Origin of the sequence: Pseudomonas sp. 1 R 17, from assembly GCF_900067035.1 — a bacterium.
In the GTDB taxonomy this organism is placed as follows: Bacteria; Pseudomonadota; Gammaproteobacteria; order Pseudomonadales; family Pseudomonadaceae; genus Aquipseudomonas; species Aquipseudomonas marginalis.
Genome location: NZ_FKLB01000020.1, coordinates 1 through 57,671 on the forward strand (window position 1 = coordinate 1; position 57,671 = coordinate 57,671).

Below are 57,671 nucleotides of genomic sequence, written 5' to 3' on the forward strand. Positions count from 1 at the left end.
CTTCGCAGCCCAGCGCGGGCGGTGCGACGATTCGACAAGCCCGCTCACCACAGAGTTATGTGTCAGCCTTTAAGAGTTGTGTAGATACCTATGCCCGGATGACAGCACCCAGGTCATCAGCAGCGTGATGCTCTAAGCCGCGCCGCCCGGTAACAGGGCGGCCCGCCGCCCTGTGTCGGCGTACACTCGTTTGAGTGTATCCATACCGTAGTGCGGGCGGTATCTGCTATTGTCCGGGGACCTCATCTCCTCCTCATCGCGTCCACGCGATTTTCTGTGAGCATGCTCTGCGGCCCTGTCATCGACACGGCCGGGCCTGACCTGCCTGGAAAACACCGCCATGGACAAACCCGTCACTGGACCACCGCTTGAAGCCCAATCACGGGCTGAAAAAATCGTCGAATTCAAACGCCAGAAAAACCTGCTGAAAACCGGTGCCCTGCAAGACGCAATCTTCAACAGCGCCTACTTCTCCAGCATCGCCACCGATGAAAAGGGCGTGATCCAGATCTTCAATGTCGGCGCCGAACGCATGCTCGGCTATGCCGCCGACGATGTCCTCAACCGCATTACCCCCGCCGACATCTCCGACCCCGCCGAACTGATCACCCGCGCCGCCGCCCTCAGCCTGGAGCTGGACACGCCGATCACGCCGGGCTTCGAAGCGCTGGTGTTCAAGGCGTCCCGCGGCATCGAGGATATTTACGAGCTGACCTATATTCGCAAGGACGGCAGCCGCCTGTCGGCCATGGTCTCGGTGACGGCGCTGCGCAACCGGCATGACACCATCATCGGCTATCTGCTGATCGGCACCGACAACACCGCACGCAAACACGAAGAAGCCGAGCGTAAAGGCTTTGAGCGCGCGCTGGAGGAAAAGAACCTGGAGCTGGAACATGCCAGCCATATGAAGTCCGAGTTCCTCGCCACCATGTCCCACGAATTGCGCACACCATTGAATGCGGTGATCGGTTTTTCCGAGGCGTTGAAGGACGGGCTGGTGGGCGACATGAGTGAGACCCAGCGCGAATACATCGGCGACATCTTCACCAGCGGCCAGCACCTGTTGTCGCTGATCAACGACATTCTCGACCTGTCCAAGGTCGAAGCCGGGATGATGGACCTGGAGCTGGAAGCCGTGGAGCTGGAGGGCCTGCTGTCCAACAGCCTGTTGATCGTGCGCGAAAAAGCCGCCCTGCAACGCATCCAGTTGAAGCTCGAAAGCCAGGGCGACTTCGGCACACTGGCCCTGGACCTGCGCAAGACCAAGCAGATCATCTACAACCTGCTGGCCAATGCGGTGAAATTCAGCGCCCACGGCAGTACCGTGACCCTGGCGGTGCGCCAAGTGGCCCGCGCACAGGTCGGGCGAGTGCCCGGCGATTGGCCGATGCACGGGTTTGCCCTGCAACCCAGCGCCCACCAGCAGTTCCTCGAATTGAGCGTCAGCGACACCGGCATCGGTATTGCCGAGGACGACATGGGCAAGCTGTTCAAGGCCTTCAGCCAGATCGACAGCAGCCTGGCGCGCAAATTCGAAGGCACTGGCCTGGGCTTGGCGATGGTCAAGCAACTGGTCGACCTGCACGGTGGCAGTGTCGCGGTGGCCAGCCGTGAAGGTCAGGGCGCTCGGTTTGTGGTGTGGCTGCCACTCCACCGGGGCACGGAGGCTGAATGGCCCATATCCTGATCGTCGAAGACAACGAGGCCAATATGCGCCTGGCCCGGCTGCTGCTGGTCAACGCCGGCCACACGGTGGTGTGGGCCGCCGACGCCGAGAGCGGGCTGACCCTGGCCCGTGAAGCCCAACCGGCGCTGATCCTGATGGATATCCAATTGCCGGGCATGGACGGCCTGGCCGCTACCGCGCTGCTCAAGCAGGACCCGTACACTGCCCATATCCCGGTGATTGCCCTCACCGCCATGGCCATGAAGGAAGACCGTGAAAAGACCCGGTTGGCCGGTTGCGATGCCTACATCAGCAAGCCGCTGCGCTACAAAGAGCTGTACCAGGTGATCGACACGCTGTTGCACCACCCCCCCCTCTCACCCCTCAGATGAGTCCTCTCCATGGCCAGCCAACCCGCAACGCTGTTGATCGTTGATGACGAACCCCAGGTTCGCAAGCTGCTGGAAACCCTGTTGCAACACGAGGGCTACCAGACCCTCACGGCGGCCAGCGGCGAAGAAGCCTTGCAACTGGTGGCCAAACAGCCGCCTGACCTGATCCTGCTGGACATCATGATGCCAGGCATGGACGGCTACGAAGTGGCCAGCCAGCTCAAGGGCGACGCAGCCACGGCGAGTATTCCGATCATCATGCTGTCGGCCCTCAGCGAGTCAAGTGCACGGGTCAGTGGCCTGGAAACCGGTGCCGAAGAGTTCATCAGCAAGCCGGTGGAACGGGTCGAGTTGTGGCTGCGGGTGCGCAACCTGCTGCGGCTCAAGAGCCATGGCGATCAACTCAAGCGCCATAGTCAGTTGCTTGAGCAGCAACTGCGCCAACATGCCGGTGACAGCACGCGCATGAACGTGCACGACCTGGCCCGCCAGGACCTGGAAAACGCCCTGCGCCAGGCCGTGGAGCACGATGAGTTCACCCTGCACTACCAGCCAAAAGTCGCTTTGGCCGACGGGCAGATCTGCGCCCTGGAGGCACTGCTGCGTTGGGAGCGCCCAGGCTACGGTGCGGTATCGCCGGCGGTGTTCGTGCCCGTCCTGGAAAGCCTGGGTTTGATCGTGGAGGTAGGGCGCTGGGTGATCCGCAGCGTGTGCCAGCAGATTGCGACGTGGCAGCGCAGCGCGATTGGCGCCGTCGAGGTGTCGGTGAACGTCTCCGGCCATCAGTTGATCGAGGGCGACCTGATTGCCGATATCGCGCGTATTCTCACTGAGACCGGCGTCGAACCCCATTGGCTGGAAGTGGAACTGACCGAAGGCTCGCTGATGGAGAATACCCAGCACACCATCGCCAGCCTGCAACGCCTGCACGCCATGGGCGTGAAGATCTCCATTGACGACTTCGGCACCGGCTATTCGAGCCTGGCCTACCTGCGACGCTTCCCCATCGACACGCTGAAGATCGACATTGCGTTTATCCGCGAGGTCACCAGCAACCCCCAGGATGCCGCGATCACCCGTACCATTATCGAGTTGGCCCATAGCCTGAACCTGCGGGTGGTGGCCGAAGGTGTGGAAACCCAGGCGCAATTGGCGTTCCTCAAGGAGGCCGGCTGCGATCAGATCCAGGGCTACCTGTTCAGCCGGCCGCTGCCTACTGAAGACCTGGAGCGCCTGCTGATCAATCGCCAATGAATTCAAGGCGACGCAATCACATTGAACCTGCAGTCAGCGACACGCCTCGAACGTGAATAGACCACGGCCCTGGACACCCTCCCGATGACTTTTATTCTATGGATGGCCGTCCTCGGTGCAGTGCTGCTGACCCTTGCCCTCACCTCCTCTTACCTGCGCTGGATGCCGGTGACCACCTCGGCGGTGTGCCTGTTGCTGGGCGTGGGCATCGGCCCCCTCGGCGTGGACCTGCTGCACCTGGACATCAAGCAGTCTGCGCGCTGGATGGAGCACCTCACGGAAGTCGCGGTGCTGTTTTCACTGTTCGTCAGCGGGCTCAAACTGCGCCTGCCCCTGGGCCATCGCACCTGGCGCATCGCGTTCGGCATGGCCGGGCCGGTCATGCTGTTGACCATCCTCGGCAGCTGCCTGGCGCTGCATTACGTGTTTGAACTGTCGTGGGGGGTGTCGCTGCTGGTGGGTGCCATTCTCGCGCCGACCGACCCGGTGCTGGCGGGGCTGGTGCAGGTCAATAATGCACAGGATTACGATGCGCTGCGCTTCGGTTTGTCCGGAGAAGCCGGGTTGAACGATGGCACGGCCTTTCCCTTTGTGATTTTTGCCTTGGTCTTCATGCAGCACGGCGGCTTTGACGGTGACTGGCTAGGCGGTTGGGCGTTGAAGAACCTGTTATGGGCGGTGCCGGCAGGGCTGTTGATCGGCTACTGGATGGGCCGGGGCATTGGCCGCACGACCCTGTGGCTACGCGTCAACAACAGTGATAGTACGCTCTCCCCCAATGACTACCTGACCCTCGCCCTGATCGCCCTGGCCTACGTGGTGGCCGAAGCGGTGGGGGGTTACGGCTTTCTGTCCGTATTCGCCGCCGGGCTCGGGCTGCGTCAGGCAGAGTTCAGGTCAACCGGCAACTCCCACACGCCCTCGGAGCATTTGGCGCTGCCGGTGGTGGGTCATCTTGAGGTGGAACCGGAGCACGCTCTGCAAGGGGATGTGAGCGAGTTGGCCGAGACCCAGATCGCCGCCGGCGTAATGATGGGCGACATGCTCTCGTTCGGCAGCCTGGTGGAGCGCTCGATGGAAGTGTTCCTGGTCACGGTGCTCGGCATCGTGCTGGCCAGTCATTGGGATTGGCGGGCATTGCCGTTGGCGGCGTTGCTGTTCTGCGTGATTCGACCGGTCAGTGTGTTTGCAATGCCCTGGGGTCGCCTGGTCGATCGCCAGCAGCGCGGGCTGATGGGCTGGTTCGGGATTCGCGGAATCGGCAGCATCTACTACCTGTTCTACGCGCTCAACCATGGCCTTGTCGGCACCAGCAGCGCGGTGGCGGTGAACCTGACGTTGTCAGTGATCGCCTTGAGCATCGTCGTTCATGGCTTGAGTACCCAGCCGATGCTCGCGTGGTATGAACGACGTGCCCAGGCGAAAACTCAGTCCTGACGCTCGGTATTGCCCACATCCGCCGCGTCATCCAGATCATTGAGCGGTACTTCTGCATCATCCATCAGGGAACCCGGGTCTTCATTGCCCGGATCGTTGAGCTCTTCTTCCAGTTCTTTGGACATGACCGTCTCCTCTAACCGCCTTGGGTGTCGATATCGGCATCGGTTTCAGGCTTGGGCTCGCGCTCAGGCTTGAAGTCTGGACTGTAGTCGTTTTCCCTGGCCTTGGGGTCGGCGGCGGGTTTCGGGTCTTTCGGGGCATCGGCCGCCGTGCCTGGGGCCGGTTCGCCGCCGTCGATTGCCGGGTCGTTACGGTTGCTGGTCTGGGGGTCTTTGTCTGTGCTCATGGGTCACCTCTTTGGAAAAAACGCAGACTGCGTAAAGGTAAGGTCCCGTGCCGGCCGCTGAAGTTCCAACTGCTTAAGAGCCCGGGTTATCCACCTGGATATAAAACGCGTACGCCCCCAGCAACACCCAGAACACCATGAACAGCCACGGCGCACGCATGGAGAACAGCAGCGACTTGCGATAGCCCTTATGGGAGGACTCCATTTCGGAAAACAGCGGCGACTCATCGTAGGCCATGCCCATCACCGGCTCGCTGCGCAGCAGTTCGCTCTGCTTGTAGTGCCAGTGATCGATGATTTCGTACGCGGCGCGGATCCCCGGCCAGGCATTCAGGGAACTGAGTATGCCGAGCAGCGTCAGGAACACCGGCACCACCAGGGTGAACAACTTGCCCCACTCGGGGTTGAGGTTGCCCATGCCGGAGACAAAGGCAATCACCAGAAACGACTGCGCCGTCAGGTAGGCATCGGTGCGGTTGGCGAGGATGGTGGTTTCGTATTGGATTTCGCGACGGTAGAAGTCCAGGCGGTCCTTGGGCGAGCCAAAGATCTTGGCGTTGTGCTCGCTGTGGTCGGCCAGGTTCGCTTCCGGGGTGTCGGGTGAAATGATTCTGGGCACATCCGTGCTCCCTGCTGGGCTCAAACCCCTTAGAAGAATCGGGCTATGGCGAAGTTCAAGTTTGTTGTTGCACCATCGCGGTGCGCAAACCGCTCCCTTATGGTGAGCAGCCTTGTCATGGCCTGCTTTTTTTGTGGTGAGCGGGCTTGTTGTAGTGAGTGGGCTTACTGTGGTGAGCGGGCTTGCCCCGCGTTGGAGTGCGAAGCGCTCCCAAGTTTTTTGGGGCCGCTGCGCAGCCCAACGCGGGGCAAGCCCGCTCACCACAGCGGTCCGGCTCCCCCCAGCAGTCCAGCTCACCACAACAGTCCCACTCACCCCAGAAGCCTGGTAACCACAGAAGGCCCGCTCACCACAATGGGAAATCAGCGCGGGATGCCCATTCCGGCACACGCATTGCTTTATCCATTCATCTGCCCGAATACAGGAACATTCGTTACCCCCCGACCCAGAGCCGACCCCATAAGAAAGTAAGGACCAGGCCCGGTGGCACCATCAGCCACGGGCTCATAAAAAAATGCGTTTTTTAAAGCGGCAGTGCCACCCCATGCGTCCCTCGGCACTGACAAGGTACTGGAATGGCTCGATCTTTCTTCGATGAAATGAATGACGCAAACGGCGTGTGCCGTGCGCACTATCAGGACTTCTCCCGCTGGCTGGCCAACACGCCGCCGGAATTGCTGGCCCAGCGTCGCCGCGAAGCCGATTTGCTGTTCCATCGCGCGGGAATCACCTTCACCCTTTATGGCGACGAGCAGGACACCGAGCGCCTGATCCCCTTCGACATCATCCCCCGCAGCATCCCCGCCAGCGAATGGAGCGTGATCGAACGCGGCTGTATCCAGCGGGTCAATGCGCTGAACATGTTCCTCGCCGACATCTACCACGACCAGCGCATCATCAAGGCCGGGATCATTCCGGCCGACCAGGTGCTGGGCAATGAGGGTTACCAGAAGGCAATGGTCGGCCTGGACCTGCACCGCGATATTTATTCCCACATCTCGGGGGTGGACCTGGTACGCGACGGCGATGGCACCTACTACGTCCTCGAAGACAACCTGCGCACCCCCAGCGGCGTGAGCTACATGCTCGAAGACCGCAAGATGATGATGCGCCTGTTCCCCGAAGTGTTCGCCAAGCAGCGTATCGCGCCGGTGGACCACTACCCCAACCTGCTGCTCAAGACCCTGAAAAGCGCCAGCCGCCTGGACAACCCCAACGTCGTGGTGCTGACGCCCGGGCGCTTCAACAGCGCGTTCTTCGAACATGCGTTCCTGGCGCGGGAAATGGGCGTGGAGCTGGTGGAAGGCGCCGACCTGTTCGTGCACGACCTCAAGGTGTTCATGCGCACCACCGACGGGCCCAAGGCCGTGGACGTGATCTACCGGCGCATCGACGATGCATTCCTCGACCCGCAGGCGTTCAACCCCGAATCCATGCTCGGCGTGCCAGGCCTGGTCGCGGCCTACTGCGCCGGCAATGTGGTGCTGGCCAATGCCATCGGCACCGGCGTGGCCGACGATAAATCGATCTATCCCTATGTGCCGGCGATGATCAAGTTTTACCTGGATGAAGAGCCGATCCTGCAAAACGTGCCGACCTTCCAGTGCCGCAAACCCGATGAACTGTCCCACGTACTGGCCAACCTGGCCGAACTCGTGGTCAAGGAAACCCAGGGCTCCGGCGGCTACGGCATGCTGGTCGGCCCAGCGGCCACGGCGGCCGAGATCGAAGATTTCCGCCAACGCATCAAAGCCCGCCCCCATGCGTATATCGCCCAACCGACCCTGAGCCTGTCCACCTGCCCGACCTTTGTCGAAAACGGCATCGCGCCCCGGCATATCGACCTGCGGCCCTTTGTGCTCTCGGGCAAGGAAACCCGCCTGGTGCCGGGAGGCCTGACGCGGGTGGCATTGCGTGAGGGCTCGTTGATCGTCAACTCGTCGCAAGGCGGTGGAACCAAGGACACCTGGGTGGTGGAGGGCTGAGTATGTTGAGTAGAACCGCCGCGGATCTGTATTGGATGTCCCGTTACCTGGAACGCGCCGAGAACCTGGCGCGCATGCTGGAAGTCAGTTATTCGCTGTCGTTGATGCCCCAGGCCGGGCGCAGCGATGGCCTGGACGAACTGGCCATGTCGCTGCTCAGCAGCGGCACACTGGACAGCTACCTGGAACGCCATGAAACCCTGGATGCCGAGCGCATGCTGCACTTCTTCGCCCTCGACGAAGAAAACCCCGCCAGCATCTACAACTGCCTGCGCGCCGCCCGTGGCAACGCCCACGCCGTGCGCGGGCGCATCACCGCCGACATGTGGGAAAACCTCAACGCCACCTGGCTGGAAATGCGCAGCATCGCCGCCGGCGGCCTGGCACGCCATGGCATCAGCCACTTCTGTGACTGGGTCAAGCAGCGTTCGCACCTGTTTCGCGGGGCCACATCCGGCACCATCATGCGTAACGACGCCTATCGGTTTATCCGCCTGGGCACCTTCGTCGAGCGCGCCGACAACACCTTGCGCCTGCTGGACGCACGCTACGAGATGTTCGGCGAAGAGTCGGAAGAAGTCAGCGACTTGTCGGCACGCGGCTATTACCAGTGGAGCGCCCTGCTCCGCGCGCTGTCGTCGTTCGAGGCGTATACGGAGCTGTACCCGAATGCGCTGAATGCACGGTCGGTGTCGGAGCTGCTGTTGCTACGCAGCGATGTGCCGCGTTCGTTGCATGCGTGCATTGAAGAGTTGAGTCATATCCTTGCGGACCTGCCCGGCAGTTACGGGCGCACGGCGCAGCGCCTGGCGGCGGAGTTTGAGGCGCGGCTAAGGTATACGGGGATTGATGAGATTCTGGAGGATGGGTTGCATAGCCGTCTCACGGAATTCATCGAAACGGTGCGGGGGGTGGCGCGGGCGATCCACAGTTCTTACTTGGAGGTTGTTTGAGTGCGCTTGCTGACTGTATGTCGTACTTAGGATTCAGAGAAGGTGAAGCAGATTGATTCAACGTAACCTGCTTCGCCCTTCAACTGTATTACCTCGTAGACGTTATACCTTTACTCCAACGGCAGACCCTCTGAAGCGACCGTCTACAGTGCTTTGGCTGCCATCGGAAAATCTCAAGCAATAATAGCTGTTATCGCCAGACGCTCTATCACTAGACCAGTGAGCATCACTATCCAATGGCCATCTTGCCCCATAAGTATTATAAATTTCGCGTAACTGAGCCATGCTCGGCATACTTGCGCCTTCCCTTGCAAGCGCATTACGAACCTCCGCAAGAAAATCTCGAGCAAGTGGAATAACCGCAATAGCGTTGGTCACGGTCAATGTATAGCTTGCAGTTTGTTGCTTTTGATCTCGGACCGTTATCGTCGTAACACCTCTTCCGCTCACCTGGACAACACCTGTGGTGGAGTTCACAAACGCGGCGGCTGGATTGGAAGATGAATAGTAGTAACCCGGCTGTCCTCCTGTTGCCTGCCGTTGCATGGTCGTTCCGGCAGGCCAGGATGGAAGCGCATGTGAGTACCCTCGAATCACATACACCTTGCCAGCCAGCGTTGCTGGAGAAGTATCAAATACCAGCGGGGGCGGAGCACTTTTGACGGTGTAGGTCACCTGCGGGAAGACAATGGCATTGGCCTCCGTCACACCAGGAACTAAAGCTGCCTTGAAATGCAGTGTCAGTTGCGTGTTGTCCCCTAACTCTTTCAAGTAGGCCGTATAACTGATTGGACTTTCCCACCACCCTTGGTTGAACCAGGTCGTATTCACATAGGCCCCCCCACCGTTCCAATGTTTGAGGTTGTGCGCCGCCCCTCCGCTTTTGAAACCCTTGAACTCAATCCAGACCGGAGAATTGGTCGCAATGAACGGCCAGGTGCCGACCCGCAGTCTCCTGTTCCCCGTTCCGGTCGATAGATCCAGCACCTTCGTCGCTGGGTTGGCCTCATTGATTTGGATTACGGTTCCCGCCAGTTCGCTCGCAGGTATCGGTGTCACCGTCACCGTCAACACCGACGACGACCGAACGACATCTCCACGGGTGAGCTCGTACTTGAGGGTAAACATTTTGTGGGTATTGCCGATATTCGCCGCAATCGCCGTCTTGGGAATATCAAACGTCACCACACCACTGGTCAAACCATCCTTCGGCGCAATAACCGGTGACCCCGCACCGGCAGTCCCTTCCATCGTGACCTTGATGCTGTCAGTGGTGTACATCGGCAAAAAACTGACTTTCAGCGTTGCACCGTTTTGCGCACTCATCGGCGCAAGGGTCACCGAAACACCTGAGCCTGTGGCTTGGATCAATTCGGGAACAGGCATCTCATTCGGCAGGTGCACCTGATATAGCTGGCGCAGGGATTCCTGAGGCAGTTCATTGCCCCGTGTCACGCTGTAGAACACGTCGATAAAACGCCCGTCAAAACGCTTGAGCTCAGTGCCCGGCACATCGAACGTCATATCATTGCCGGGGGCAACCTGGCCCACGAGCCGTCCTGCCGTGTAATCGACGGTGCCGCCGGCGTCGCTGGCCAGGATGGTCACTTGTACCCTGTCTGTGCTGGCCCAACTGGCCTGCGCCGGGAAGCGGATCGTAATCAGCGGCAAGCCTGGGTCCAGATACTCTCCCAGGGCCTGGTCCACGGTCGGTGCCGGCCATCTGACAATCTCGCCGATCACCGTGAGATAACGGTTATGCGAGCGTTTGTCGGGCAAGCCAGCGCCTTTCAGTTCGTAATACACCACTGCGCTGCCTTGGGCGATCGCACTGACCAAGGCGTTGCCGATATTGAAAAAGTAACCCTTGGCACCTGACAGTGGCCGATCCTCAAAGTAATGAACCGAACTGCCCTGGGCACTTATCCCGTTCCAGTACAGAAAAACATGGCTGTAGACACGAGCATCGGCCCCGCCGACGGTCAGGCCGATTTGTGCGTCCCGAGTGCCGAGTATGTCCAGATCGATTTCTCGGTCGGTCTCGGGTACTTGCACCCAGGGTGCGTCCAGGCGGTCGGTTGCCAGGTACACCGAAACCAGTGCCGTGCTCGACCAGGGCGCCCAGGGATCGGGGTAGTTGCCGGTCGGTCCGCGAACCTGGAACGCCACCGGCAGCAAGTCGCTGTCCCCGGCTTCCTTGATTGCATCCTCGTCGAGCATGCAGGTGATATCCCGCCCGACTTCGGCGGGCAGGATCAACCGCTCGATTCGCACCGAGCCCCAGACCAGGATAAGCAGGTCATAGGCGGCCATGTTCAGCCAATGCCTGACGATCACCTCCACACCCTGCCTGGCCCGATCCGCACTGACCCCACCAAGCCTTACATCATCCGGCAACTCAAATACCAGGCCTTGATTTCCGGGGGCGGGATTGGGGTCTTGTCCGCCCGGATGTTGCAGGTTGACCCTCAAACGCAAAGGCTGGGTTCGGGATTCGTTTCCGCTGCTGCGAATAACCCGGACGTACACCGGATCTGCCCACGGCTCGCGAATACTGTCATAGGGCACGGTGAAGGGAATGCGCGTCAGGTTCTGGTCGCCCTCACGGATCAGGTTGTACGCGACCGGATCACCGCCGCCCCAGAACAATTCGAAGAACGTTCCTTCAGGCGTACTGCTTGGTCGGTCGATATGCACGACCAGGGGTCTCAGGGTATGCGACACACCAATCCCCCCGTCGGCCTCCTCCAAATCTCCTGCAATCGGCGGTTGCATCAGCGGAATATCCACCGGGGGCAGGTCGGAGATCAGACTGGGAGGTTGAGCGCGATACTTGGCCATGCTGGTTTCCTCGGTATTCCCCTGCGCACTGGGCATGGGTTTGAGAGAAATCAGACCTCCAGCAGCAAGGTGTTGACTACTGTCAGAGTTAACAGGTGGCGACCAGTGGTCGTGCGATGAACTGAACGTCGAGCTCGGCACCGCGAATGTTTGATCCCCCAACACCACCTGTGAATTCTGACAGTAGCCAGCGCGAAACCAAGGGTATTTGATACCACCTGAGGCACGTAAACCGTTAACAACGCTACGCCTCCACCTTCAGGGACTTGTTCAGGAGAATAAAGAGCATGAGCACTGAAAGCGCCAATACTTCCCCTGGACAGCCCAGGCAGCTTCCTCGTCTGTCGATCCCAGGTATGACCCATAATGTAGACGGTTACGACGGAGGGATTCCCGACTGGCTGATGGTCTCCGGGCTGACTGTCCGAGTGGATAACAGTTGGGTTGCCAGTCCTGGCGACATCATCAATATCGTCATGATGCCAAGTATGACGTCCTTGGCGATGAAGCCGGTACGGGCGGGAGAGGAACAACACCACAGTTACTTTTTTTCCATTCCACGGGAAAAGCTGCCCGACGGAGAACTACGCCTGGGTTACGTGGTGAATTACAGAGGCAGCGACGACGACGAGGCATCCTATCCCCTGAGTATCTTGGTAAAAACCGACCTGCCGGCGGGCGAAGACCTGGATCAGCTTGAGCCGGGTCACTCGCAGCTCAAATACACACTCTCGGCCCTGGAAGTCTATCCGCCCGAGGCAGCCAAAGGCGTCAGCGTAATCGTTCAGCCTTATCCGAATATGCATCCAAGCGATCGCATCCACTTCCAATGGGGCAGCCTGAACGTCGTGCAGAAAGTTGCAGGCGTCGGCCAGGCGACCCTTATTGTGATTAATCACGCCCAGATGATTAAAGCCGGTGACAGTGATGGCCTGCTGGTGGGGTTTTACATAGTCGACCTCGTCGGCAACGCCTCAACACCAAGATCCAAGTACACCCGCGTAGTGGTGGCGCTCGACAATGCGCAACGGGAAGGCCCATTCATCCAGTCCGACGATCAGCCGGGCTATATCGATATCGAAAGACTCAATGGCGCCAACTTGAGGGTTGGCATGTACACCCCTGGGCACATCGGCAGGACGGGAGATTGGTATGTGATCACCTTCAAGGCCTACCCTCCGCTTGGAGGTGAGGTGGTGCACCGACGCATCGAAGTGATCACCAGGGCTGGCACCGCGACCTATCATGAAGTGCCCTACAGCAAAGTCCGTGCTGCGGCCGGAGGATGGGTGGCGATCAGCTATGAATTGATCCGGGCAGACGACTTGACCCCTTACGTTTCCAAGCAGACCTGCGCTGAAGTTGTGGGGTCGGTCATTCCATTGGAGGCGCCCTATTTCGAAAAATACCCTGAAGATACGGTGTTCATAGAAAACTCCCTCGTTGTGAATATCCCCTGGTACGCCTGGCGCAAACCGACAGATACCCTCACGTTGATCCTGCGTTACGTGAAGTCACTCAACGAAATCATCCTCTTCAGCGTGACGAAGCCGGTGGGATCGTTCTGGTCGGATGGACAGCCGGTTCAGTGGGCGCTCACCGGTACGGATCTTCACCCCTTCGCGGGCTACGCCCCCGATCTGTATTTCGTCTACGAGTCCGCGTCCGCCTCCATCAGGGCCCGCTCGGTGGATTTGAACGAGTCGCTGCGCCGTCAAGTGCAAATCCTGCAAGGTTCCTGACCGGGCGTGTTGCGCGCCGTCCGCCCGTCGCCACCTGTTAATTATGACAGTAGCCAAATCCTTCTTTAACGGCGTTTGATAGGTCCAAGCGCAGGAGCATTTCCTGTCAAGCGTGACAACTTTCTATTGGAGAAAGCCATGCCTACCAAGAACAGCAAGCCCGCCACGACCAAACCCAAGAAGGCCTCGCCGGTCAAACCCAAGTTTCTTGACACCCTGCGAGTCCCTGGGATGTCCCCTGCATTTGCGGGCTATGACGGTGGTATTCCGCTCTGGTTGCTGGCCAGAGGCCTGACCGTGTCGGTGGACAAGAATTGGCCCGCGAAACCCGGAGACAAGATTGAGGTGCTTTCTATAGTGGGGATGAAGGTACTTGCAGAGAAAACCCTGGAACCTGGAGAAGAAGCCCGCAGCAGCTTCTCCTTTGCCATTTCGGACAGCGACCTCCCCAATGGGGATCTGATACTGGGGTACAGGGTGTGGTACACCGGCGGCCCATCCAATGACCTCTCTTATCCGCTGACCCTGATGGTCAAGCGAACCCTCCCCGCCGGCGAGGATCAGGACCACATCACTCCCGGCCATTCCGAACTCAATTTCAAAATATCCGATACAGAGATCAGGGAAATTCAGGCCGGGCGGGGCGTGACCCTGACCTTCGAGCCTTATCCGAATATGCATGCACTGGATCGCATTGAATGCCAGGTTGGTAGTTTTCTGGCTCCCCCTCAGCAAGTGACCGGTGTCGGTCAACAGACCGAGATAAAACTCAACCGCGATCAAATCATCTCGATCGGTAACGGCACCAATAGGTTGGTGAGTTTCCAGGTTGTCGACGCCGTCCGCAATGTATCCACCCCCCGCTCGCGCAACGTCCCGGTGCTCGTGGACGTGGGCAGCGCCAACTATGCCGCGCCTATCTTCGCGACCCAGCACTATCCAGGCTTGATCGACCTTGAGTCACTTAACGGCGGGCCTTTGCATATGCAGTTGTTCACTTATCCGTGGGAGGGCCCTGTTGGCTACACGTATTTTGTGTCTTACCAGGGCTACCCAAAGCTGGGAGGCAGGGTACTGCACAATCAATACATCCCCATCGTAGCGGCCGGCCGGCCTCATGATTTTTTCGTACCTCATGACAAAGTGCGTGCCGTGGCCGGTGGCAAAGTGGAGATCAGCTTTATCCTGTTCCAAGGGCTCAATATCGTGGGTTACTCAAAAATCGCCTCCGCCGCCGTGCAGGACGCGATCATCCGATTGCAGGCGCCTATTTTTTTGCGATACCCCTCCCATGTCGTCAACCCCATCCCCACCGGTGGCGCCGCCGTCGAAATTCCTTGGTACGCATGGCGCAGGCCCACTGACAAGATCATGTTGCTTATGCGTTACGTGATACCGGGCAGCCATGACCTGATCCTCTACGACGACCTATTTACCGTGGGGCAGGTGCCTGAAGGCGTGCCGATAAGACGCCTGATTCCCTATGAAGATCTCTTGAGGTTCGACGGCACCACCCCTGAACTCTATTACGTGTATGAGCCCGAAAATATTCTGGCGCGCAGCACATCGCTAAACGAATCGTTACGCCAGGAAGTACGGATTGGTGCGCCGGGCCGTGGGAGATGAAGCTGCTGCGGTTTCTATCAGCCACACCGCCCCTCTTGGAGGCCTGACCATGTCCCGTAAAACCAGAACCCCGGCCCGCCGTCCCCGCAATGACTATGACCTGGGCCCAGTGCTGATCAGCGGTATCGAACCCCCTCCCGAAGGGGATACCCAGTCTGACGGCGCACTGGGCGCACGACATGTGGAACATAATCTGGAGGTGCTGCTCCTGGCGTTCCCGGGGGTAGTGCTGGACACGGAGATCTACCTGATTTGGAACAACCCTGAAGCCCCGGTGGATTACCTCATCATCCAACCGGACAACCTGGGGAACCGGTTTTTCAGCCTCACGGTGAATAAAGAGCAAATTCTGCCGGAGTGGGCCGAAGTCTATTGCCTGATCCAGCGCCCCAGCGGCAACCGCTCTAAAACCAAACCGTTGAAGCTCAGGGTGAAACGCAGTCGCCCGGGTTACCCTGACCCCAACCCGGACGCCGACGGCAACCAGGGCCTGGTGTTTTTTCTGCCTGCCGACCTGGAGGCCGGCAGCCACGTGGATATGGCCCGGGCAAATCGCGGTGTAGTGCTCGAAATCCACCCCTGGGAAAATATGGCCGAGTGGGACACCTGCCGTATCGCCTGGGGCTCCACGCTCATCGAACACGTGGTGACGGCCAGTGAGGTGCAACGGCCATTTGAAATGTTAATTACCCCCGAGCAGATCAAAGAGAACCCTCATTACGTGAACATGCCGGTGGCCATGCAAATCAAGGATGTGGGCGGTAACTACCCGGCTGATCCCGATTCCAAATCGAACTGGTCGGAGACACAGCGAGTAGAAGTCAACCTCGGGCTCTTGCGGCCACGGCCACCGTTCCTTAAGCAAGCCGGAGAAACCGTTGAACTTGATGAGTTGGGTGATGCTGCACAGGTCGTCCAGATATTCATCGATAACGACTTTTTCGAGCGCAACGACAAAATTGCATTTGAATGGGAGGGCCGAGACACTTATAACTTGCCTTTTTTCCATGGTGAGGAGAGAGACGTCAACCTTGTCAACTTCATCGAAGACTTCGACGTGCCCAACGAAATTGTCAGCGCAATCGTCGGCGGCACTGCAATTATGTACTACAACCTCTATAAGGCCAGAGATGATGTATGGTTGCCGTCAAGAAAAGTACGGGTAACGGTTAAGGGCGAGTTCATCGCCTGGCCCGCACCGAGCATCGTAGAAGCGCCAGACGGAGAATTGAATCCAAACTCAAATGCCACGGTTAAATACCGTGCCCAATTTGGCTGGACCGCCACCACACGCATCCGAATAGTATGGGCCGCACACTCGGTTAACTTTGCTGAAGAGTTTGTGCTGGGACCTATTCCGGACGACCGGGAACTTTCATTTACCGTTCCGAATGCACAAGTCAGGCGCTTTAATACATTGCCTGTCGAGGTGTATTACGAACGCATCGACCAGTCACCCCATCGGCAATCCCAACGTCTTCAGCTGCAAGTGGGCGAACCCACAAGAACACTGCCAGCGGTGAGGGTTGAAAGCGCTTCGGGTAACTATCTGGACCCGGATAATTTTGGCCCCCACTTGATGGTTACGCTGCCGCTTACCGACAGTCTGGGCGGTGATGTGATTAAGTTGGATTTGGATGGAGATGTCATCAGCACCTCCGTTCAGGTGACGTTAAATAATGACCAGGCAGGGAAAACACTGGAAATCCCTATCGCACGGAACTTCATCACTGGAAACCTGGATAGATCCATAAGGCTGAAATACAGTTTGGCCCGGGCTAATGTTCCCAGACGATTTTCACCGATTCTCGCGTTGCGTATTCGTACGGGACTCGACCATATCACCGACTTCCACAACAGTAATTTAAACGGATGGTTGCCGGGAATAGCACTCAGTAACAAGCAGGATATCGAGTTCAGAACATACGCAGAAAATACGGTTTTTCATAACTACACCTATCCCCCCGGCGATAAAAGCGGTGTTATTTTCAGTCAGACTTTTAACAACTTAAGGCGGAATGAGCTGTACGAATTCAGTATAAAAGCCAGGAGATTCGACGGGCGATTTGAACCCCCGTCACTCTCTCTAAGTACCTCTCAAGGATCACTTACAACTCCAGCAAAGCTTTTAGATCTGGTTAATTGGCTGACCTTATCAGGAACACTGACGGCCAACAGCGAAACACTGACGCTTTATATTAATAGCCATGTAATTACCAGCTATGGTAACGACTATGAAATTGACGATATTCGCTTCAGACGGGTCTAACAGACTTTATCTAATGTTGTTTGCTCTACTGGTGTGGAGACAAGACTAATGTCGTCGGCACCAGGGCTGAGAATGGCGAAAGCGATATGCGACTGCTGACCATCAGTCAAGTGACCGGACCCGCCCTAAAAACTCGAGCACCAGCGCATTGACCCGTTGCGCCTGCTCGTTCTGGATCCAGTGACCGCAGTTGGCCAGGCTATGCAGTTCAAGGTCAGGCACCCACTCAGGCATGCGCTTGAGCGTATGGGCCTCAAACACCCCCACCGGATCGCGGTCGCCAATCAGGAACAAGGTCGGTTGCAACACCTGGCGGCCGGCGAGGAGTTTGGTGCGCTGCCAGTTGCGCTCGAAGTTGCGGTACCAGTTCAGCGGGCCGCGAAAGCCGTGTTCGGCGAAGGTTTGCACGTACACGTCGAGGTCTGCCTGTGTACACCAGTGCGGTAATGCACCGGGCGTTGAAGTGCCCTCAAGCAACGTGGCGGTGGCCGGTTTCTGCTGTAGAAACACATCCTGGTCCTGCATGAACAGGCGCAAGGTGCGTTCGATATCGGCATCCAATTCCTGCTCGGCTACACCCGGTTCCTGGAAATACAGGATGTAATTGAAGCGGTCGGCATACAGCTCGCGCATGATCTCGATCACCGGCCGCCGAGCACGCCCGGCGAAAGGCACGGACATCGTGACCAACCGAGTGACGCGCTCCGGCTCGAGCAACGCCAGGTGCCAGGCCACCACGGCGCCCCAGTCATGGCCGACCATCACGACCTGTTCGTGCCCGAAATGGTCCATGGCCTGCTGGATATCGCCGCACAAGGTCATCACGTCGTAGTCGGCTATCTCGGCGGGTGCGCTGGATTGGCCGTAGCCGCGCATTTCAGGGGCAAATACCCGGTAGCCTGCGGCGGCCAGCGCGGGTATCTGTTCACGCCAGGAGTGCCAGCACTCGGGAAACCCATGGAGCAGCCAGATGGGGTGGCCCTGTTCCGGCCCCGCGACATGCACCCATAGCTCAATACCGTTTACAGGGATCTTTTGCGGGGGCAGTTGGCTCATGGGTGGGGCCTTTCCTGGATGTTTTGCCTAGCCTGGGGGATCCGTCGTGCAAGAACCAGCATCATTGATGGCAGGAATAACTCAATCAATGGCCCACCACCTCGGCAACAACTGTCGCACCCGGCCCTCCCCAAACCGGTCATCCATCAACATCACCACACCCCGGTCGTGCTGGCTGCGGATCACCCTCCCCGCCGCCTGCACGACCTTTTGGATGCCGGGGTACAGGTAGGTGTAGTCGTACCCTGCGCCAAAAATCGCCGCCATGCGCAGTTTTATCTGCTCGTTGACCGGGTTGAGTTGCGGCAATCCCAGGGTGGCGATAAATGCGCCGATCAGGCGTGTGCCCGGCAAGTCGATGCCTTCACCGAACGCGCCGCCCAGCACGGCAAAACCGACGCCTTGGCTGTGCTCGGTGAATTGATCGAGAAAGCCTTGGCGTTCAGCCTCGGCCATGCCCCGCGACTGTTGCCACAGCGGGATCCGCGGGTGTGTTTCGGCGAGCAGTTGCGCCACCTGTTGGAGGTAATCAAAGCTTGAGAAAAACGCCAGGTAGTTGCCCGGTTGCCGGGCGAACTGGCGGGCGATCAGCTCGACAATCGGCGCCAGCGAGGCTTGGCGATGCACGAAGCGGGTGGAAATGTCGCCGACGATGCGCACGTGCAGTTGTTCGGCCTTGAACGGCGACTCCACGTCGACCCAGGCCGTGTCCGCTGGCAGCCCCAGCAGGTCGGCGTAATAGTGGCGAGGGCTCAAGGTGGCGGAAAACAACACGCTGCTGCGGGCCGCCGTCAAGCGCGGCCGGATGAATTCGGCGGGTACCACGTTACGCAGGCACAGGGTCGAGCTGCTGCGTTTGCCGCCGAGCTGGCGCTTGCTGATGTCGAAGATGAAGTGCTCGTTGAACAGCTCGGCGACCTTGGTAAATTGCAGCGCTTCGAAGTAGAAGGCTTGCAGGTCACCGCTGAGGGCTTCGGGGTGGTCGTTGAAGTAATCACCCAGGGCGCTGGTGCACAGGTTCAGGGCCTGGAGCAGTTTGTCCGGCCTGGAGGCATAGGCTTGGTACGGCGCGACCTGGTCTTTGTGCAGGGCGTTCCATTCGCGGTTGAGGCGCTGCAGGGGTTTCTTCAGCGGCTCGGGCGCGGTGTCGCGCAGGATCTTCAGGCTGTACTGGTCGAGGCTCGCGCTGTACATCGAGCGCGCACGTTCCACCAGGTTGTGGGCTTCGTCCACCAGCACGGCAGCGCGCCATTGGTTGAGTTGGGCCAGGCCGAAGAGCATGGCGCCGAAGTCGAAATAGTAGTTGTAGTCGGCAACCACCAGGTCGGCCCAGCGTGCCATTTCCTGGCTCAGGTAATAGGGGCACACCCTGTGATCGAGGGCGACATTGCGCAGGTTGTGTTGGTCGAGCAGGCGGACCTTGGACGCGGCAAGGCGCGCGGCGGGCAAACGGTCGTAGAAGCCCTTGGCCAAGGGGCAGGCGTCGCCGTGACAGGCCTTGTCCAAGTGCTCGCAGGCCTTGTCCCGCGCCACCAGCTCGAGAACACGCAGGGGCAGGTCGCTGCTGGCATGCAGCACCTTGGCTGCATCGAGGGCGAGTTGGCGACCGGGGGTCTTGGCGGTGAGGAAAAACACCTTGTCCAGTTGCTGGGGCGCCAGGGCCTTGAGCAGCGGGAAGATCGTGCCGATGGTCTTGCCGATGCCCGTGGGGGCCTGGGCCATCAGGCAACGGCCGGTGCTGACGGCCTTGTACACCGACTCGGCCAGAGTGCGTTGGCCGGGGCGAAAATCGGCATGGGGGAAACCCAAGGTCTGCGCCGCAACGTCGCGCGCTTCACGGTGCTGCATTTCCTGGCGGGCCCAGCCGAGAAACAGTGCACATTGCTGATTGAAGAACGCTTGCAGCTCGTCCGCCTGGAAACGTTGATTGAGCAGGGTTTCGCCTTCGCCGACGATATCGAAATACACCAGCGCCACGTCGATATCCGTGAGGCCAAGCTTCTGGCACATCAACCAGCCGTACACCTTGGCCTGGGCCCAATGCAGTTGCCGGTGGTTGGCGGGCTGGGCAGCCAGGTCGCCTCGATAGGTCTTCACTTCTTCCAGGCGGTTGGCGTCCGGGTCGTAGCCATCGGCCCTGCCCCGCACCGTCAGTTGCTGGTACTCGCCTTCCAGGGCCACTTCATTCTGGTAGTGCGCACTGCGGCGTGAGGCCACGGTGCGATGGCCCGCTATACCTTCCTGGGCGCTGGGCGACGGGGTAAAGCGCAGGTCCAGGTCGCCGACCTTGGCGGTGAACTCACACAGCGCCCGCACGGCTACGCTGTAGCTCAAGCGGGTTGCTCCGCCCAGCGTACGTAGCAGACGGTGACGGGCATCTGGTATTCACCGCAGAACTCCAGCCAACGCAGCTGGTTGTCCTGCAGGCGGTCGCCAGGGCCCTTGACCTCGATCATGCGATAGGTCTTCTGCGCCGGCCAGAACTGGATCAGGTCCGGCATGCCGGCGCGGTTGGCGCGGATATCCAGCAGCAACCGTTCGAACCAGTAGCGCAGGTGTTCGGCCGGCAGACAGGCCAAGGCTTGTTCCAGCAGGTCTTCACTGAGCAGGTTCCAGAACACAAAGGGCGACTGGATCCCCCACTTATCGAGGTAGCGTTGGCGGATGGTGGTTGTGTAGCGCCCGTCCTGCAGTTGCGCAAAACACGCGTCAAACAGGGGGACGCGGCGCGCGTGGAAGTCTTCGCTGTGCAGGTCCGCCGGCCCACGGTGGAACGGGTGGAAAAACGCCCCCGGCAGTGGTGCGAAGATCGCATCCCAGCACAGCAGGCCGAACAGCGAATTGATCAGGCCGTTCTCGACGTAGTGCACCGGTGCATCAGGTGCGCTCAGGTGGGCCTGGACACAGGATTCCACCGACATCAACGGCTCCGGCAGCGCAAGTTCCAGGTCCAGGCGCGTGACTTCACGGGATTTGAGCGTCGGCAGCCGGGGTTCGCCGAGCTTGCGGCGCAGGCGGGGCATGACGCGCAACAGGTGTTGCTGTTCGGCGGCACTTTCCGGTGCCTGTTGCGCGATGCTTGCCAGGGCCATGGCCTGGGCGTAATCCTCCTGGCGCTCCAGCACGCGAATCAGCCGCGCGCGGGCGCCGGGGTAGGCGCAGGTGCGGTAGACCTGCTGCGCCAGGTCCAACTCGGCACCGCGCTCGCAATACTGGCCGAGCTGGAACAACAGCTTGGCCCGGCGCTTTTCCAGCCAGGGGTTGTCGGTGTTCAGCGTGGCCACTTCAGCCAGCACCTGCGCCAGCGCCTCACCGCGTTCAAACGCCTGCTGGCATTGGTGCAGGAACAGAAAACCGTGCACGTCGGCGCGGCTGCGCAACCCCCGCGATTCGGCGCAGAACTCGACTTTTTCATAGGTGTAGATGCCCAGGTCCGCGAGGACAAACTCGGACCAGTCCTGGTGCAGGTTGCCGAAGAACATCAGCCGCAGGCGGTCGCATAACTCCATCACGGTGAGGCTGTACAGCGTGTCGGCCAGGTCCGGGCACCAGTCGGCGAAACGGCGCGTGTCGGTGAACTGCGCCGCCAACCCTTCCAGCCAATCGGCCTTCTTGCCCTTGGGCTGGTCGATCCAGGGTGCGAAGGTGCTGAGAATCTCGCCTTTTTGCAGCAAGGCGAATAATGCTTCAAATGCCAGAAGGTGGTTGTCGTCCACCCATCCCAATTCCCGCAGGGGCGCGGCAGCGGCATGGGGGCAACCGATCTCCACGTAGTGCAGCTTGCCCGCACGAAAATGCACGCCCTTGCGCATCACCATGCGCACCAAAAGCGCCTGGGAGGCTTGCGGCAACCTGTCGAATTGCTGAATGAAATGCTCTTCGTCAGGGTCGAGCAGATCGGCATAGCGTTGCCCCAGCCAATGCAGGACCTGGCGGAAGTTATGCAGGTAATAGAGCGGGTTTTCGAGGGGATTGGCCATGGTACGCATTGGTCGAATACTGGTTATGCATACAGAGTGCCGTCGTAAATGCGGTGTTGCAATCGGTAATAGATAAATGGCACACGCAACTTTTTGCATAAAAATGATCAGATGGGGAGTCGATGGCGTAACATTTGTCGCCCGCGTCCCTGGCGTGGGATTTTTCAGGGTTAAAGGTAAGGGTTATGAACATGAAGAATTTGGGGCTGCCACTGGTTGCACTCACTTTTCTGGTATTGGCCGGTTGCGCGACGCAAACCGTAGTGACACTGCAAAATGGCACGCAGTATTTGACCAAGGACTCTCCAAAAACCAAGACGGCCGACGGGTTTTATGAGTTCACCGATATCGCCGGCAAGCGCATCCGGGTCAAAGCCGACGATGTGGCCACGGTGCGCAAGGAAGACTGATTTCCAGCGGCCCGCACTGATCAAATGTGGGAGAGGGCTTGCCCCCTCCCACCGTTTTAACCGATCACAATCCCCTCCCCCGACAAGCCAACCACCCCCACCAACGTCACCGAATCCGCGCCAAAACTGATCACCGTATCCCCGCCCACGACCTTGGCGTGATCACGGTAATCCGCACTCCCCTCAACGTCCCTGAACACCAGCTTGTCCGTCGCTTGATAGCCGATAATCCGGTCCTGGCCAAACTGCCCGCTGAACAAAAAGGTGTTATGCCCGCTGCTGTCGCGGATCGTGTCATTGCCCTTGCCGCCCTCGATAAAGTCCGCGCCTTTGCCGCCCTGGATCAGGTCATTGCCGTCACTGCCAATGATGTAGGTATCGCCCTTGTGCGGTTCGGCATTGCGGTTGAGGTCCTGCACCCAGGTGGTGGCGCGTGCCGGGTCGGACAGGTTGGCGACGATAATCGTCGAGTCGCGGCTCATCTGCCCATAGAACCCGGACTCGAGGATGCGCGTCATCCCATCGCCATAAGCCGTAGGCAAATGGGAGATCCAGGTCGGCAGGTTGGTGATGGAAAACGGCAGCACATTCCACAGCGTCGAAGCGTAGTGGTCGTTAAAGCTGACGATATTGTCGGTGGTCGATTCATGGGGTTTGTCATGCACGCCCAACGATGACCAATTGAAGGATGATCCGTCCAGCGCACGGAATACCGGGTCGTTTTCGTAGCCGATATTAAGCACCTTGTCGCCAGCGCTCTGGGTCGGCGAGGCGTAGGCCACGTAGTTGGCGTCCTGGTAGAACCCCGCCCATTTGCTGCTGCTCAAGTCGGCCATGCTGTTGACCGCCAGGCCGCCCAGGCTATGGCCGCTGACCACTACGTCGTGGCCGCTGAGGCCGTGGGCACTGGCGTACTCGGCGACGTTCTTGAGCAGGCCGCCAAAGGCTTCACCGGCATAGTTCTTCGCGTAATCCTTGGGGCCCAACGCTGCGAGCAGATCGCTGACCAGATCGCCAATGGAGTCGCTGACCAGCGTTTCCCGAGGGCCCGACGTACCGCGAAAACCGATACCGATTTCCAGCAGCTTGCCGGCTTCATCGTACTTGCCCAGCACCTCGACCTGGGCTGTGGTGTAGCCGGCTTTTTCGCCGAAGAACGTGCCTCGGGCGTCGACCTTGCCGGTATAGCCCAGGGTGCTTGCGCTGATGGGCGTCCAACCGGCTTGTTGCACGGCCTCCAAGGCGGCTTTCTCCGAATCCGGGTTCCAGGGAATGCCGGGAATCACGCCCTGGGAATCCGTACTGCCCAGCAGTGCAGCGACCAGCGTGGCCGGCAAACCGAGCCCCAGGCCGTTGTGCTGGTAGCCCACGGCAAAGCCGTTATCCAGGTTGTGATAGGCGTACAGCGTGATCGCCATGGCATCGGCGAACAACGCTTTGGAGCCCTCGGCTCCGAGGTTTTTATAGTCGAACACACCCATGGTATTGCCTCTCTGTTGTTGGAATTGTCGAGAAAGCCAATTAATGCGGTGCCGGTCCGAACGCCTCATCCACCTTGGCCAGGTCGGTGTCGCGCAGGTTGCCGGCGTAGTAGTGCAATTTGGTCCAGGCCATCAGGTAGTCGTAACGCGCCTGGGCCAGGTCGCGCCGCGTGCTGTAGAGCTGTTGTTCGGCGTTCAGCGCATCGAGGTTGACCCGCTCGCCACCGAGGATGCTCTGCTGGGTCGACAGCACCAGTGCTTCTGCGGAGGTCAGGGCCTTTTGGTAAGCGCGCAGTTTGCTCACGCCAGACAGGCACGCGCTGAACTGCCGACGCAGTTCGATCAGGGTCTCGCGGGTCTTGCCTTCCAGCTCGTACTCGGCCTGTTCCATGGCGCGGCTGGCCTGGCGGGTGGACGCGGAGATGCCGCCACCGGCATACAACGGCAGGCTCACTTCGACGCCGATGGTGTTGGTGTCGTAGCGCTGGTTGTAGGTGTTGCCGCTGTCGGACTCCTGCTGGCGCGAACTGGCGTACGCAGTGACCTTGGGCAGGTGTCCGGCGCGGTTACGCTCCACTTCATAACGCGCGACTTCCAGGGCCTGGCGCTGGGACGCCAGCGTGGGGTTGTTGCTGATCGCCAGTTCATGCCAGGTGTCGTAGTTGGCCGGGGTCAGGGTGAACGCGGCGAAACCTTCGTTCAACGGGGCGAGGTCGTCGATGTTGACGCTTTGCACACCGATCAGCGCACCCAGTTCTCTAAGCGAGGCGTCCTGCTCGTCCAGCGCCTGGATCTCTTCGGCGGTGGCCAGCTCATAGCGCGACTCGGCTTCGAGGATATCGGTGCGGGTGCCCTCGCCCTGCTGGAACAGGTGCCGGTTCTGCTGGAACTGCTGCTCGAAGGCCTTCTTCTTGGCCCGTGCGATGTCGATCTGGTCCTGGGCAAACAGCGCCTGGGTGTAATAGCTCAGCACCCGCACCAGCAGCGCCTGGCTCTTGTCGCGAAAGCTTTCATCGGCGAACAGCGCCTGGGCCACGCCCTTGCGGTAGTTGGCGTAGGCCTCATAGTCGAACAGCGGCTGTTGCAGGCTGAAGGTCGAGCCGTAGCTGTTGTAGTTGCGGTCGTCGTGGTAATTGCCGCCGCGGCCGTCGGGCAAGGTGGCCTGGGAGTTGTTGCGGCCCTTGTTGTAGTTATACGACAGCTTGGGCAGCAAGCCTGCGCGGCCGATGGTGCGGTTTTCCAGGCCGGCGTCGCGCTCCTTGATCGCACCGAGAAACACCGGATCGTTACGCAAGGCCTGTTCGTATACATCGAACGGGCCCATGGCGGCCTGGGCGTTAATGCAGGTAAACAGCAAGGCGATGAACACAGCTTTCATGCTCATTCCTCGGTCAACGCGGAGCCGGCGCGGTCGAGCAGCGGCTTGAACAGGTAATTGAGCAACGAACGCTCGCCGGTGCGCACAAACATCTCGGCGGGCATGCCCGGCTTGATGACCAGGCCGTGGAGTGTCTCCAGTGCTGCCTCGCTGACGGTGGTGCGCAATACGTAATACGGCGCGCCGGTTTTTTCGTCGAGCATCTGGTCGGCGGAAATCAGGCTGACCTCCCCCGGCACACGCGGGGTGCGGCTCTGGTTGAAGGCGGTGAACAGGATATCCACCGGCAGGTGCGTGCCGACCTTGTCCACCAGGTGCACCGGCAAATGCCCTTCCACTTCCAGGCGCGTGCCCTGGGGCACGATTTCCAACAGGGTTTCACCGGCACGCACCACGGCGCCTTCGGTGTGCACGCTGAGGTTGACCGCAATGCCGTCAGCCGGTGCGTTGATCTCGCTGTGTTGCAGATCGAAGCCGGCCGAGGTGAGTTGCTGCTCGAGGGTCAGGCTGCGCAATTGCGCGTCGGCCAATTGGCTGCGCACGTCCTTCTGGTATTCCTCGCTGTGCTGCTGCAATTTCAGGCGCGATTCAAGGATGCCCTGCTCCACCCGGCCGCTCTCTCCGGTGTTCTGCGCCAGGTCCTGTTGCACCTGGGACAGCTGGCGTTGGTACTCCATCAGCCGGTTGCGCGGGATATAGCCGTTGTCGGCCAGGGGTTGCAGGTTGCTCAGTTGGTCGCGCAGGGACTGGGCCTGGGCGGTCAGGTCGCTGCGGGCGCGGCGCATGCCGTTGAGCTGTGCGGTGGCGCCCTCGATATTCGCGCGGATGCCTGCCTGTTCACGGGCAAAGGCTTCGCGACGGCTGCTGAACAATTGGCGCTGGCCTTCCAGGACCAACGCCAGTGCGGGATCGGGGTTGCTGCTCAGCTCGGCGGGAAAGGTGATAGCGGATTGATTGTCGCGCTCGCTCTGCCACCGCGCGACGCTGGCCCAGGCCATGCGGTACTGGGCCTGCAGGGACTGCACGTCGGCCTGATTCTGGGTCTGGTCGAGACGGAACAGCGGCTGGCCTTGCTTCACCAGCTCACCCTCCTTGACCAGGATCCGACTGACCACGCCGGGGCTGAAGGTTTGCACCGCCTTGCGTTTGCCCGACACCACCACCGTGCCCTGCACCGGGATGCCCTGGTCCAGGGGCGCCAGGCTGGCCCAGAGGAAAAAGCCACCGGCACCGACCACGGTCAGCAGCCAGCCCATGCGTACGAAAAATCGGGCGTCGTGTTGTTCATGAATCATGCTGACATCCTTACTGCTTGACGCAAAACCTGTAGGAGCGAGCTTGCTCGCGAAAAACTCAGCGTCACCGCGTGTATCCAATCAGGGCGCATCATCGTTAACGCCCTTCGCGAGCAAGCTCGCTCCTACCTTGGGGCGCTTGGTCACGGTGGCCGGACAACGCCCGCAGCACGTCCTGGCTCGGCCCGAATGCCTGCAAACGCCCTTCGTTGAGCACCAGCAATTTATCGGCCTGGGCCAAGGCCGAAGAACGATGGGTCACCAGCACCACACTGCTGCCCTGGGCCTTCATCTGGACAATGGCGCTGGCCAGCGCGGCTTCGCCGACGGTGTCGAGGTTGGAGTTGGGCTCGTCCAGGACGATCAAGCGCGGCCCGCCGTACAGCGCACGCGCCAGAGCTACGCGTTGTTTCTGGCCGCCGGACAGACCACCGCCGTTATCGCCGAGGACCGTGTCATAACCGTGGGGCAGGCGCAGGATCAATTCATGCACGCCGGCTTGCTGCGCAGCCCGCACCACCCGCTCGGGGTCGGCCTCGCGAAAACGTGCGATGTTGTCGGCGATGCTGCCACTGAACAGTTCAATGTCCTGGGGCAGATAGCCGATGTACGGGCCGAGGTCGTCGCGGTCCCAGCGGTGAATGTCCGCACCGTCCAGGCGCACGGTGCCGGCCAGGGTCGGCCACACGCCCACCAACACACGGGCCAGGGTGGATTTGCCGGAGCCCGAGGCGCCAAGCACGCCGAGCACTTCGCCGGCGCCGAGGCTGAAGCTGACCTGATGCAGGGTGGGCATGCGCCGCCCGGGCGGCCCCGCGCTGACCTGTTCGAAGCTGACCTGGCCCTTGGGTGCGGGCAATTTCATCTGCTCCACTTCCGGCGGGAACTCGCGCAGCAGTTCGTCCAGCCGCTGATAGGCCAGCTTGGCCGAACTCCATTGCTTCCAGACCGCAATCAACTGGTCGATGGGGCTGAGTACACGGCCCATCAGGATCGAGCCCGCGATCATCATCCCGGCGGTCATGTCGCCCTTGATCACCAGCAGCGCGCCCAGACCCAGCACCAGGGATTGCAGGCACAGGCGCAGGGATTTGCTCAACGAGGTGATCACCGAGCCGGTATCACTGGCTCTGTTCTGCAAACCCAGGAACTGCGAATGCACAGCAAACCAGCGGTGGCGCAACGCGCCGAGCATGCCCATGGCCTGGATGGTTTCGGCGTTGTGCAAATGGCTGGTGGCCAGCTGCGTCGACTGCTGGGAGAAGCCACTGGCCTCGCCCAAGGGTTTCTTGGTCAGGTATTCGTTGAGGCACGCAAGGCCGATCAACAGCACTGCGCCGGCGGTGGCCAACACCCCGAGCCAGACGTTGAAGAGGAAAATCACCAACAGATAGATGGGAAACCACGGCGCATCGAAGAACGCAAACAGCGCCGGCCCGGTGATGAATTGGCGGATATGGGTCAAGTCCCCCAGGGATTGCCCGGCATGCCCCTGGCCGCGTTGCAGGTTGCGTTCGAACGCAGCCTTGTACACGCGCAAGTTGAAACGCCGCTCCAACTGGCTGCCGATGCGGATCACGATAAAACTGCGGATGACCTCAAGCAGGCCAATAAAGGCAAAGAAGCCCACCACCATCAGGGTCAACATCACCAGGGTGGTTTCATTCTGCGAGGAGAGCACACGGTCATACACTTGCAGCATGTAGATCGACGGCACCAGCATCAACAGGTTAATCAACGCGGTAAAACAGCCGACGCTGATCAAGATGCTCTTGTATTCACCCAGCGCCTTGAATAAAGGCGCAACCGCATGGGGCCTGGCCATAGGTTCTGATCTTCCTTGAATCAAATTACGCGCATAAGTTTGCCGTCCTCCGCGATAGAGGCCGCTCAACTAATGAAATCGAGTTATAGGCTTATAACAACAACTAAGGCACTCGTTTTAATTCAACCACGGTGCCGGACTTCGTCCGCGCCTGATACTCGCCGTCTTTCTGACGATTCAAATGGGTGATCCCGCTGCCTTCGGCATTGAATAGCCAGATACCGTCCGGGGTCGGCGACCACGTCAGGGGCTTGTCCCCCAGCCATTGCGCCACACAGGCCACATCGCCACCCAGGGCATTAGCCTGCTCAAGCAGGTCCAGTGCACACACCTGATCCTGCTGGTGCAACTGCCAATGCCCGGCCAGCTGGGCGCTGGTGGGTAAAACAAGACTGCTCGCCATTGCGTGGGCTCCTGCCGACACGAACATCACCTGCAATACGCAGGCGATCACATTGTAAAAACGCTGCATCTGTACGCTCCAGCCTGGAGACGCGGCGCTTGCGCGCCGCGCCCGTGCATCATGCCACGATGTCGCTGACCGCTGCCTGGCCGACGGTGGTGACGAGGAAATCCGCCACGCCGTGCCCGGAGAAGTCGACGGCCAGGGTGCCCAGGTTGGTGCCTGCCGCGTAGGTCAATACCGCATCGCCGGCATGCCCGGTAAAGGCATTGACGAAGGTCAGGCCGGCCCCTTTGGTGATGCCGCTGAGGTCGATCTTGTCGGAGCCCGAGGTGAAGTCAAAGATCTTGTCCGCCGCCCCTGGCTTGGAATCGGAACTGGCGCCGAACACAAACGTGTCGTTGCCCGCGCCGCCCCACAGTTGATCCGCGCCGCCGCCACCGTAGATGAGGTCGTTGCCGGCCCCACCCTTGATCACGTTGGCCGCGTTGTTGCCGATGATCAGGTCGTTGCCCGCACCGCCGAACGCGTTCTCGACGGTCACGCCCTTGGCGATGGAGACGTTGCCGACCAGGCCGCCAACGTCGGAGAACGAGGCCTCATTGAGGTTGATCTTCTGGTTCTGGGTGAAGCCGGAGAAGTCCAGGGTGTCATTGCCGCCACCGTCCCAGACCGAGAACACCAGCTTGTCGGCGTTGGACGTGGCGCTGAGGAAATCACGCCCGGTGTTGGAGTTGAACCCGTAGGTGGTGTCGCCGGCGCGGGTGTTGTAGTTGGCACCGTAGAGCTTCTGGATCGCGGCGATGTCGTCGATCAGCGGGCCAGAGGCATAGGCTTCTACCCCGCCTTTACTGAAGTTCTGGTTGGTGTTGCTCTCGCTCCAGTAACTCATGAGGCTGTAGCCGCGCGTATCCTGTCCATAGGTCGCGTCGTTGTAGGTCGGGGCGCCTTCGCCGGCGTTGTAGTCGCCAGGGTGAGCCAGGCCCAGGGTGTGCCCGATTTCGTGGGTCAGGGTCTGCCGGCCATAGTTGTTCAGGTCCGGGGTCTTGTTCGGCGTGTAGCTGTTGTTGGTCAGGTACCACGAGGTGCCGTCGTAGCCTGCACCGGTGCCGGGCAGGTAGGCGAAGGCTGCCGCGCCGTCCTGGCCGCTGCTGTAGTTGCCGAATGTCATGTGGCCGTCACCGCCGGTGGCTTTCTCGGTGAAGGTGACGTTGGCCACGTCCGACCAGGATTGCATGGCCAGGGCGGCCTGTGCTTTCTGCTGGGCGTTGAACTGGCTGAAGCCCGAGATACCATGTTTGTTCATGGTGCTCGAGGACGCCGAGGTCAGGAAGGTGTAGGTCAGGTCGATCTTGCCGTTGCCGTCAAAGTCCCGGTACGCGGCGCCGTCGCGCAGCAGCTGGGTGGCCGCCTGGTCAACGGTGTAGGAGGGTTTGCCATTGATCGTGAGATTGCCGCCACGGTCATACAGATGGCTGAAGCTATCGATTTGCGAGTAAGCGGTGCTGGCTTGCGCCGCCGACACGATAGCCTTGTCTTTTGCTTTTGACATAAACGTACTTCCTTGTTTGCAAATGCATCAGTCTTGGGTCGATAGGAATCCCGTGGGCGAGATCGTCCTATCACTCGCCTCTTTTGAAGGCGTCACGAAACTGACACAACTTGAAATCTTTCGTCTACATCTTTTCCAGCATGAAAATCGGGCAACAAACATGCATTCCAAGTTAGGCGCCGTATCTGTTGGGCAACGTTGCTGTTGTCCGACAAAAGACAGCGGAGGGTTATTTAAATATTAAATAGCGCTAAAGCCGCTCAAGTTGAACGGCGCACTTGATAATTGGATCCATTGTATTGTCACGGTGTCATTGGCGACATTAAACAGCCACTGTTTATATTTATATATCGGCGCTGGCCCTCCCTTATCGGGACGCGCGCCAGCCCGTGTCGTGCAATGCCCGTATCAACGTTTCGCCTTTCAAGCCCGGCACCTGTACGCCGTCGTCGGTCACCATGTCTTCGCCCGCCAGGATTGCGTTGATGATCGCCTCCTCCACCGCCTCCGCCGCAGCGCTGAACAGCGGGGATATATGATCGTTATTCACCATCTGCAAGGTGCTGCTCAACGGCAGGCCCTTGCGCGCGTAGTCCGCTGGCGGCAGTTCCTGGTTGCCAGTGGCGAAGGCCAGGAACAGGTCGCCGCTGGAATCCTCGGTGCCACCGCCGGTGCGCGCGATGCCTATAGACGCGCGTTGTGCCAGGCGCTGGCATTGGTGCGGCAGCAGGGGCGCATCCGTGGCGATGATCACCACGATCGAGCCCATGCCCGGCGTGCCTCGTTCGGCAAAGGGTGACGGCAGGTCCATCAAGCGGCGGCCCACCGGATAGCCGTCGACCCGCAGTTCCTGGCGCTTGCCATGGTTGGCCTGGACCAGCACGCCGACAGTCCAACCGCCCTGCTCTGCCGGCAAACGGCGCGAGGCGCTGCCGATACCGCCCTTGAATTCATGGCAGATCATCCCCGTCCCACCGCCCACCGCGCCTTCTTGCACGGGGCCGCGTTCGGCGCTGTCCAGCGCCTGGCGCACATGCTCGGGGGTGACGTGCTGGCCCCAGATATCGTTGAGCAGGCCGTCGTAGGTTTCCATCACCACCGGCATGCACCAGTACACCGCCGGGTCCGCCAGGCGCTCGCGCTCCAGGGCAATCAAGGTGTCGCGCACGATGCCGATGCTGTGGGTGTTGGTGATGGCCAGCGGCGTGGTCAACAGGCCCGCCTCGCTGATCCATTCCAGGCCGGTGGCGTCGCCATTGCCGTTCAGCACGTGATACCCGGCAAAGCATGGCTGCAACCGCGCTTCCCCGGCGCGGGGCTGGACCACGCTGACGCCAGTGCGCACCTGTTTACCGTCGACGCGGGTCTTGAGCGTACAGTGACCGACCCGAACCCCGGGAACGTCGGTGATGGCATTCAACTCGCCGGGTGTGCCCAGCCCCAGCGTGATGCCCAATTGACGTGCACGCATAACCACTCCTTACAATTTTTGAAAGGCCGGACTCGACCGGCCACTGATGCAATACAGAATCACCGACAGGGCCAGCAAGCCGATGATGATCATGATGTCGCGTACTGACGCCGCGTAGATCAAGGTCACCAGCAAGTAACCCGCGCCCAGTGCAGCCAGCAACGCCGGCAGCGGCCACAGCGGCATGCGATAGGGATGCTCGCGGTCGCGCAGCAGCACGCGGCTCATCAGCGCGCTCAACGCCACCACCAGGTACACCAATATGATCAGCAATACGCTGAACGAGGTGAGGTCGGTCAGGTTGGAGCTGAAGCTCAGCAACGCCGACGGGATCGCCAGGAACAGCGTGGCCAGCCAGGGTGAATCCCAGCGCGGATGAATGCGGGTAAACAGCTTGTTGATGGTAGGCGTCCACAATGCATCGCGCCCGCTGCTGAACACCACGCGGCCAATCTGGATAACGATGGCGACGATGGCGTTGAACACCGACAGGAAGATGCCCGCGCTGACCAGGCGCGACAGCGTTTCGTTGCCATGGCTGGTGAGCAGGTAGCCGATGGGGTCCGGGCTGCTGATCATCGCACTCAGTGACGGCGCGCCGATCAGCAGCGCCGTGATCGGCACCAGCTCGATCACCACCACCAGGCCCAGGGACCACAGCACCGCCTTGTGTACGCCCTTGCCCCCGCATTTCATGTCTTCGGCCAGCAACACGGCGGGGCCGTAACCGTTGTAGGAAAACAGGCCAATGCCTACCGCGCCGATCACCAGGGCCCAGGGCGCCAGGTGCAACACACCGTTTTCGACAATCTGGGGTTGAAACAGCACGCTGGCCGGCTGCACCGGGTTACCGAAGCCGATGCACACGATCACCAGCAACGCCGCGACTTCCAGCAGCAGGCAGGCCCCGGTGATCCAGGCGTTGAGCTTAATATTGAGGATACCCAGGGCGTAGCTGCACACCACGATCACCAGGGCCACGGTTTGCGCGTCGAATCTGGTACCCAAGGCGTTGTTGAGGTAGGTTGCGGCACCGGTGGCCAATACCGGCGGGATAAACAGCAGCATCACCAATACGGTCAGGAACGTCGCGTAGCCGGCCATGCCGCCGAACACGCGCTTGGCATACACATACTCGCCACCGGCGCTGTTATGGGCGCGGCCCAGTTCGGCGTAGCAAAACGCGAACATCAGCGCGAGCAGCCCTGCCATCACGAACGCCAGGAACACGCCGCTGCCAGCCTGCTGGATGGCAAAGGGCGCGATCACGAAAACGGAACTGGCGGGGGTCACAGCCGAAACGGTAATGGCCACCACATCGAAGACGCTCAGGGTGGGTTTCAGCACGCCGTCGGGCGTGGGGGAAGTGCTCATATCGTTATCCTCTGTCGTTGTTCTTGGTGTGAGGCAGAAACGAAAGGTCTGAAAGTGGCGGGATATGTTTCCCGCTGAATGATGCCAAAGGTAACCGTGGGGTTTATGCCAGCCAATTCCCCTATTGGCGTACTCCCCTTGACGGCACCCGGCAAAAGCCGAACCCTTGGGGCGATCTTTTGTTGGCGGGAGCTTGCTACATGAGCCTGTTTCGTGAAGTCGGCATGCACGCCGGCCTGGGCCGCACTGTTGCGCACATCGGCACCGAGCGTTTCTGGAAACAGCTGGTGCTGTTGTTGCACCAATGCGTACCCTTCGATAACGCGCTGGCGATCTTCTATCCCGTGGATGGTGCGCCCCAGGCACTGGAAGAGTACGACGCCCAGCCGAGCAGCAAGCCGGCGTCGATGCTGGTGTACCTCAATGGCCTGTATTTGCTCGATCCGTTTTTCCAGGCGTGTCGCGAGGGGTATGCCAGCGGCGTGTACCGGCTTGAGGAAGTGGCGCCGGACCATTTTCGCCAGAGCGAGTATTTCCTCAGCTACTTCCACGACAACGTGCTGGAAGACGAGGTGCAATTGATCCTGCAGTTGCCGGGCGCGGGGACGTTGTCGCTGTCACTGGGCATGCAGCGGCGATTCAGCGTTGAGGAGACCGGGTTGCTGACGACGCTGGCCGCCTGGGTGCTGCCGTTGATGCAGCAGCACTGGCAACAAAGCACCCGGCGCGCGCCGGCCATGGACAGCCAGATCCGGGATGCACTGAGCCAATTCGGTTGCGGTGTGCTCTCGGACCGCGAACTGGAAATCGCCCGCCTGGTACTGCGCGGATTCTCGTCCAAGGCCATGGCCGAGCGCCTGCATATCTCGCCGGACACGGTGAAGGTGCACCGCCGGCATCTGTACGCGAAGCTGGACATCTCGTCACAGCCGGAACTGTTTTCGTTGTTTATCCAGTCGTTGGGGCATGACCTGGAAAACCCGTGAAGCCCAGGGTGTACTCAAACCAAGTGTGGGAGGTCCCACAATCTCTTCGACCTAGCGCTGTCACGCAGAAAACTGGGCCCCCTGTGGTGAGCGGGCTTGTCCCGCGTCGGGCTGCGCAGCAGCCCCAAAACCAGGCGCAGAGGAATACCTGATACACCGCATTCGTCTTCATCAGGGGCGCTTCGCACCCCAGCGCGGGACAAGCCCGCTCACCACAAGAATGCGGTCGCCTGAAATTGTTTATGCAAGACTCAGATTAATGGGGGGCTCGCCCTCCCCCCACATCAGACTTCTTCAGCGGCCCATTCGAATGGTGTTCCACACCCGCGTGCGAATCCGGTCGATGTTCAGCGGCATCGCCTCCAGCGCGAATAACTTGCCCATCATTTCGTCGCTGGGGTAGATCTTGGTGTCCGCCTTGATCTCAGGGTCTACCAGGCTATCCGCTGCACGGTTGCCGTTGGCGTAGTGCACGGAGTTGGTGATGTCCGCCATCACCTGGGGCTCCAGCAGGTAGTTCATGAACGTGTAGCCGGCCTTTTCATCGGGGGCATCGGCGGGCATGGCCACCATGTCGAACCAGATGGCGGCGCCTTCCTTGGGAATCTGATAGCCGATCTTCACCCCATTCTTGGCCTCCTTGGCGCGGCTTTCGGCTTGCAGTACGTCGCCGGAGAAACCGACCGCCACGCAGATGTCGCCATTGGCCAGGTCGCCGGTGTATTTCGAGGAGTGGAAGTACGCCACATAGGGACGCACTTTCATCAGCAGCGCCTCGGCCTTTTTGTAGTCTTCGGGTTTTTTACTGTGGGACGGCAGCCCCAGGTAGTTGAGGGCGATGGGCAGCAATTCCGGGCCGTTGTCGAGGATCGCTACCCCGCACTTGCTGAGCTTTTCCATGTACTCGGGCTTGAAGATCAGGTCCCAGGAATCCACCGGTGCGTTTTCCCCCAGTACCGCCTTGACCTTGTCGATGTTATAGCCGATGCCGGTACTGCCCCACAGGTACGGGAAGCCATGGGCATTACCCGGGTCGTTGTTTTCCAGGGCCTTGAGCAGTACGGGGTTGAGGTTTTTCCAGTTGGGCAACTGACTCTTGTCGAGCTTCTTCAGGGCGCCGCCCTGGATCTGCCGTGCCATGAAGTGGTTGGACGGAAACACCACGTCGTAGCCGGAGTTACCCGTCATCAGCTTGCCGTCGAGGGTTTCGTTACTGTCATACACGTCGTAGCTGAAACCGATGCCGGTTTGTTTCTGGAAATTCTTCGTGGTGTCCGGCGCGATATAGCTGGACCAGTTGTAGATCTTCACCGTCTCAGCGGCTTGGCTGATAGCGGCCACCCACATCAAGGGCAACAGGGCAATGGCTTTCATGGTTCGATTTCCTGGCGATTTTAGGGCTGTTTTTATGGCAGGCGATCAAGGATCAAAGCGTTACAAAATCAGTACGTAGGTTTTGCGCACGGTTGCCTGGATGTCCCAGATACCGGTGCTGTTGGCCGGCAACATCAGTGCGTCACCGGCTTGTATGTGAACGATTTCACCGTTGTCAGGGGTGAAGGTGCAGCGACCCTGGATAAAGTGGCAGAACTCCTGGGATGTGATCTGCCGACGCCAGCGGCCTGGGGTGCATTCCCAGATACCGGTCTCGACGCCGTCGCTGCGTTCAACGCTCAAGGTCGAGGCCACGGCGATCGGCTCGCCCAGGGGCACGGCCACCGGTGATGAGTCCGGCAGTTGGGCATGCAGCGCGTCTTTGAATTGAGTGATGCTCATGGGGTTTTCTCGTGTAGGTGAAACGGCTCAATGCATGAAACCTTCCATGAACCCGGCTATGCCGATCGCCAGCTTGCGGCGCCAAGGTGCTGTGTTGGGGTTGGCCAGCACCTGGTCTTCATGGACAAAACTGCGAATGATCGCGTTGTAGCCAAGCCAGCGGCATGGCTCCGGCTCCCAGGCCTTGAGCGCGTGCAGGCCACGCTCACGGATCACCCAGGGTTGGTGGATCAGCGGTGTGTCGCGACTGAGGATCAGGTCGGCCAGGGTGCGGCCGCCCAGGTTGGTGGCACCGACGCCCTCCCCGCCGTAACCACCGGCCAGGGCGATGCCGGTCTTGTGATCGCAGAGCATGTGCGGGCGGAAACGGCGCGACATGCCGAGGTTGCCACCCCAGGAATGGGTAATCCGCACCTTTTTCAGCTGTGGGAAGAGTTCGCCGAACAGGTAGCGGCGCAGTGCCACTTCGCTGTCAGTCAAATCAAAGTTGTGGCGCAATTTGCCAGCGAACTGGTAACCACCGCGGGCGCCGAACACCAGGCGGTTATCCACCGTACGCTGGCCATAGGTGACCTGGCGGCTGCTTTCGCCAAAGGCCTGGCCATGGCTCAGGCCGATTTCATCCCAGGTGCCGGCGGGCAGCGGTTCGGTGGCAACGATCAGGCTTTGCACCGGCAACTGGTATCGGCCGAGGGGCGGCAAGGTATTCGCATAACCCTCGACAGCCGGCACCACCCAGGCAGCGCGCACACGGGCCTTGGCGGTGCGCACAGTACCGGACTGCCAGTGGGTCACCGGCGTGTTTTCATAGATCGTCACGCCCATGCTCTCCAACACCCGCGCAAGACCGCGCACTAGCTTGGCCGGGTTGATCGTGGCGACATGGGGGGCATGGATACCGCCATAGGGCTTGGCGATGCGGATCTGTTCAGCCAACTGTCGAGGGCTCAGCCAGCGATAGTCGGCTTCGGTCAGGCCTTGGGCGTAGAGCTTGTCCAGGTAAGCGCGCAGGCTGCCTTCCTGCTCGGGGTAGCGTGCGGCGCAGTACAGCGCGCCGCCCTTGCGGTAGTCGCAGTCGATGCCTTCCCGGGCCAGCACTTGGGCCACTTCGTCGGGAATGCCATGCAGCAGGTCGAAGGAGGCGCGGCGCTGTTCAGGCGCAAGGCCGGCCAGCAGGCGGTCTTCGCCCAGCAGATTGCCCATCAGCCAGCCGCCGTTACGGCCCGAGGCGCCGAAGCCAGCGGTTTGCGCCTCGATAATCGCGATCTTCAACTCAGGCGCCTGGCGTTTCAGGTAGTAGGCGGTCCACATTCCCGTGTAACCGGCGCCGATAATGGCCACGTTGACGTCCAGGTCATGCTCAAGGGCCGGCCGCGCCAACAGCGGGTCGTCCAGTTGGTCCATCCATAAACTGATAGTGCGCCATGCCGGCATGCCAAGTTCCCCAACCACATTTCGATGGAGGGATCCTAGAACTCCGGGTTATTCGCTGTCTTGCGCGCGTGCACGCAGGGAAATTTGTTTGACGTAGGCCTTGGGCGACTGGCCGGTGTGCTGGCGGAAGGCGCTGTAGAACGCCGACAACGAATTGAAACCGGCGGCGAAGGCAAGGTCGTCGACCTTGATCGGTGGTTGCGCGGTATCCAGTGCGGCCAGCAGGTGCTGGAGCCGAGCCTGGTTGACGTAGCGGTAGAAGCTTTGCCCCAGCACCTGGTTGAGCAGGTAGGAAATCTGATTGCGGCTGTAGCCACACTCCTTGGCGACACGCTGCAGGTCCAGTTCCGGGTCCAGATAAGGCTGCCTGCACTCGAAGTACTGCTGCAAGTCATTGGCCATATGCCCCAATTGCTGGGGTGACAGGCCCAGGCGGCTGACGCTGGGGCGCTGGGCCTGGGAGGGTTGTTCATGCACCAATGACGCGTACTCGTTGACGCGCCAGATCAACCCATCGCGGACGGTGATGGCCTCGCTGGTACGGAATGACACCAGCCCCTGACCGCCGCGCAAGGTGATGCGGTACTGGATGAATGCCGTGTCGCCATCGGCACGGATGCGGTCGGTATGCTCAATGGCTTCGTCGGCTTCGCGGGGCATGCTGGCTTGCAGGTACTCACGCAGTTCGGCGTAACCGACCACACGGTTCTGGAAAAAGTCGTGGTACTGGATGTCCGGGTGGTAGTAGGACATCACGCCGTCAAGATCGCGATGACGCCAGCACAGGTGGTGGCGCAACACCAGCTCACGCGTGGCGTGGGTGTTATGGCAATCATCGTCTGGCGCGATGTCGGGCATGGAAGGCTCTGAGGCGGGTAAACCTCGGAGATTGCCGAATTTTGCCACTGCCGACAATGGCCAATTGGAACTTCGCATTAGTGGCATTGTGCCCAATCGTGAGTAAGAGATGACCCACATCAAGTGAATGGCTGACAACCGCCGAACGGGGCAGAAAAAGTCACCTTGTACTTGCGAACGAATGCTATTTTTAGCTTCTACGACGCCACGACCAGTGACGGTCCTGGCCCCCTGCCGCGAGCTAAAGGAAGCGCTCAATGAACAAGGTGGGCAACATGAACAAAGTGACATTCCCCAACGCCTGCCAGCTGATGCGCTGGCATTTTCATCCGATGGGCTTCGAGGGCAGCATGGATGCGCCCGGCAGTATGGTCGCCCGCCTGTTCGACCGGGCCAGCGGCGAGACGCTGATTGCCATCGCCGGCATCCCCTGCGCCACCGTGATGAATGCTGCCGATGTGGAGCGGATTATCGAGGCGGTGGAGGATGAGTTGGAGTCGTTTGTGCCGCCGTTGTCGCTGAGGGCCTGATTCCGGTCCAGCCAGCAGAAAGAAGCTCAACTGTGGGAGGGGGCAAGCCTCCTCCCACGTTGGAATCGCATTTGTCCCCTACTAATGGCGCTGATCGTCGAAAAACGCTTTCCTGCCGTCGACCCGCTCCGAGGCTTTGGGCACATTCACCGCCTGGCCCTCGGTTTTTTCCACATACCAGTAGCAATGGCTCACGGCCCGGGTAATCCCGACGTAGGCCAGGCGCAGCACTTCGTCCTTTTGCGCAGTGTCGTAGGGTTCGCTGTCCCCGTCCTTGCCCAGGCCCGCCATGCGGTAGACCTGGTTCTTGTAGGGCGAGCTGGTCACATGCTGGCAATCACCGAGCAGGAACACCGCATCCGCCTGCAGGCCCTTGGCGCTGTGGTACGTCAGCTGCTTCAACCTGCGCGTCGCTGCGGGCAAGCTAGAATCAACATTAACAATCGACTGAATATGCTCTTTAATCAGTAACTTATCGCTACTTTTTCGATACAGAATTAATATCGAATCGCCCCGTTGATAATGCTCCAGCAGTTGCCGCCCCAACGCCGCATCGTCCCGCTCCAATACCGTGACCGGCACCAAGGCTTTTGGCGTGCCGCTGGCCTTGGCCTTTTTCCCCGGGATGGCCGGTGCGGCGCGCACGATATGTTCGGCGGCGTCGATGATGTGCTGATGGCTGCGGTAGTTCTCGCCGAGCATGACGCGGGTAGTGCTCGGCGCCGGGAATTGCTGGTTGAATTCCATGAAGTACTTGGGCGAACTGCCGCGCCAGCCGTAGATCGACTGCCAGTCATCGCCCACGCACAGCAAGGACGAACGTTGCGCACCACGGCCCACATGCATCGCCGGCCCACGACTGCGGATTTCCCGCAGGCTCGCGCGTATCCACGAAACGATCTGGGGCGATACGTCCTGGAATTCGTCGATCATCAGGTGCGACATTGGCCGCAGCAGCGGATCGCTGAGGAGCTTGAGATTTTCCGGGGTGTTCTCGCCGAACAGCGAGAACATGCGGTTATAGGTCATGATCGGCGGTGATTGGTCGAGAAGGTGGTCTTCCAGGGCCTTCCAGAAAATGCTCAGGGCTTCAAAGAAGAACCGGTCCGGGTCGTCCTTGGCGAAGCTCATCTGGCCGACGGCAGTCGGCACGTCCAGCCCCAGGTTCTCGATAAAGCCGGCGGCCATCACGAAACTGTCCAGCAGCGGCGCCGACGCCAGCTCACCCTTGACCTTGTAATCAAAGCCGGGACCCGCGCTGGCATCCCCGGCGAGGCTGCTTAAAAGACGCTTTGATGCATCATAACTATCCATCCATATCAATGGCTTACGACAGAAAGCTTGAAACAAGGTGCGCTTTACCGCCCACTCTGCACGGACCGACAGCTTCGAATTCGGCCGGCTGACCTGGGGGTTTTCCCTGGCGTCAAAGCCCAGCACTACCCACGCATCCAGTGCCGGGATATAGCCGTGGCAATGGAACTGCGCGCCATTGATTTCGAAGCGCTGGCGACTGGGCTCAATCCCCTTGATCGGCCAGGCGCCGGCACGAAACCACAGGTCCTCGATCACATCGCAGAGTTCTTCATCGCGCTTGGCCGCCAGTTCGGTCACCGCTATGCGCTTTTGTACATCCGGATGATCGCGCTCCAGTTCGCGCAGTTGCAGGCCGTGGCGTGCCAGCGGTGCAATCAGTTCACGAAACCGTGCATGTCGCCCCTGCAACTGGTGGTAGCAGGCATTCATCTGCTGGCGCTGGGCGTCGCTGATGCGCAGGTCGAACGGGTTGCTGTCAGCGTCTTCGAAACCGGCACTGAGGTTTTCAAACGCCTGCAGGCGCTCAAAACCCGGCAGGCTGCGGACCATCGGCAGGATGCGCGAGTGAAAGGTGCGTACCACCGCCTGGGCTTCTTTCATATCAATGGGTTGGCCCCACAGGGTGAGAATGTCCATGAGCTTGTTGATGAAGTCTTTGCGCGACTCGCGGGTGAAGGTCACCACGGTCATCGAGCTCAATTCGAACCCCAGGTAATGGGTGAGCAGCAAAATACGCAGCACCAGCGAGGTGGATTTACCCGCGCCGGCACCGGCGATCACCGAGGTTGACGGCGTATCGCTGAAGATCATCTTCCATTGCGCCGCGCTCGGCTGGGCATGGGCCGGCAGCAACCGGGCCACATCAGCCTTGATGCGTTTCTTCACGTCGGCGGTCAAGGGTAGCCGCCAATCGTCGAACAGGCTGTCATCGACGCCGGGCGCGCGGTGCTCATCGGGACGGAAGTCGCGGATCAACAGGACTTGTCGGCCTTCCTCGAGGCCATCGGCCTTGCCCTCGCGATAGCCATACTCCACGCCGGCCTCGTGACCACTGCGAAAACCATCGGCCTGCCCGTGCAACCAGGAAAACCGATGCTGTGCGCGCAAACGCGTCAGGCCATGGCCAAACAGGCGTGCGGCAAGGCGTTTGAGCAGCGGCATTTCCGCCAATGGGCGCAGTTCGGGGGGCAGATCAGGCTTGTGTTGCGGCACGCGGACTCCTGCGATGAGCTGGGTTTTGACAAGGGCACCATGGTCGCCGGAATCGGCGCTCAGTTCCAGCCAATTGCTTTACCGTCATGCAGTTAGGCGATGAAGTGAAAGTCAAAACGCCAGCAATCAATCTAATTAACCGATAGGAATCAGGCATTTTTTACGCTTTTTTTCGATCATGGGCTCACGGATCATAGGCGCCATCAACAGGAGACGATCATGCTTGAACTTCGACCTTTCAACGCCCTGGGCGGCGCCCACCATGGCTGGCTTGACGCCCATCACCACTTTTCATTTGCCGAATACCACGACCCCGAGCGTATGCATTGGGGCAACCTGCGGGTCTGGAACGACGACATCATCGCCCCCGGCACCGGCTTCCCGCAGCACGCCCATCGCGACATGGAGATCATTACCTATGTGCGTGAAGGCGCCATCAGCCACGCCGACAACCTGGGCAACAAGGGCCGCACCGAGGCCGGTGATGTGCAGGTGATGAGCGCAGGCACGGGGATCGCCCACAGCGAGTACAACCTGGAAGCCACGCCGACCAAGATCTTCCAGATCTGGATCATCCCGAACGAGGCCGGCCTGCCACCCTCCTGGGGCGCCAAGCCGTTTCCGAAAGGTGATCGCGAAGGGTTTGTGACCCTGGCCAGTGGCAAGGCCGGTGACAGCGAGAGCCTGCGCATCCGCGCGGATGCACGCCTGGTAGCGGCGAACCTGAAAGCCGGGGAAAGCGCGGAATACCGCTTGGACATTGGGCGTCGGGCTTATCTGGTACCGGCGACCGGCGTGATTGAGGTCAACGGCTTGCGTGCGCACGCTCGAGACGGTGTGGCGGTTGAGGATGAGCAAGTGTTGCGGGTAACGGCGGTTGAAGACAGCGAGATCGTGCTGGTCGATCTGGCCTGATCCAACGCTTTGGCCCAATAAACTATGGGAGAGGCTTGCCCTAATGCCAGTCAGTTAAGCGTACATTGCCTCCTGTAGGAGCGAGCTTGCTCGCGAAAAACGTCAACGATAACGCGTGCTTCCTGAATGAACGCGGCGCCTGTGAGTTTTTCGCGAGCAAGCTCGCTCCTACAAAAAGCCTTAACTGACTGGCATTAAGGCTTGCCCCCTCCCATATTGGGGTTATTCCGAGATAGCGCCGTCTACCAGCACCTGCGCCTCTTCCACCAGCTGCTTGAGGTGGTCCTCACCAATGAAGCTCTCGGCGTAGATCTTGTAGATGTCCTCGGTACCCGACGGCCGCGCGGCGAACCAGCCGTTTTCGGTCATCACCTTCAACCCGCCGATCGCCTGGTTATTGCCTGGCGCATGGCTGAGGATCTGCTGGATGCTTTCGCCTGCAAGCTCGGTGGAAGTCACCTGTTGCGGCGACAGCTTGCCCAGCAAGGCTTTTTGCGCCGGGGTGGCCTTGGCGTCGACACGAATGGCGAACGGCTCGCCCAAGGCATCGGTGAGACCACGGTAGATCTGGCTCGGGTCCTGGCCTTTGCGCGAGGTCATTTCCGCCGCCAGCAAGGCCGGGATCAGGCCGTCCTTGTCGGTGCTCCACACCGTGCCATCCTTGCGCAGGAACGACGCCCCGGCGCTTTCTTCGCCGCCAAAGCCCAATGAACCCTCGAACAGGCCATCGGCAAACCACTTGAAGCCCACAGGCACTTCATAGAGACGACGACCGATGCGCGCGGCCACGCGATCGATCAGGCCGCTGCTGACCACGGTCTTGCCCACGGCCGCATCGGCGCGCCAGTCTGGACGGTTCTGGAACAGGTAGTCGATGGACACCGCCAGGTAGTTGTTCGGCGCCAACAGGCCGCCGGACGGGGTCACGATGCCATGACGGTCGTGGTCCGGGTCGCAGGCGAAGGCCACGTCGAAGCGTTCCTTGAGACCGATCAGGCCTTGCATGGCGTAGCTGGAGGACGGGTCCATGCGGATCTGGCCGTCCCAGTCGACGCTCATGAAGCGGAACGTGGCGTCGACTTCAGTGTTCACCACCTCCAGGTTCAGTCGATAGTGCTCGGCAATCGCCGACCAGTAGCGCACCCCTGCTCCGCCCAGCGGGTCCACGCCCAGGCGCAGGCCGGCGCTGCGGATGGCGTCCATGTCGATCACGTTGATCAGGTCGGCCACGTAGCTGTTGAGGTAGTCATGGCGATGGGTGGTGTCGGCCTTGAGCGCCTGGGCATGGGTGATGCGCTTGACCCCCGCCAGTTTATTGGCCAGCAGCTCGTTGGCCTTGGCTTCGATCCACTTGGTGACGTGGGTATCGGCCGGGCCGCCGTTGGGCGGGTTGTACTTGTAGCCACCACTTTGCGGCGGGTTGTGGGACGGCGTGATAACGATGCCGTCGGCCAGGCCGCTGGTACGGCCACGGTTGTAGCAGATGATGGCGTGGGAAATTGCCGGGGTTGGCGTGTATTCATCGCCTTCGGCGAGCATCACGTGCACACCATTGGCGGCCAACACTTCCAGCGCGCTTGCACCGGCCGGGGTCGACAGTGCATGGGTATCCAGGCCAACGAACAGCGGGCCGTTGATGCCTTGGGCTTCGCGATACAGGCAGATGGCCTGGCTGATGGCAAGCACATGCCATTCGTTGAAGCTCAGTTCGAACGAGCTGCCACGGTGCCCGGAGGTACCAAAGGCTACGCGCTGGGTAGAGATCGCTGCATCAGGCTGGCCGGTGTAATAGGCCGTGACCAGTCGCGGGATATCCACCAGCAACTGGGCCGGCGCCGGCTTGCCCGCAAAAGGACTGATTGTCATGCATAAACCTCGGATAGAAGGATTCGGAAAAAATGCCAGTTTACTGAGAGTTGGACTGCTGCGCGATGGTATCGATCCTACATCGTTAAGAGAAATTTCACCCAGTCTGCGCCTGGCGCAACGCGTCGCTCAATGCTTCCAGGGCAATATCCAGATTGGGCTGCCCGTGGAAGGTGTGACTCACGCGCAGGTGCTGCTGGTGCAAGCCACTGACACTGAACAGCTCCCCGGGGGCGATCACCACTTGCCGTGCCAGCAGGCGCTGAAATGCCTGGCGCATGTCTACGGCACGGGTGGAGGCCAGCCAGAACGCGGCACCGGCGGCCGGCATCCGATAAGTCACCTGGTCGCCCAAGTGCTGTTCCAGGCGCTGGCTCATGTGCGCCGCCTGCTCGCTCAAGCGTTGGCGCAGCGTGTGCAGGTGCTGGTCAATCCGCCCGCTTTGGTACAAACGGGCAATCGCGCGCTGACGGATCGACGATAAACGGAATGAGCGCAGCAGGAACTGACGCTGCAACTCATTGCTCATGCGCCGGCACAGCAGGTAGCCGTAGGGGGCTTCCGAGCCGAGCACTTTCTCGAACGAAGAAAACACGATCAGCCGCTCAGGGTTCACCCGTTCACGCAATGCGGTGTGGGGGGCTTCAAAACCCAGCTCGCCAAAGGTGTCGTTTTCAAGCAACCAACAACCGGACTGCTCCAGCAGGTGTGCCACGTCGAGACGCTCGTCGATTGACATGGCCACCCCGCTGGGCAGGCTGACGGAAGACGAGAGCAACACCAGATGCACAGGCTCATCACGCAACAGCTTCCCCAGCACAGTTCGATCCAGGCGACCCTCCAGCGTCCAGGGCAACTCGATGATGCGCACCCCGGCGTCCTGCAACAGGCGCAGGATCAACCAGTCGCAGGGCGACTCGACAATCACGGTGGTGCCCCGCAGGCCCAGCACTTCGATCAGGATGTCCAACACGCCGCGCAGGTCGGCGCCGATGTACACGTCGTCGGCATGCCAGCAGCGCGTGGGCGACGAGGTATAGCGCGCGGCCAGGGCTGCGCGTAATTCCCATACACCGCAGGGCTGGGACCAGGGCTGCAAATGCGACGGGTACTGGCGCACCAGTTCCCGCTCGAGCCGCAGCAGTGTTTCATCCAGGGAGCCCAGCAATGCCGGCTCGTCACCACTGAGTACCAGCATGCCGGGGCGCCGGGCCGCCGCGTAGAGGCGATCAAGCAGGCCCCCGCCGGCCCACGCCAGCGGGTTTGCCGACATCGGCCAGGCGTAATAGCCGGATTTGGCCACCGAATACACCCTGCCCTCCTTCTCCAGCAGCGCATAGGCGTACTGGATCGTCGAAATGGACACGTTCAGGCGTCCGGCCAACTGCCGTAACGACGGCAGTTTTACCCGGGTGTCGGTACTGACCTCGTTGATCAGGCTGATCATGTAGCGATAGACCGCCTGATACGCGAAATCCGCCTGACGCTCGCCGCGCAGCGTCATCGCCCGAACAATGGCACGGCCTGCGCGGCGCCCTGGGCCGCAGCGGCGCGACACATGCCGTTTTCTCTGGCCAGCGGCCGTTTGCGGTACAGGTGCTGCAACAAGGGCATCGGCAAACCGCTGGTGTCCGTTACCCACTGCTGCAGCATTTCGGCGGAACCGTTGCCCTGGAGGACTTTGTGCAACTCAGGCAACGCCACCAGCATGCCCGGGTGACATTGGCGCAGATAACCTTCCAGTCGCTCTCCGTGATGAACAAAGGGTGAAAACAGCAGGCAGGTCAGTTGGGTCTCATCCAAGCCGAAGAACTCCTGGGCGTAGGTACTCCAGAGCATGCGCCCTTCGCGGGTCCCGGCCTGAACGAGCAAGTCGTCGGGCATGCGCAGACGGCGCATGTACGCGGCGGCCTGCTGGACAAAACCTTCGACGCCTTCCTCATAATCCAGCGCACGCAGGCATTCGGCCTGCAACCCACGTAGATGAGCCATCAGCAACGGATTGGAATAGGCCGGATGGCTGAAGTGAAAGCCCAGTGGATCGGGAGCGTAGGCCATGAACTCGGTCAGCAGGGAGGTCGACGCGATGTCGACATCTTCCAGCAGGTCGGCGATGCCGATGTAGGCCAAGTGACGATGCCCCGCCGTGCTGGGGTTATCACTGGCCACGTAATGCTCACCGAACACATCCTGGAAATAACCGGTGCTCCACTCGTCCATGTGGGCGAACAACGCGTTGAGCGACAGCGGATGGCCCTTGGGAACATGGACGCCTGCGCCCTGGGCGGTTTTCTTGAGCCAGGCGAGAAACTGACTCTGCCTACGCGGGGAGTCACCACTGACCAGCGCATGGACGCCGCCATTGCACGTGGTGACACGCTGGTAAAAATCACCGACGGCCAGGTAAGTGTCGTTGCACAGGGTGGCGCGGCAGTCCCCGGCACTCACATGGCCCACCATCAACATATTGCGCTGGCTGATCTTTCGCCCGATCGCTGAGACCGGACGCTGGTGATTGAAGGGTTGTACCTCCTGGTTTTCCACCATCAACAACTCGACACGCGGGTCATCGTGGAGAAACAGCCGGCCGTAGCCGCGATTCAGGGTATCGAGCTGCCCCTCGGTCATGCCCGCGTGCCGTAGCGTCGCGACCCTCAGTTGAAAGGTACGTGGCGCGCGACCGGCAATGGTCAGTTGAGCCGCTCGGAGCAGCGCCAGGGTATAGCTGCTGACTTCACCGCCACCGTGGGCCACCAGTACCTTGAAATTCCCCACCTGCTCCATCCCGCCTGCCGCGACAATGATTCGCTGGACCAGTAACTGGAGAGCGGTACGTCCCGCGCGAGTGAAGTGCCCGATCAGACGTTGCAGAACTTGCTGGTAAACATGATTCATAGCCTGTTCGTGAATAGTGCTCATAGTTCTACTACCCGAGTTGAAATATCAGTTTCAAGCAACTGCTGACAGTGTTTGCTTGACCTATTTTGCGTGTAGGAAAATCGCGCCTCGCATTGTGCGCCGATGATTAGACACTAGCACCACGCAACAAAACGACAGGGATTGCCGGGAAGCATTTTTTACCCGTACAAGCGCATAACCTAATGAAAATATTGGTAAAAATTTCTAAAAGGTTAGCCTTAGGAGGCTTCCGACAAGGTCCTACGCGTTTTTAACCAGCCTTTTAAAGAAGTGTCCGACAATAGGCTCAAACAACTTTTCCATTTGCATGGCCGGTACGCTTTATGAAAGTACCTGTCTTGCTGAGTACACCTGTGGGCCGCGTCGATAGTTCGAGCAACTATCAGCAGCCGAGTCATGGATTCAATCATTGCTCAGTCCTTGAGATGAAAGTGAAGGCGCAATTATCAGTGCTGGAATAATGATTAATAGATACAGAAGCTGGCCTGAAACCAGCTCAGATGAGCAACCGATGTCGCGTAAAAGGTGCACATGCAACGACGCCGCACTGGGATTCAGGGCGGCGTCAGGGAGAGAGGGCCGGATTTGTGGGCTGAAAGTACCAGGTCGGCAGCTTCTGGAGCGGGCGGGTTAAGCCCTGTCAAATGGCGCATTTGCCCCATTCACTCAGGCGTCGGAGTACTCATTTACGAATACTCCTACAGCTCAAACAGCCGCAACCTGCAACGCAACCCGCTCGCGGCACGGGCATTCATCCATGTAACGGTGGGCTTCGACAAACTGATTGAACGGAAACACCGTGGTTTTCAGGGGCACGAGCACACGATCGGCGGTCAGTTGGTTGATGTCACGCAACGCACGCTGCAACGCCACCTGATCCTGGATGATGCCCAGCTCCGGCTTGCCGGTGAAGTTGCCGATACAGTGCACGAAGAACTGAATGTTCTTCTGGAACGCCGCGCACGCCGGGAACGGTGTCTGGTTACCGCCCTGCAAGCCATACAGCACCAGGCTGCCACGGGGCGCCAGCACATCACCGAGCAACGACATCTGCGGGCCACCCAAGCCATCGAACACCACGTCGACACCGCGGTTGTCGGTGAACTTGTTGATTTGCATCAGCAGGTCCTGTTCCTCGGTGACAATGACTTTTTCTGCGCCCAGAGAAAGCAGGTACTCGCGCTCAGCGCTGTCCTTGGTGGCGGCAATCACCCGCACACCCAGGGCCTTGCCCAGTTGCACAAACGAAGGGCCGGCACAGTGGCTGGCGTCGGTCACCAGGGCAAACTGCCCGGGTTTGACCCGTGCGAGGTCCACATACGCAAAGTAGGCGACCAGCAGCGGCGTGTAGTGCACGCTGGCTTCGATGGGGCTCAAGACGTCCGGATAGCGGGTCAGGGCCGAACGGGGCAGGACGATCTGCTCGCCATACACCGGGTAATCATTGGGGCTCTCGGCCGGAAAACTGGCCACCTTATCGCCCACTGCCAAGTCATCCACGCCCTCGCCCAAGGCTACGACCACCCCGGCCATCTCATGGCCAAGGCCGGATGGAAGGCGTGCGTGGGAAGACGCCAGGTTCTGGCGCCACAAAATGTCATACCAGCTGATGCCAATCGCCTCGACACGGACCTGCACTTCGCCCGGTGCGGGCTGCGCGGCTGCATGCTCTTCGCACTTGAGCACCTCGGCCGGACCAAACTTGTGAAAACGGATCGTGCGGGACATCGCAAACCTCGTCAAAGTAACCTCTATTGCCATGAACTCTATCTGGGCTTTCCGGCTAAGACCACCGGTCGCCGTTAATAGTCGACATGTCTGTCATTGATTCCGCATCTGAGGAATAGACCTCAAGTATCGTAGGAAAACTCAATTAGCCGGTGCAGAGTACCAGCCTTTCCCCGTAAGATTCATACCGGTCACGCGTCTGAATGGACCTTCAGGGCTCTTATATGGCCGCTCTCGTCAAGTAAAGCTGACTCTTCCAGGACACAAGATGAACCGTAACGACCTGCGTCGTGTCGACCTTAACCTCTTGATCGTATTCGAAACCTTGATGCATGAGCGCAGTGTGACCCGCGCTGCCGAGAAATTGTTCCTTGGCCAGCCGGCCATCAGCGCAGCGTTATCGCGCTTGCGCGGGCTGTTCGATGACCCGTTGTTCGTACGCACCGGGCGCACCATGGAACCCTCGGCCCGCGCCGTGGAAATCTTCGCCCTGCTCTCCCCGGCCCTGGACTCGATTTCCACCGCCGTCAGCCGCGCCGCCGAGTTCGACCCGGCCACCAGCACCGCGGTGTTCCGCATCGGCCTGTCCGACGACGTCGAATTCGCCCTGCTGCCCCAACTGCTCAAACGTCTGCGCGCCGAAGCCCCCGGCATCGTACTGGTGGTGCGCCGCGTCAACTACATCCTGATGCCCGGCCTGCTCGCCTCCGGCGAAATTTCCATCGGCGTCAGCTACACCGCCGACCTGCCGGCCAACGCCAAGCGCAAAGTACTGCGCCGCAGCCTGCCGAAACTGCTGCGCGCCGACAGCGTGCCGGGCGCCCTGAGCCTCGACGACTTCTGCGCCCGCCCCCACGCCCTGGTGTCGTTCGCCGGCGACTTGAGCGGGTTTATCGATGAAGAGTTGGAAAAGCTCGACCGCAAGCGCCATGTGGTGCTCGCAGTACCGCAGTTCAACGGCCTGGGGACGTTGCTGGCAGGCACCGACATTGTTGCCATCGTGCCGGACTACGCGGCCGAAGCACTGACGGCCGCGGGAGGCTTGCGTGCAGAAGAACCGCCATTGCCGGTGCGCACGTTCGAATTGCACATGGCGTGGCGTGGGTCGCAGGACAATGATCCGGGGGAGCGGTGGTTGAGGTCGCGGATTCAGATGTTTTTTGGCTTGCCTGAGAGTCTTTCTGCCTCGTAGGACAGGCAATTCTTCTGATCATTTTCGCATTTCCACAAACCATGTGGCTTCGTTCACTTCCAGTGGATTGCTAGATTGGGGGCACATCTGAGGGCATGCTTTGGATGGTCTGAAAAGGATGCCCCTAGCCTGAGGCTCAACAATCTTCTTCTCGAAAAGTCACCTGCTACAGTTCCCTACCGCCGTTGAATGCTATCAGATCACCTCAGTTCAAAGACGCAGAGTGCTCATTGTCGTTGGAGCAACCTGCGCGCTTGCTGGGTTGATGTCGCAGTGGCTGACTACAGACATTACTTGCAGAACAACCGTCACCCCAAGGAGTACCAATCCATTTCGCGCATAGCCCATGCCTTCACCGCACAGTGTCGCAGGGCATGCTGGAAATCAGCGTCAACGATGATCGCTATCTGCTCTCTACTGGTGACTCTATTCTGTTCTTCGCCGATCAGCCGCACCGCTATCTCAGTCCGGCCGATAGTCAGGCTGCAGGGCTCCTGATAGTGACGTAGTCCGAACGCCTAAGCTGAAGGGCCCGCATCCACAACTGAAGCCAGATTAGCTGGACGCACCTGGACGCTGATCAAGTTTTTTCATCAGCCTCTGGAACGCCGCCAGCACCTGTGCAGGCCGCTCCAACATCAATTGATGACCACACCGCTCCAACACCTCAAAGCTACCCGTTGGCAGCTGTCGGGCGAGCGCTCCCCCCCCACTGGAGGGAGTCAGCCCGTCGCTGTCTCCCGCTAACACATAAGTCGGCAACGTCAGTCGGGCCAGGGCATCGGCGTCGGGCCATTGGGCGTTTTGCAGCAGAGACTTGAACACATACAGACGATTACGACGAGTCAGGTTTTCCTCGTAGGCCACCAGCCGGGAATCGGCTGCGGGGTGCCACGCACGCTGACGAAAGCCCTTGGCCAGCAACGGCCGCAGCAGCTCCAACACCCAGGCAGGCAGCGCCATCAGACCACCGCGGCTCAACGGGCGATGCAGTTGTGTGCCTAGCAGCAGGGCGCCATCTATGGTCACCTGCGGCAACCTGTGTGGGAGCTCCAGCAAGGCACTCAACCCCAGTCCGGTACCAAAGGAATGTGCGACCAGGATATTCCGCCTTGCCGCGTAGCGGCTCAGTATTTCCAGCTGATCTGCCACCAGTTCCGACCAGGCATAGGCCTGCGGCTGGCGCGGCTTTTCGCTATCACCGTGCCCCAACAGGTCCCACGCCACCAGGCTGTATCCCTGATCGGACAACGACTGCCATAACTCGCGCCATTGATCCTTGTGACCACCACCACCATGCCCGAAGAACAAGACTGTATCTGCCTGATGCGTGCCTGGTTGATAAGCGATGCTCAGGTACCGTCCTGGACGGATTTCCACCCGCTCGCCCCGCACCAGAGGTAAATCAGAAAATGCGTGTAAATCAGCCATGAGTGGGACAAGCCTCTTTGGATTCAAGGTTTTGAGGAGTGACTGTCGAAGGGGGGACCGTTCTGGAAAAACCACGCAATAAGGTCTGGGTATAAGCGTGTTGCGGATGGACCAGTAGCGTTGCCGTTTCCCCCTGCTCCACCACATGCCCGCCCTGCATCACGGCAATGCGATCACACAGTCTGGCGGCCACTCGCAAATCGTGGGTGATGAACACAATGCTCAGCTTGAGCCGACGTTGCAGGTCTTCAAGCAACTCGAGAATCTGTACCTGGATCAGCGCATCCAGAGCGGAAACGCATTCGTCCGCGATGAGTATTTTCGGCTCCACAGCCAAGGCACGGGCGATACCGATACGTTGGCGCTGGCCACCGGAGAACTCATGGGGATAGCGCTCGAACGCCGTGGCGGGTAGCCCAACCAACGCCAAAAATGAGCGCGTGCGCCGCTCGGCCTCGGCCTTTGAGTGCCCCTGTACCAGCGGGCCGGTCATGACGATACGACCGACGGTCTGGCGCGGATTGAGCGAGGCAAACGGGTCCTGGAAAATCATCTGCACATCGCTACGCAATGCTCGCAAACGCCCTTCGGAAAGCGCCGTTACATCCTGACCCAGCCATTGAATTTGACCACTGTCAGCACGTAGCAGCCGAACAAGGCAACGCCCCAGAGTGGATTTCCCCGAGCCTGACTCCCCAACAATGCCGAGGGTTTCACCCTGGCGCAGGGTCAACTGAATCTGCGCCAGGGCCTGGGTGGCACGCTTGCGCCACCAACCGCTGTTGCTGCGAAACACTTTATTGAGTTGCTCGGCCTTGAGCACCACACTCCCGTCCACCGTCGTGCGCGGGGCCCGAGGTTGCGCCGAGACCGCTGCCAGCAGTTGCTGGGTATAAAGCGCCTGAGGCTTGCGCAATACTTGATGGGCGCTGCCCTGCTCCACCAGTTGACCTTTTTCCAGCACCAGCACGCGGTCGGCAATGGCCTCGACCACGGCGAAATCATGGGTGATGAACAACAGCGACATGCCCTTGTCCTGTTGAATCTTGCGTAACAGATCGATGATCTGCGCCTGGGTGGTCACGTCCAGCGCCGAGGTGGGTTCGTCGGCGATCAGTAACGAGGGATCGAACGCCAACGCCATGGCGATGACCACGCGCTGGCGCTGGCCACCGGAGAGCTCAAAGGGATAGACCAGGCGCAGGCGTTCAGGCTCGGGCAGGCCGACATAACCCAGCAACTCCACAACCCGTCGGCGACGCTCCTGGGCCGATTTCACCCCGTGGGCGCGCAGGGTTTCATCGATCTGCTCACCCACGCGCAGCAGCGGGTTCAGCGCGCTCATGGGCTCCTGGAACACCATGCTTATATCTCGCCCGCGCAGCTGGCGCATCGCGGTTTCACTGAGCTTCGCCAGGTCTTCATCACGAAACACCAGTCGCCCGCTTTCCACGCTCAGCGGCGTCGGTAACTGGCGCAACAATGCCTTGGCCAACATCGACTTGCCCGAGCCGGACTCGCCCACTACACATAGGCATTCGCCGCTGCGCAATTGCAGCGACAGGTCATACAGCGCGTGACTGCGGTCGGCACCGGCCGGCAAGGCGATACGCAGGTTTTCCACACTGAGCAACGTCATAGCGACCTCCCCGGTTCAAAGGCCACGCGCAGGCCTTCGCCCACCCGGTTCACCGCCAGCACGCACAGCACAATCGCCACGCCCGGCAAGAAACTCATCCACCAGGCATCCCGCAGCAGCCCACGGGACGCATTGATCATGTAACCCCAGCTCATGGCCTCAGGGTCGCTCAGGCCGAGAAACGCTAACGCGGCTTCGGTGAGAACTGCAGTGGCCATCACAAAGGTCATGGTCACCAACAACGGCGCCAAGGCATTGGGCAGGATTTGTTGGCTGATGATGCCTAATGGCGATTGCCCCAGCACCCGCGCCGCCTGCACAAACTCACGTTGTCGCAGGGTAAGGAATTCGCTGCGCACTAGCCGCGCGACGCCCGGCCACGCTACCAGCGAAATCGCCAGCACGATGGAACCCAGGGACGGCTCCAGCACCGCCACCAGGATCACCGCCAACACTAACTGCGGAATGATCTGAAAGAACTCGGCTATCCGCATCAGCGCGCCGTCGAGCCATCCACCGAAATAACCGGCGACAGCGCCGACGAGCAGCCCCACCAGCAAGGTCGCCAGACTGGTCAACACCCCCACGGCCAGGGACACACGGGCGCCGTAGAGCAAGCCGCTGCCGAGGTCGCGGCCGAGCATATCGCTGCCCAGCCAGTGCGCCGAATCGTGGAACGGCGGTAGCATCGGCTGGGTGTTCATTTCCCAGGGCGAGCTACTGGTGAGCCACGGCGCGGCAGTCGCTAGTGCTGCTAACACCAGCAAAAACAACGCGCCGGCCAGCGCCGACGGCTGGTGAATAAAGCGTGTGAGCACCGCCATCAGCCCTGTCCTCCAGCGCCAATACGTGGGTCGAGCAAACGGCAAATCACATCGGTCAACACATTGAAGCCCACCACCAAAATCGAGATCACCAGAAAGCCGCCCATCAACACACCGTAGTCACGCTGGGCCAATGAGTCATACATCAAGCGGCCAATGCCAGGCCAGGAGTACACCACCTCCACCAGTAACGCACCGCTGGCCAGTTGGCCGAGTTGCAAACCAGCGAAAGTCACCACCGGCAGCAGTGCATTGCGCAACACATGTACATACAGGATCCGTCGTGGATGCAGGCCTTTGGCGTGAGCAGTGCGCACGTATTCCTGACCAAGAGCATCGAGCACGGCGGCTCGGGTGAGGTGGATATACAGGGCCAGAAACAGCACGCTCAGGGATAGGCACGGCAACAACAGATGCCGCAGGCGATCCAGCAGCGAGAAGTCCCGGCCCACGGTCTCCATACCGAACGCCGGCAACCAATCCAGACTTACGGAAAACAGCAAAATCATCAGCATCGCCAGCCAGAACGGCGGCATCGCGTACAGCAACAAGGCACCGTGGGAGATCACGCCGTCCAGCCAATGCCGCGTCTGCCGTGCCCGCGCCGCCAGCACACCCAAGGTCACGCCAAGCACGGAAGAAACCACAAAGGCCGAGCCCATCAATGCCAGCGTTGCCGGCAACCGTTCGGCAATCAGCGACCACACCGACGTCTGGTTTCGGTAGGAATAACCCAGGTCCAGGTGGGCGATATGGCCCAGGTATATCAGCAACTGCTGGAGCAGCGGTTTATCCAGGCCCATGGTCTGGCGCAGCTGCTCGATAAACTGCACATCGTCCACCCCCGCCTCTCCTGCCAACAGCAATGCAGGATCGCCCGGCGCCAGCCGAATCAGCAGGAAACTCAGCACCAGCACCGCCACCACCATCAGCAACGCCTTGACGAGCCGCCCGCTGAAATACAACACGCCATTCATGGTGCCAGGGCCTCGAGGTACACGCTCTCGTAGTCCTCGTTAAGGCTGGTAGCGGTCTGCAGCAGGTTTTTCACCTGTTTGTGAAACAGCGTCGGGTAACGCATTTCGAAGATCGGTGCGATGGGCAGGTCGGTGTTCAGCACGTTCTCCAGCTGGCTGTAGAGCTGTTTGCGCTCCGGGTCTTCCGGGGTATCGGCGACTTTCGCCCACAAGGCGTCGGCCTCGGCGCTGTTGTAGCCGCTGACGTTGGCGAACGGCGAGGTTTTGAGTATGTAGTCGGAGCGGAACAGGTAGGCGCTGGTCAGGTAGGGATCGCCGATCTGGAAGATAAAATTGTAGGTCAGGTCGAAGTCCCAGTCGCTTACGCGCTGGAACCAGGTCGCCGCGTCGGACGTGACCACCTGCACCTTGAAACCCAGGGGTTGCAAGGACTGCTTGGTGTATTCGGCCAGGCGCTCCCAGGCCCCCCCCTTCTCGCCATTGAGCAGGCGAATGCGCACCGCGCCGACATCCACGCCGGATTCGGCAATCAGCGCTTTGGCCTTTTTCACGTCATAGGCGTACTGCGGCAACTGGGGATCGTGGTAAGGCGAGCTGGACACAAACGGCCCCTGGGCGACCTTGCCCGAGCCGAAGAAGATGTTATCGACGATGAACTGTCGGTTCAGCGCATACAGGATCGCCTGGCGCACCTTGGGGTTGTTCAACGGTGGCTTGCGCGTGTTGATTTGCAGGAAGGCCAGACCCGAATACAACTCCCAGCCCTTTTCCGACGACTGCACATCGGGCAAGGCGGTCAGGCGCTTAAGGTCTGAGTAATCCGCATCGCCGCTGCGCAACACTTGCACGTCGTTACGCTCGAACGCGGCGGCACGCGAAGAGGCATCAGGAATGACGTGGAAGATGATGCTGTCGAGGTGCGGCAGGCCCTTTTTCCAGTAGTTGGGGTTCTTGGCCAGCTTGATATAGGCGCCTCGTTTCCACTCGACGAACACAAACGGCCCGGTACCCACCGGTTTTAGGTTATAGGGGTTGTTACGAAAGTCGGTGTTCTCGTAAAGGTGCTTCGGTACCACCGGACGCAAGCCGCTGCCCAAGGCCGAAAGCAACGGTGCAAAAGGTTTCTTCAGGTGAAAGACCACCTGCAGCGGACCTTTGGCGGTGATGCTCTCGACGTACTCGGTGATGATACCGCCAAGGCGCTTGTCCACCTCGGGGTAGAAGGTCTGGAAGCTGAACACCACGTCATCGGCGGTGAACGCTGGACCGTCGTGCCAGTGCACGCCGTCCTGCAAGTCGAAGGTATAGGTGAGGCCGTCAGGGGAGATAGTCCAGGCTTTGGCCAATACCGGTTTGGGCGCAAGGTGTGTGTCGAAGGTGAGCAGGCCCTGGAGCACCTTGCCGCTCACGTATTGGGTCGACACATGGCTGACTACGCCGTGCATCAGCGAGGGCGGCTCCGGCTGGGCCACCAGGTTGAGCACCCCGCCCTCCTGGGGTTGCGCGTGAGCCTGGCCGGCCAGCAACGTGGTGCACAGTGCCACGGACGTGAGGGCACGGCGGAAAGAGAATGAGCGCATGGAGTCTCCTCGAATTGAACAATATAACGAGGGTTTTGCAAGCGTTGTGCCATGGGCGGTTGGGCGGGTATTGCTGGGGTGGGCGGTGGTCGCGCTGATGAAAAAACCACAGAGCTGCGCCTGAGTGTGCAAAAAGCAGCAGCAAAGCATTTCAAATGTGGGAGAGGGCTTGCCTGCGATAGCGGTGGGTCATCAATGAATGCGCCAACTGACCCGCCGCTATCGGGGCAAGCCCCCTCCCACAGGGGTCCATCGCTGGTCGATGGCACGAGGTTTGCCCCTGCAACTGCCATCTGAATAAACGAGCCTCGCCACCATGTCACTGGATTACCTGGGCAACCCCATCGACACCACCGACCCCACCACCCTCCAAGGGCTGGACGACTTCATAGGCGGCTTCCTCGGCTACCAGCCCCGTGCCGAACGCATCCTTGCCACCGCCGATGCCGATCCCGACTCCGCGCTGGCCAATGCGTTTGCCGGCTTGCTGCTGATGTTCATCGAGTCGCCCGAGGGCCCGGCACTCGCGGAAAAATACCGCCAACGTGCGGCGCACGCCGCTCACCCGCGCGCCCAGCTGTACCTTGGCGTGCTGCAAGCCTGGATCAAGGACGACCTCGATCAGGTCCTGCATTTGAGCGAAAACCTGCTCGACCGCTACCCCCGCGACCTGTTTGCCGCCAAGCTCAACCAGTACCTGGAATTCAACCGCGGCAACTGGCCCGCCCTGTTGCGCATCGGCCTAAAGGCCACCGCTGGCGCACCCGATATTGCCCACAGCCACGGCCTGCTGGCCTTCGCCTACGAGCAATGCCACCTGCTCGAAGAAGCCGAAGCCAGCGCGCTGCAAGCCTTGCGCCTGCAACCCTCGGAGCCTTGGGCCCAGCACGCCCTGGCCCATGTGATGCTGACCCAGGGACGTATCGAGGAAGGCACGGCGTTCCTGGAAAGCGTGACCCATCACTGGGACGGTTTGAACTCGTTCATGTACACCCACAACTGGTGGCACCTGGCGTTGTTCTACCTGGCGCGGGGCGAGGATCAGCGCGTGCTGGAGATTTACGACCAACACGTGTGGGGCATCCTCCCGGAATACTCTCAGGACCAGGTCGGCGCCGTGTCCTTG

The 57,671-nt window shown here is 60.3% G+C and carries 44 protein-coding genes and 1 pseudogene (1 of these 45 running past the window's edge); 16 read left to right on the forward strand and 29 right to left on the reverse strand.

What is annotated here, in order from left to right; genetic code table 11:
• The first annotated feature begins 340 nt into the window (after window positions 1-340).
• The 4 genes from BFP99_RS04510 (at window position 341) to BFP99_RS04525 (ending at window position 4,752) form a co-directional block, all read left to right on the forward strand.
• On the forward strand, window positions 341-1,690 hold the full coding sequence (locus tag BFP99_RS04510; RefSeq protein WP_065946711.1) for a sensor histidine kinase: 1,350 nt from the start codon (window positions 341-343) through the stop codon (window positions 1,688-1,690).
• Window positions 1,675-2,061 (forward strand): response regulator, encoded by a 387-nt coding sequence (locus BFP99_RS04515; RefSeq protein ID WP_065946712.1) that lies wholly within the window; start codon window positions 1,675-1,677, stop codon window positions 2,059-2,061. The genes BFP99_RS04510 and BFP99_RS04515 overlap by 16 nt, the downstream gene beginning before the upstream one ends.
• 9 nt (window positions 2,062-2,070) lie before the next feature.
• On the forward strand, window positions 2,071-3,315 hold the full coding sequence (locus tag BFP99_RS04520) for an EAL domain-containing response regulator (RefSeq protein WP_065927574.1): 1,245 nt from the start codon (window positions 2,071-2,073) through the stop codon (window positions 3,313-3,315).
• Between the two features lie 84 nt (window positions 3,316-3,399).
• Complete coding sequence (locus BFP99_RS04525; RefSeq protein WP_065946713.1) at window positions 3,400-4,752, forward strand: cation:proton antiporter; 1,353 nt, start codon at window positions 3,400-3,402, stop codon at window positions 4,750-4,752.
• Here the strand turns inward: BFP99_RS04525 and BFP99_RS33525 are convergent.
• The 3 genes from BFP99_RS33525 to BFP99_RS04535 form a co-directional block, all read right to left on the reverse strand.
• Complete coding sequence (locus BFP99_RS33525) at window positions 4,743-4,877, reverse strand: hypothetical protein (protein WP_256097785.1); 135 nt, start codon at window positions 4,875-4,877, stop codon at window positions 4,743-4,745. The two genes, BFP99_RS04525 and BFP99_RS33525, sit on opposite strands and share 10 nt — an antisense overlap.
• Window positions 4,878-4,888: 11 nt before the next feature.
• Window positions 4,889-5,101, reverse strand: a complete 213-nt coding sequence (locus BFP99_RS04530) for a hypothetical protein (RefSeq protein WP_065927576.1) — start codon at window positions 5,099-5,101, stop codon at window positions 4,889-4,891.
• A 73-nt stretch (window positions 5,102-5,174) separates the two neighbouring features.
• The gene (locus tag BFP99_RS04535; RefSeq protein ID WP_027605795.1) at window positions 5,175-5,720 is read right to left on the reverse strand and encodes a hypothetical protein; all 546 of its coding nucleotides are present in this window, start codon (window positions 5,718-5,720) and stop codon (window positions 5,175-5,177) included.
• Window positions 5,721-6,295: 575 nt separating this feature from the next.
• Here BFP99_RS04535 and BFP99_RS04540 point away from each other — a divergent pair.
• Together BFP99_RS04540 and BFP99_RS04545 are read left to right on the forward strand one after the other, a co-directional pair.
• The gene (locus tag BFP99_RS04540; RefSeq protein ID WP_027605794.1) at window positions 6,296-7,705 is read left to right on the forward strand and encodes a circularly permuted type 2 ATP-grasp protein; all 1,410 of its coding nucleotides are present in this window, start codon (window positions 6,296-6,298) and stop codon (window positions 7,703-7,705) included.
• 2 nt (window positions 7,706-7,707) lie between these two features.
• Complete coding sequence (locus BFP99_RS04545) at window positions 7,708-8,658, forward strand: alpha-E domain-containing protein (protein WP_065946714.1); 951 nt, start codon at window positions 7,708-7,710, stop codon at window positions 8,656-8,658.
• A 102-nt stretch (window positions 8,659-8,760) separates the two neighbouring features.
• Here BFP99_RS04545 and BFP99_RS04550 read toward each other — a convergent pair whose 3' ends face one another.
• Window positions 8,761-11,499 (reverse strand): hypothetical protein, encoded by a 2,739-nt coding sequence (locus BFP99_RS04550; RefSeq protein ID WP_141690749.1) that lies wholly within the window; start codon window positions 11,497-11,499, stop codon window positions 8,761-8,763.
• A gap of 287 nt (window positions 11,500-11,786) precedes the next feature.
• On the opposite strand from BFP99_RS04550, the gene BFP99_RS04555 reads away from it, so the two are divergent.
• The 3 genes from BFP99_RS04555 to BFP99_RS04565 all read left to right on the forward strand — a co-directional run bounded on the left by BFP99_RS04555 (window position 11,787) and on the right by BFP99_RS04565 (window position 17,136).
• Window positions 11,787-13,241, forward strand: coding sequence for a hypothetical protein (locus tag BFP99_RS04555; RefSeq protein ID WP_065946716.1), 1,455 nt, complete (start codon window positions 11,787-11,789; stop codon window positions 13,239-13,241).
• A 138-nt stretch (window positions 13,242-13,379) separates the two neighbouring features.
• The gene (locus BFP99_RS04560) at window positions 13,380-14,867 is read left to right on the forward strand and encodes a hypothetical protein (RefSeq protein WP_065946717.1); all 1,488 of its coding nucleotides are present in this window, start codon (window positions 13,380-13,382) and stop codon (window positions 14,865-14,867) included.
• A gap of 49 nt (window positions 14,868-14,916) precedes the next feature.
• The gene (locus BFP99_RS04565) at window positions 14,917-17,136 is read left to right on the forward strand and encodes a hypothetical protein (protein ID WP_141690750.1); all 2,220 of its coding nucleotides are present in this window, start codon (window positions 14,917-14,919) and stop codon (window positions 17,134-17,136) included.
• 102 nt (window positions 17,137-17,238) lie between these two features.
• On the opposite strand, the gene BFP99_RS04570 is transcribed toward BFP99_RS04565, so the two are convergent.
• From BFP99_RS04570 to BFP99_RS04580, 3 genes are all read right to left on the reverse strand, one after another.
• The gene (locus BFP99_RS04570) at window positions 17,239-18,192 is read right to left on the reverse strand and encodes an alpha/beta fold hydrolase (protein ID WP_065946719.1); all 954 of its coding nucleotides are present in this window, start codon (window positions 18,190-18,192) and stop codon (window positions 17,239-17,241) included.
• An 81-nt stretch (window positions 18,193-18,273) separates the two neighbouring features.
• Entirely contained in the window at window positions 18,274-20,526 is a 2,253-nt protein-coding gene (locus BFP99_RS04575) for an ATP-dependent DNA helicase (protein ID WP_065946720.1), read from the reverse strand.
• Window positions 20,523-22,172, reverse strand: coding sequence for a VRR-NUC domain-containing protein (locus BFP99_RS04580; protein ID WP_065946721.1), 1,650 nt, complete (start codon window positions 22,170-22,172; stop codon window positions 20,523-20,525). The genes BFP99_RS04575 and BFP99_RS04580 overlap by 4 nt, the downstream gene beginning before the upstream one ends.
• A gap of 185 nt (window positions 22,173-22,357) precedes the next feature.
• On the opposite strand from BFP99_RS04580, the gene BFP99_RS04585 reads away from it, so the two are divergent.
• Entirely contained in the window at window positions 22,358-22,582 is a 225-nt protein-coding gene (locus BFP99_RS04585) for a YgdI/YgdR family lipoprotein (protein ID WP_027605784.1), read from the forward strand.
• A gap of 56 nt (window positions 22,583-22,638) precedes the next feature.
• Here BFP99_RS04585 and BFP99_RS04590 read toward each other — a convergent pair whose 3' ends face one another.
• The 8 genes from BFP99_RS04590 to BFP99_RS04625 form a co-directional block, all read right to left on the reverse strand.
• On the reverse strand, window positions 22,639-24,063 hold the full coding sequence (locus tag BFP99_RS04590) for a polyurethane esterase (protein WP_065946722.1): 1,425 nt from the start codon (window positions 24,061-24,063) through the stop codon (window positions 22,639-22,641).
• 40 nt (window positions 24,064-24,103) lie between these two features.
• Window positions 24,104-25,441 carry a TolC family outer membrane protein gene (locus tag BFP99_RS04595; protein ID WP_065927585.1) on the reverse strand — a complete coding sequence of 446 codons (1,338 nt, stop codon included), beginning with the start codon at window positions 25,439-25,441 and terminating at the stop codon, window positions 24,104-24,106.
• A gap of 2 nt (window positions 25,442-25,443) precedes the next feature.
• The gene (locus tag BFP99_RS04600; protein WP_065927586.1) at window positions 25,444-26,736 is read right to left on the reverse strand and encodes an HlyD family type I secretion periplasmic adaptor subunit; all 1,293 of its coding nucleotides are present in this window, start codon (window positions 26,734-26,736) and stop codon (window positions 25,444-25,446) included.
• 97 nt (window positions 26,737-26,833) lie between these two features.
• Entirely contained in the window at window positions 26,834-28,561 is a 1,728-nt protein-coding gene (locus BFP99_RS04605) for a type I secretion system permease/ATPase (RefSeq protein ID WP_065946723.1), read from the reverse strand.
• Window positions 28,562-28,664: 103 nt separating this feature from the next.
• Window positions 28,665-29,033, reverse strand: a complete 369-nt coding sequence (locus tag BFP99_RS04610) for an AprI/Inh family metalloprotease inhibitor (RefSeq protein ID WP_027605779.1) — start codon at window positions 29,031-29,033, stop codon at window positions 28,665-28,667.
• Window positions 29,034-29,082: 49 nt separating this feature from the next.
• Window positions 29,083-30,516 carry a serralysin family metalloprotease gene (locus BFP99_RS04615; RefSeq protein ID WP_065927588.1) on the reverse strand — a complete coding sequence of 478 codons (1,434 nt, stop codon included), beginning with the start codon at window positions 30,514-30,516 and terminating at the stop codon, window positions 29,083-29,085.
• Window positions 30,517-30,883: 367 nt separating this feature from the next.
• Entirely contained in the window at window positions 30,884-31,987 is a 1,104-nt protein-coding gene (locus tag BFP99_RS04620; RefSeq protein WP_065946724.1) for a DmpA family aminopeptidase, read from the reverse strand.
• Window positions 31,988-31,996: 9 nt separating this feature from the next.
• Window positions 31,997-33,361, reverse strand: coding sequence for an APC family permease (locus BFP99_RS04625; RefSeq protein ID WP_065927590.1), 1,365 nt, complete (start codon window positions 33,359-33,361; stop codon window positions 31,997-31,999).
• 200 nt (window positions 33,362-33,561) lie between these two features.
• Between BFP99_RS04625 and BFP99_RS04630 the strand changes: the two genes are divergently transcribed.
• Window positions 33,562-34,347: a helix-turn-helix transcriptional regulator gene (locus BFP99_RS04630; protein ID WP_065927591.1), complete on the forward strand. Its 786-nt coding sequence runs from the start codon at window positions 33,562-33,564 to the stop codon at window positions 34,345-34,347.
• A gap of 294 nt (window positions 34,348-34,641) precedes the next feature.
• Here BFP99_RS04630 and BFP99_RS04635 read toward each other — a convergent pair whose 3' ends face one another.
• From BFP99_RS04635 to BFP99_RS04650, 4 genes are read right to left on the reverse strand one after another with little or no spacing between them, the layout of a single operon-like run.
• Window positions 34,642-35,721: a polyamine ABC transporter substrate-binding protein gene (locus BFP99_RS04635; RefSeq protein WP_065946725.1), complete on the reverse strand. Its 1,080-nt coding sequence runs from the start codon at window positions 35,719-35,721 to the stop codon at window positions 34,642-34,644.
• 60 nt (window positions 35,722-35,781) lie between these two features.
• Window positions 35,782-36,123, reverse strand: a complete 342-nt coding sequence (locus tag BFP99_RS04640) for a cupin domain-containing protein (RefSeq protein ID WP_065927593.1) — start codon at window positions 36,121-36,123, stop codon at window positions 35,782-35,784.
• A gap of 27 nt (window positions 36,124-36,150) precedes the next feature.
• Entirely contained in the window at window positions 36,151-37,557 is a 1,407-nt protein-coding gene (locus BFP99_RS04645) for an NAD(P)/FAD-dependent oxidoreductase (protein WP_065946726.1), read from the reverse strand.
• 48 nt (window positions 37,558-37,605) lie between these two features.
• Complete coding sequence (locus tag BFP99_RS04650; protein ID WP_065927595.1) at window positions 37,606-38,415, reverse strand: helix-turn-helix transcriptional regulator; 810 nt, start codon at window positions 38,413-38,415, stop codon at window positions 37,606-37,608.
• Window positions 38,416-38,672: 257 nt separating this feature from the next.
• On the opposite strand from BFP99_RS04650, the gene BFP99_RS04655 reads away from it, so the two are divergent.
• Window positions 38,673-38,945 carry a DUF1652 domain-containing protein gene (locus BFP99_RS04655; RefSeq protein ID WP_027605770.1) on the forward strand — a complete coding sequence of 91 codons (273 nt, stop codon included), beginning with the start codon at window positions 38,673-38,675 and terminating at the stop codon, window positions 38,943-38,945.
• Between the two features lie 81 nt (window positions 38,946-39,026).
• On the opposite strand, the gene BFP99_RS04660 is transcribed toward BFP99_RS04655, so the two are convergent.
• On the reverse strand, window positions 39,027-41,474 hold the full coding sequence (locus tag BFP99_RS04660) for a UvrD-helicase domain-containing protein (protein ID WP_065946727.1): 2,448 nt from the start codon (window positions 41,472-41,474) through the stop codon (window positions 39,027-39,029).
• 219 nt (window positions 41,475-41,693) lie between these two features.
• Here BFP99_RS04660 and BFP99_RS04665 point away from each other — a divergent pair, with 219 nt between their 5' ends.
• On the forward strand, window positions 41,694-42,389 hold the full coding sequence (locus BFP99_RS04665) for a pirin family protein (RefSeq protein ID WP_065946728.1): 696 nt from the start codon (window positions 41,694-41,696) through the stop codon (window positions 42,387-42,389).
• Between the two features lie 222 nt (window positions 42,390-42,611).
• On the opposite strand, the gene pgm is transcribed toward BFP99_RS04665, so the two are convergent.
• From pgm to BFP99_RS04685, 4 genes are all read right to left on the reverse strand, one after another.
• A complete protein-coding gene (pgm, locus tag BFP99_RS04670; protein ID WP_065927598.1) occupies window positions 42,612-44,255 on the reverse strand; it encodes a phosphoglucomutase (alpha-D-glucose-1,6-bisphosphate-dependent) in 1,644 nt (547 codons plus the stop codon).
• Window positions 44,256-44,352: 97 nt separating this feature from the next.
• A complete protein-coding gene (locus BFP99_RS04675) occupies window positions 44,353-45,759 on the reverse strand; it encodes an aminotransferase-like domain-containing protein (RefSeq protein ID WP_065927599.1) in 1,407 nt (468 codons plus the stop codon).
• Window positions 45,756-47,174, reverse strand: coding sequence for a hypothetical protein (locus BFP99_RS04680; RefSeq protein WP_065946729.1), 1,419 nt, complete (start codon window positions 47,172-47,174; stop codon window positions 45,756-45,758). Before BFP99_RS04680 ends, BFP99_RS04675 begins: the two co-directional genes overlap by 4 nt.
• Before the next feature lie 705 nt (window positions 47,175-47,879).
• Window positions 47,880-48,902 carry a zinc-dependent alcohol dehydrogenase family protein gene (locus BFP99_RS04685; RefSeq protein WP_065927601.1) on the reverse strand — a complete coding sequence of 341 codons (1,023 nt, stop codon included), beginning with the start codon at window positions 48,900-48,902 and terminating at the stop codon, window positions 47,880-47,882.
• Between the two features lie 268 nt (window positions 48,903-49,170).
• Here BFP99_RS04685 and BFP99_RS04690 point away from each other — a divergent pair, with 268 nt between their 5' ends.
• Both BFP99_RS04690 and BFP99_RS31715 read left to right on the forward strand, forming a co-directional pair.
• Window positions 49,171-50,094, forward strand: a complete 924-nt coding sequence (locus BFP99_RS04690; protein WP_065946730.1) for a LysR substrate-binding domain-containing protein — start codon at window positions 49,171-49,173, stop codon at window positions 50,092-50,094.
• Window positions 50,095-50,402: 308 nt separating this feature from the next.
• Window positions 50,403-50,603 (forward strand): annotated as a pseudogene (locus BFP99_RS31715) (cupin domain-containing protein); the annotation flags it as partial.
• Between the two features lie 46 nt (window positions 50,604-50,649).
• On the opposite strand, the gene BFP99_RS04695 reads toward BFP99_RS31715, so the two are convergent.
• The 5 genes from BFP99_RS04695 to BFP99_RS04715 are packed head-to-tail and all read right to left on the reverse strand — an operon-like array spanning window position 50,650 to window position 56,545.
• On the reverse strand, window positions 50,650-51,525 hold the full coding sequence (locus tag BFP99_RS04695) for an alpha/beta fold hydrolase (protein WP_065946731.1): 876 nt from the start codon (window positions 51,523-51,525) through the stop codon (window positions 50,650-50,652).
• A complete protein-coding gene (locus BFP99_RS04700; protein WP_065946732.1) occupies window positions 51,518-53,164 on the reverse strand; it encodes a dipeptide ABC transporter ATP-binding protein in 1,647 nt (548 codons plus the stop codon). Before BFP99_RS04700 ends, BFP99_RS04695 begins: the two co-directional genes overlap by 8 nt.
• A complete protein-coding gene (locus tag BFP99_RS04705; protein WP_065946733.1) occupies window positions 53,161-53,988 on the reverse strand; it encodes an ABC transporter permease in 828 nt (275 codons plus the stop codon). Before BFP99_RS04705 ends, BFP99_RS04700 begins: the two co-directional genes overlap by 4 nt.
• A complete protein-coding gene (locus tag BFP99_RS04710; RefSeq protein WP_065927614.1) occupies window positions 53,988-54,965 on the reverse strand; it encodes an ABC transporter permease in 978 nt (325 codons plus the stop codon). The genes BFP99_RS04705 and BFP99_RS04710 overlap by 1 nt, the downstream gene beginning before the upstream one ends.
• Window positions 54,962-56,545 carry an ABC transporter substrate-binding protein gene (locus tag BFP99_RS04715; protein ID WP_065927615.1) on the reverse strand — a complete coding sequence of 528 codons (1,584 nt, stop codon included), beginning with the start codon at window positions 56,543-56,545 and terminating at the stop codon, window positions 54,962-54,964. Before BFP99_RS04715 ends, BFP99_RS04710 begins: the two co-directional genes overlap by 4 nt.
• A 316-nt stretch (window positions 56,546-56,861) precedes the next feature.
• Here BFP99_RS04715 and BFP99_RS04720 point away from each other — a divergent pair, with 316 nt between their 5' ends.
• On the forward strand, window positions 56,862-57,671 hold the 5' portion of the coding sequence (locus tag BFP99_RS04720) for a tetratricopeptide repeat protein (RefSeq protein WP_065946734.1). The gene runs 531 nt beyond the window's last position; 810 of the gene's 1,341 nt are visible here — the first part of the coding sequence; its start codon is at window positions 56,862-56,864; its stop codon lies beyond the right edge, outside the window.

Coding starts and splice junctions, on each gene's coding strand:
- pgm (WP_065927598.1), bottom strand. CDS start 44,255: ATGACAATCAGTCCTTTTGCGGGCAAGCCGGCGCCGGCCCAGTTGCTG.
- BFP99_RS04590 (WP_065946722.1), bottom strand. CDS start 24,063: ATGGGTGTGTTCGACTATAAAAACCTCGGAGCCGAGGGCTCCAAAGCG.
- BFP99_RS04510 (WP_065946711.1), top strand. CDS start 341: ATGGACAAACCCGTCACTGGACCACCGCTTGAAGCCCAATCACGGGCT.
- BFP99_RS04610 (WP_027605779.1), bottom strand. CDS start 29,033: ATGCAGCGTTTTTACAATGTGATCGCCTGCGTATTGCAGGTGATGTTC.
- BFP99_RS04565 (WP_141690750.1), top strand. CDS start 14,917: ATGTCCCGTAAAACCAGAACCCCGGCCCGCCGTCCCCGCAATGACTAT.
- BFP99_RS04555 (WP_065946716.1), top strand. CDS start 11,787: ATGAGCACTGAAAGCGCCAATACTTCCCCTGGACAGCCCAGGCAGCTT.
- BFP99_RS04650 (WP_065927595.1), bottom strand. CDS start 38,415: ATGCCCGACATCGCGCCAGACGATGATTGCCATAACACCCACGCCACG.
- BFP99_RS04665 (WP_065946728.1), top strand. CDS start 41,694: ATGCTTGAACTTCGACCTTTCAACGCCCTGGGCGGCGCCCACCATGGC.
- BFP99_RS04675 (WP_065927599.1), bottom strand. CDS start 45,759: ATGACGCTGCGCGGCGAGCGTCAGGCGGATTTCGCGTATCAGGCGGTC.
- BFP99_RS04620 (WP_065946724.1), bottom strand. CDS start 31,987: ATGCGTGCACGTCAATTGGGCATCACGCTGGGGCTGGGCACACCCGGC.
- BFP99_RS04530 (WP_065927576.1), bottom strand. CDS start 5,101: ATGAGCACAGACAAAGACCCCCAGACCAGCAACCGTAACGACCCGGCA.
- BFP99_RS04540 (WP_027605794.1), top strand. CDS start 6,296: ATGGCTCGATCTTTCTTCGATGAAATGAATGACGCAAACGGCGTGTGC.
- BFP99_RS04680 (WP_065946729.1), bottom strand. CDS start 47,174: ATGAGCACTATTCACGAACAGGCTATGAATCATGTTTACCAGCAAGTT.
- BFP99_RS04695 (WP_065946731.1), bottom strand. CDS start 51,525: ATGGCTGATTTACACGCATTTTCTGATTTACCTCTGGTGCGGGGCGAG.
- BFP99_RS04525 (WP_065946713.1), top strand. CDS start 3,400: ATGACTTTTATTCTATGGATGGCCGTCCTCGGTGCAGTGCTGCTGACC.
- BFP99_RS04645 (WP_065946726.1), bottom strand. CDS start 37,557: ATGCCGGCATGGCGCACTATCAGTTTATGGATGGACCAACTGGACGAC.
- BFP99_RS04630 (WP_065927591.1), top strand. CDS start 33,562: ATGAGCCTGTTTCGTGAAGTCGGCATGCACGCCGGCCTGGGCCGCACT.
- BFP99_RS04690 (WP_065946730.1), top strand. CDS start 49,171: ATGAACCGTAACGACCTGCGTCGTGTCGACCTTAACCTCTTGATCGTA.
- BFP99_RS04515 (WP_065946712.1), top strand. CDS start 1,675: ATGGCCCATATCCTGATCGTCGAAGACAACGAGGCCAATATGCGCCTG.
- BFP99_RS04560 (WP_065946717.1), top strand. CDS start 13,380: ATGCCTACCAAGAACAGCAAGCCCGCCACGACCAAACCCAAGAAGGCC.
- BFP99_RS04625 (WP_065927590.1), bottom strand. CDS start 33,361: ATGAGCACTTCCCCCACGCCCGACGGCGTGCTGAAACCCACCCTGAGC.
- BFP99_RS04635 (WP_065946725.1), bottom strand. CDS start 35,721: ATGAAAGCCATTGCCCTGTTGCCCTTGATGTGGGTGGCCGCTATCAGC.
- BFP99_RS04570 (WP_065946719.1), bottom strand. CDS start 18,192: ATGAGCCAACTGCCCCCGCAAAAGATCCCTGTAAACGGTATTGAGCTA.
- BFP99_RS04595 (WP_065927585.1), bottom strand. CDS start 25,441: ATGAAAGCTGTGTTCATCGCCTTGCTGTTTACCTGCATTAACGCCCAG.
- BFP99_RS04655 (WP_027605770.1), top strand. CDS start 38,673: ATGAACAAGGTGGGCAACATGAACAAAGTGACATTCCCCAACGCCTGC.
- BFP99_RS04615 (WP_065927588.1), bottom strand. CDS start 30,516: ATGTCAAAAGCAAAAGACAAGGCTATCGTGTCGGCGGCGCAAGCCAGC.
- BFP99_RS04605 (WP_065946723.1), bottom strand. CDS start 28,561: ATGGCCAGGCCCCATGCGGTTGCGCCTTTATTCAAGGCGCTGGGTGAA.
- BFP99_RS04580 (WP_065946721.1), bottom strand. CDS start 22,172: ATGGCCAATCCCCTCGAAAACCCGCTCTATTACCTGCATAACTTCCGC.
- BFP99_RS04705 (WP_065946733.1), bottom strand. CDS start 53,988: ATGGCGGTGCTCACACGCTTTATTCACCAGCCGTCGGCGCTGGCCGGC.
- BFP99_RS04640 (WP_065927593.1), bottom strand. CDS start 36,123: ATGAGCATCACTCAATTCAAAGACGCGCTGCATGCCCAACTGCCGGAC.
- BFP99_RS04700 (WP_065946732.1), bottom strand. CDS start 53,164: ATGACGTTGCTCAGTGTGGAAAACCTGCGTATCGCCTTGCCGGCCGGT.
- BFP99_RS04550 (WP_141690749.1), bottom strand. CDS start 11,499: ATGGCCAAGTATCGCGCTCAACCTCCCAGTCTGATCTCCGACCTGCCC.
- BFP99_RS04545 (WP_065946714.1), top strand. CDS start 7,708: ATGTTGAGTAGAACCGCCGCGGATCTGTATTGGATGTCCCGTTACCTG.
- BFP99_RS33525 (WP_256097785.1), bottom strand. CDS start 4,877: ATGTCCAAAGAACTGGAAGAAGAGCTCAACGATCCGGGCAATGAAGAC.
- BFP99_RS04715 (WP_065927615.1), bottom strand. CDS start 56,545: ATGCGCTCATTCTCTTTCCGCCGTGCCCTCACGTCCGTGGCACTGTGC.
- BFP99_RS04710 (WP_065927614.1), bottom strand. CDS start 54,965: ATGAATGGCGTGTTGTATTTCAGCGGGCGGCTCGTCAAGGCGTTGCTG.
- BFP99_RS04520 (WP_065927574.1), top strand. CDS start 2,071: ATGGCCAGCCAACCCGCAACGCTGTTGATCGTTGATGACGAACCCCAG.
- BFP99_RS04600 (WP_065927586.1), bottom strand. CDS start 26,736: ATGATTCATGAACAACACGACGCCCGATTTTTCGTACGCATGGGCTGG.
- BFP99_RS04585 (WP_027605784.1), top strand. CDS start 22,358: ATGAACATGAAGAATTTGGGGCTGCCACTGGTTGCACTCACTTTTCTG.
- BFP99_RS04685 (WP_065927601.1), bottom strand. CDS start 48,902: ATGTCCCGCACGATCCGTTTTCACAAGTTTGGTCCGGCCGAGGTGCTC.